At 34.9% G+C, this 57,671-nt stretch carries 41 protein-coding genes and 1 other RNA gene (1 of these 42 running past the window's edge); 28 read left to right on the top strand and 14 right to left on the bottom strand.

The features are described from left to right. The 5 genes from FLA105534_RS21040 to FLA105534_RS21020 all read left to right on the top strand — a co-directional run. Nucleotides 1-1,063: the 3' end of a translocation/assembly module TamB domain-containing protein gene (locus FLA105534_RS21040; protein ID WP_246253285.1), read on the top strand. 3,428 nt of this gene lie to the left of the window's left edge; 1,063 of the gene's 4,491 nt are visible here — the last part of the coding sequence; its start codon lies off the left edge, out of view; the stop codon is at nucleotides 1,061-1,063. A gap of 311 nt (nucleotides 1,064-1,374) precedes the next feature. Next, the gene (gene pfkA, locus FLA105534_RS21035; RefSeq protein WP_017497661.1) at nucleotides 1,375-2,361 is read left to right on the top strand and encodes a 6-phosphofructokinase; all 987 of its coding nucleotides are present in this window, start codon (nucleotides 1,375-1,377) and stop codon (nucleotides 2,359-2,361) included. 82 nt (nucleotides 2,362-2,443) lie between these two features. After that, entirely contained in the window at nucleotides 2,444-3,448 is a 1,005-nt protein-coding gene (gene gap, locus FLA105534_RS21030; RefSeq protein WP_173968048.1) for a type I glyceraldehyde-3-phosphate dehydrogenase, read from the top strand. A gap of 129 nt (nucleotides 3,449-3,577) precedes the next feature. Further along, nucleotides 3,578-4,429, top strand: coding sequence for an N-acetylglucosamine kinase (locus tag FLA105534_RS21025; protein ID WP_173968047.1), 852 nt, complete (start codon nucleotides 3,578-3,580; stop codon nucleotides 4,427-4,429). 13 nt (nucleotides 4,430-4,442) lie between these two features. Then, complete coding sequence (locus tag FLA105534_RS21020; protein ID WP_173968046.1) at nucleotides 4,443-4,817, top strand: methylglyoxal synthase; 375 nt, start codon at nucleotides 4,443-4,445, stop codon at nucleotides 4,815-4,817. A 132-nt stretch (nucleotides 4,818-4,949) separates the two neighbouring features. Here the strand turns inward: FLA105534_RS21020 and FLA105534_RS21015 are convergent, their stop codons facing one another. Both FLA105534_RS21015 and FLA105534_RS21010 read right to left on the bottom strand, forming a co-directional pair. After that, the gene (locus tag FLA105534_RS21015) at nucleotides 4,950-5,330 is read right to left on the bottom strand and encodes a RidA family protein (protein WP_173968045.1); all 381 of its coding nucleotides are present in this window, start codon (nucleotides 5,328-5,330) and stop codon (nucleotides 4,950-4,952) included. Nucleotides 5,331-5,354: 24 nt separating this feature from the next. Continuing rightward, nucleotides 5,355-8,075, bottom strand: coding sequence for a putative LPS assembly protein LptD (locus tag FLA105534_RS21010; RefSeq protein ID WP_394368055.1), 2,721 nt, complete (start codon nucleotides 8,073-8,075; stop codon nucleotides 5,355-5,357). Between the two features lie 82 nt (nucleotides 8,076-8,157). Between FLA105534_RS21010 and FLA105534_RS21005 the strand changes: the two genes are divergently transcribed. The 7 genes from FLA105534_RS21005 (at nucleotide 8,158) to FLA105534_RS20975 (ending at nucleotide 15,002) form a co-directional block, all read left to right on the top strand. Further along, nucleotides 8,158-9,285 carry an N-acetylmuramoyl-L-alanine amidase family protein gene (locus FLA105534_RS21005; RefSeq protein ID WP_173968043.1) on the top strand — a complete coding sequence of 376 codons (1,128 nt, stop codon included), beginning with the start codon at nucleotides 8,158-8,160 and terminating at the stop codon, nucleotides 9,283-9,285. Between the two features lie 50 nt (nucleotides 9,286-9,335). Continuing rightward, a complete protein-coding gene (locus tag FLA105534_RS21000) occupies nucleotides 9,336-10,301 on the top strand; it encodes an MlaD family protein (protein WP_173968042.1) in 966 nt (321 codons plus the stop codon). Between the two features lie 5 nt (nucleotides 10,302-10,306). After that, the gene (locus FLA105534_RS20995; RefSeq protein WP_173968041.1) at nucleotides 10,307-11,638 is read left to right on the top strand and encodes a (Fe-S)-binding protein; all 1,332 of its coding nucleotides are present in this window, start codon (nucleotides 10,307-10,309) and stop codon (nucleotides 11,636-11,638) included. 132 nt (nucleotides 11,639-11,770) lie between these two features. Further along, nucleotides 11,771-12,562, top strand: coding sequence for a (Fe-S)-binding protein (locus tag FLA105534_RS20990; protein WP_173968040.1), 792 nt, complete (start codon nucleotides 11,771-11,773; stop codon nucleotides 12,560-12,562). Nucleotides 12,563-12,701: 139 nt separating this feature from the next. Continuing rightward, nucleotides 12,702-13,184: an ABC transporter ATPase gene (locus FLA105534_RS20985; protein ID WP_173968039.1), complete on the top strand. Its 483-nt coding sequence runs from the start codon at nucleotides 12,702-12,704 to the stop codon at nucleotides 13,182-13,184. A 225-nt stretch (nucleotides 13,185-13,409) separates the two neighbouring features. Continuing rightward, nucleotides 13,410-14,555: an N-acetyl-alpha-D-glucosaminyl L-malate synthase BshA gene (gene bshA, locus FLA105534_RS20980; protein ID WP_173968038.1), complete on the top strand. Its 1,146-nt coding sequence runs from the start codon at nucleotides 13,410-13,412 to the stop codon at nucleotides 14,553-14,555. Between the two features lie 18 nt (nucleotides 14,556-14,573). After that, complete coding sequence (locus FLA105534_RS20975; protein ID WP_173968037.1) at nucleotides 14,574-15,002, top strand: protease complex subunit PrcB family protein; 429 nt, start codon at nucleotides 14,574-14,576, stop codon at nucleotides 15,000-15,002. A 146-nt stretch (nucleotides 15,003-15,148) separates the two neighbouring features. On the opposite strand, the gene FLA105534_RS20970 is transcribed toward FLA105534_RS20975, so the two are convergent. Both FLA105534_RS20970 and FLA105534_RS20965 read right to left on the bottom strand, forming a co-directional pair. Beyond that, nucleotides 15,149-15,646 (bottom strand): hypothetical protein, encoded by a 498-nt coding sequence (locus FLA105534_RS20970; RefSeq protein WP_173968036.1) that lies wholly within the window; start codon nucleotides 15,644-15,646, stop codon nucleotides 15,149-15,151. 152 nt (nucleotides 15,647-15,798) lie between these two features. Next, nucleotides 15,799-16,623, bottom strand: coding sequence for a UDP-2,3-diacylglucosamine diphosphatase (locus tag FLA105534_RS20965; protein ID WP_173968035.1), 825 nt, complete (start codon nucleotides 16,621-16,623; stop codon nucleotides 15,799-15,801). 188 nt (nucleotides 16,624-16,811) lie between these two features. On the opposite strand from FLA105534_RS20965, the gene aroC reads away from it, so the two are divergent. From aroC to FLA105534_RS20950, 3 genes are all read left to right on the top strand, one after another. Continuing rightward, on the top strand, nucleotides 16,812-17,870 hold the full coding sequence (gene aroC, locus FLA105534_RS20960) for a chorismate synthase (RefSeq protein ID WP_173968034.1): 1,059 nt from the start codon (nucleotides 16,812-16,814) through the stop codon (nucleotides 17,868-17,870). Between the two features lie 52 nt (nucleotides 17,871-17,922). After that, entirely contained in the window at nucleotides 17,923-19,206 is a 1,284-nt protein-coding gene (locus FLA105534_RS20955; RefSeq protein ID WP_173968033.1) for a dicarboxylate/amino acid:cation symporter, read from the top strand. Between the two features lie 127 nt (nucleotides 19,207-19,333). Further along, the gene (locus tag FLA105534_RS20950; RefSeq protein WP_173968032.1) at nucleotides 19,334-21,520 is read left to right on the top strand and encodes a response regulator; all 2,187 of its coding nucleotides are present in this window, start codon (nucleotides 19,334-19,336) and stop codon (nucleotides 21,518-21,520) included. A 521-nt stretch (nucleotides 21,521-22,041) separates the two neighbouring features. Here FLA105534_RS20950 and FLA105534_RS20945 read toward each other — a convergent pair. Both FLA105534_RS20945 and FLA105534_RS20940 read right to left on the bottom strand, forming a co-directional pair. Then, a complete protein-coding gene (locus FLA105534_RS20945; protein ID WP_173968031.1) occupies nucleotides 22,042-23,292 on the bottom strand; it encodes a DEAD/DEAH box helicase in 1,251 nt (416 codons plus the stop codon). A 135-nt stretch (nucleotides 23,293-23,427) separates the two neighbouring features. Continuing rightward, a complete protein-coding gene (locus tag FLA105534_RS20940) occupies nucleotides 23,428-24,465 on the bottom strand; it encodes a formimidoylglutamase (protein WP_173968030.1) in 1,038 nt (345 codons plus the stop codon). A gap of 99 nt (nucleotides 24,466-24,564) precedes the next feature. Here FLA105534_RS20940 and FLA105534_RS20935 point away from each other — a divergent pair, with 99 nt between their 5' ends. After that, nucleotides 24,565-25,443 carry a hypothetical protein gene (locus tag FLA105534_RS20935; RefSeq protein ID WP_173968029.1) on the top strand — a complete coding sequence of 293 codons (879 nt, stop codon included), beginning with the start codon at nucleotides 24,565-24,567 and terminating at the stop codon, nucleotides 25,441-25,443. A 72-nt stretch (nucleotides 25,444-25,515) separates the two neighbouring features. Here FLA105534_RS20935 and hutI read toward each other — a convergent pair whose 3' ends face one another. Next, nucleotides 25,516-26,754 (bottom strand): imidazolonepropionase, encoded by a 1,239-nt coding sequence (gene hutI / locus FLA105534_RS20930; protein ID WP_173968028.1) that lies wholly within the window; start codon nucleotides 26,752-26,754, stop codon nucleotides 25,516-25,518. Between the two features lie 102 nt (nucleotides 26,755-26,856). Beyond that, nucleotides 26,857-27,909, bottom strand: coding sequence for a glutaminyl-peptide cyclotransferase (locus tag FLA105534_RS20925; RefSeq protein WP_173968027.1), 1,053 nt, complete (start codon nucleotides 27,907-27,909; stop codon nucleotides 26,857-26,859). An 88-nt stretch (nucleotides 27,910-27,997) separates the two neighbouring features. Here FLA105534_RS20925 and ffs point away from each other — a divergent pair. The 4 genes from ffs to fsa all read left to right on the top strand — a co-directional run bounded on the left by ffs (nucleotide 27,998) and on the right by fsa (nucleotide 30,985). Continuing rightward, an RNA gene (ffs, locus tag FLA105534_RS20920) (signal recognition particle sRNA small type) lies at nucleotides 27,998-28,095 on the top strand. Nucleotides 28,096-28,377: 282 nt separating this feature from the next. After that, entirely contained in the window at nucleotides 28,378-29,181 is an 804-nt protein-coding gene (locus FLA105534_RS20915; RefSeq protein WP_173968026.1) for an SDR family oxidoreductase, read from the top strand. 16 nt (nucleotides 29,182-29,197) lie between these two features. Then, nucleotides 29,198-30,277, top strand: coding sequence for a hypothetical protein (locus FLA105534_RS20910; protein WP_173968025.1), 1,080 nt, complete (start codon nucleotides 29,198-29,200; stop codon nucleotides 30,275-30,277). Nucleotides 30,278-30,328: 51 nt separating this feature from the next. Continuing rightward, nucleotides 30,329-30,985, top strand: a complete 657-nt coding sequence (gene fsa / locus FLA105534_RS20905) for a fructose-6-phosphate aldolase (RefSeq protein ID WP_173968024.1) — start codon at nucleotides 30,329-30,331, stop codon at nucleotides 30,983-30,985. Between the two features lie 202 nt (nucleotides 30,986-31,187). Here the strand turns inward: fsa and FLA105534_RS20900 are convergent, their stop codons facing one another. The 3 genes from FLA105534_RS20900 to FLA105534_RS20890 all read right to left on the bottom strand — a co-directional run bounded on the left by FLA105534_RS20900 (nucleotide 31,188) and on the right by FLA105534_RS20890 (nucleotide 34,577). After that, entirely contained in the window at nucleotides 31,188-32,657 is a 1,470-nt protein-coding gene (locus FLA105534_RS20900) for an MFS transporter (RefSeq protein WP_173968023.1), read from the bottom strand. A 176-nt stretch (nucleotides 32,658-32,833) separates the two neighbouring features. After that, nucleotides 32,834-33,535, bottom strand: coding sequence for a LytR/AlgR family response regulator transcription factor (locus FLA105534_RS20895; RefSeq protein WP_173968022.1), 702 nt, complete (start codon nucleotides 33,533-33,535; stop codon nucleotides 32,834-32,836). Continuing rightward, a complete protein-coding gene (locus FLA105534_RS20890) occupies nucleotides 33,525-34,577 on the bottom strand; it encodes a sensor histidine kinase (RefSeq protein WP_173968021.1) in 1,053 nt (350 codons plus the stop codon). The genes FLA105534_RS20895 and FLA105534_RS20890 overlap by 11 nt, the downstream gene beginning before the upstream one ends. 424 nt (nucleotides 34,578-35,001) lie before the next feature. On the opposite strand from FLA105534_RS20890, the gene FLA105534_RS20885 reads away from it, so the two are divergent. From FLA105534_RS20885 to FLA105534_RS20850, 8 genes are all read left to right on the top strand, one after another. After that, complete coding sequence (locus FLA105534_RS20885; RefSeq protein ID WP_173968020.1) at nucleotides 35,002-38,040, top strand: SusC/RagA family TonB-linked outer membrane protein; 3,039 nt, start codon at nucleotides 35,002-35,004, stop codon at nucleotides 38,038-38,040. 12 nt (nucleotides 38,041-38,052) lie between these two features. Then, on the top strand, nucleotides 38,053-39,633 hold the full coding sequence (locus FLA105534_RS20880) for a RagB/SusD family nutrient uptake outer membrane protein (protein WP_173968019.1): 1,581 nt from the start codon (nucleotides 38,053-38,055) through the stop codon (nucleotides 39,631-39,633). A gap of 116 nt (nucleotides 39,634-39,749) precedes the next feature. Next, nucleotides 39,750-41,687 (top strand): glucosamine-6-phosphate deaminase, encoded by a 1,938-nt coding sequence (nagB, locus tag FLA105534_RS20875; protein ID WP_173968018.1) that lies wholly within the window; start codon nucleotides 39,750-39,752, stop codon nucleotides 41,685-41,687. A gap of 158 nt (nucleotides 41,688-41,845) precedes the next feature. Beyond that, nucleotides 41,846-43,912: a beta-N-acetylhexosaminidase gene (locus FLA105534_RS20870; RefSeq protein ID WP_173968017.1), complete on the top strand. Its 2,067-nt coding sequence runs from the start codon at nucleotides 41,846-41,848 to the stop codon at nucleotides 43,910-43,912. 495 nt (nucleotides 43,913-44,407) lie between these two features. Then, nucleotides 44,408-49,399 carry a T9SS-translocated chitinase ChiA gene (chiA, locus tag FLA105534_RS20865; protein ID WP_173968016.1) on the top strand — a complete coding sequence of 1,664 codons (4,992 nt, stop codon included), beginning with the start codon at nucleotides 44,408-44,410 and terminating at the stop codon, nucleotides 49,397-49,399. Nucleotides 49,400-50,000: 601 nt separating this feature from the next. After that, nucleotides 50,001-50,804: a TlpA family protein disulfide reductase gene (locus FLA105534_RS20860; protein WP_246253284.1), complete on the top strand. Its 804-nt coding sequence runs from the start codon at nucleotides 50,001-50,003 to the stop codon at nucleotides 50,802-50,804. Nucleotides 50,805-51,029: 225 nt separating this feature from the next. Continuing rightward, entirely contained in the window at nucleotides 51,030-52,649 is a 1,620-nt protein-coding gene (locus tag FLA105534_RS20855; protein WP_173968015.1) for an ABC-F family ATP-binding cassette domain-containing protein, read from the top strand. 472 nt (nucleotides 52,650-53,121) lie between these two features. Next, nucleotides 53,122-55,866, top strand: coding sequence for a fibronectin type III domain-containing protein (locus FLA105534_RS20850; protein WP_173968014.1), 2,745 nt, complete (start codon nucleotides 53,122-53,124; stop codon nucleotides 55,864-55,866). Between the two features lie 265 nt (nucleotides 55,867-56,131). Here the strand turns inward: FLA105534_RS20850 and FLA105534_RS20845 are convergent, their stop codons facing one another. The 3 genes from FLA105534_RS20845 to FLA105534_RS20835 form a co-directional block, all read right to left on the bottom strand. Continuing rightward, on the bottom strand, nucleotides 56,132-56,548 hold the full coding sequence (locus tag FLA105534_RS20845) for a hypothetical protein (protein WP_173968013.1): 417 nt from the start codon (nucleotides 56,546-56,548) through the stop codon (nucleotides 56,132-56,134). A gap of 98 nt (nucleotides 56,549-56,646) precedes the next feature. Then, entirely contained in the window at nucleotides 56,647-57,111 is a 465-nt protein-coding gene (locus FLA105534_RS20840; RefSeq protein ID WP_173968012.1) for a hypothetical protein, read from the bottom strand. Between the two features lie 101 nt (nucleotides 57,112-57,212). Next, a partial coding sequence (locus tag FLA105534_RS20835; protein ID WP_217427719.1) for a hypothetical protein occupies nucleotides 57,213-57,671 on the bottom strand: 459 nt, incomplete at its 5' end.

Here is a 57,671-nt window from a genome sequence, read left to right as displayed (position 1 = left end):
AGGAAAAGGATATGGTTCGTTATTGTTTAAAATTAACACACTGGGTAAATTTAATATGTGGGGAGATTTCCAGGCGTATGAAGGAACTTATAATTTTAAATATGGCGGTTTAATTGATAAAAAATTCTCGGTTAAGAAAGGCGGGTCTATTATTTGGGAAGGAAACCCTATGAAAGCGCAGCTAAATCTGGAGGCAGTTTATAAAACAACAGCAAATCCGGCTGTATTGTTGGATAACAGCTCTTCATTCAATAAAAAAGTACCGGTAGAAGTGGTAATTGGTTTACGTGGAGATTTGGCCAGTCCGGAACCTAATTTTGATATTCAGTTCCCTTCTGTTAGTAACGTCCTTAAATCGGAGATACAATATAAGTTAGATGATAAGGATATTCGTCAGACGCAGGCCTTGTATTTATTGTCGACAGGTTCGTTTATGAGTACAGATGGATTTAGCCAGGGCGACTTGTCTGGAACATTAACCGAAACCGCTTCGAGTTTACTGGGAGGTATTATAAAATCGGATAATGATAAGGTGAATATCGACTTAAATTATATTTCGGCAGACAAAAGATTAGGTCAGGAAGCTGATGGACAGTTTGTAGCGAACATATCTTCGCAGATCAATGAAAGAATAACAATCAATGGAAAACTTGGAGTTCCGGTTGGAGGAGTTAACGAGTCTGCCATTGTAGGAGATATTGAAATATTATATAGGGTAAATGAAGACGGATCAATGAATCTTCGTTTGTTCAATAAAGAAAATGATATTAATTATATCGGACAGGGAATTGGTTATACACAGGGAGTGGGTATATCGTATGAAGTCGACTTTGATACTTTTAGCGAATTGGTCAATAAACTGTTTAAAAACCACAAATTGGAAAGAGCTATAAAAAACTCTTCGAATGATTTACAGGATTCCAGTCTAAATCCGGACTTTGTGAACTTCTCCAATAAAAAGAAGGAAGACAAGAATAAAAAGAAAGAAGAGAAAAAAGAGGAAGAACGAAAAGTTCCGCCGCCTATAAACAATGAAGGATTGATCCCTGATAATGATTTTTAGGAAATTTGTTAAAAATACACTCATATGAAACCATTCGTTGCTGCGAATGGTTTTTTTGTGCTAAATTTAGAGGTTCGCTTATTTTTTTGAAAAGGGAAGAATGCTCTGAAATTTTATAACACTTCATTTATGTATTGTTAATTTTAAACATTCAATTAAAATAGGAGACATTTATTATTGTTAATGAATTTTTAGTGAAAGAAAAACTTATTAACGAAAACGTTTGAATTTAACATATTTTATTAATTTATTATAAACATAACCCAAGAAGTGGTGAATGTTTGCTAATTTTACACTTTAATACTTAAATAATGCCAAAAACAATAAAAAAAGTTGGTGTTCTAACATCGGGAGGTGACTCACCAGGAATGAATGCCGCAATACGATCAGTTGTTCGAACATGTGCTTATCATAATATAGAATGCATAGGAATTTATAGAGGGTATCAGGGAATGATTGAAGGAGACTTCAAAGAAATGGGACCCCGAAGCGTAAATAATATTGTAAACAAAGGCGGAACGATCCTAAAATCGGCTCGTTCAGTTGAGTTTAGAAGCCCGGAAGGTAGAAAAAAAGCGCATGAGAATCTTTTAAAAGCCGGAGTGGATGCTTTGGTTGTTATTGGAGGAGATGGAAGTTTTACCGGAGGATTAATTTTTAATTCAGAATATGGTTTTCCTGTAATGGGAATTCCGGGAACAATTGATAATGATATTTTCGGAACCAGTCATACCTTAGGTTACGATACAGCTCTAAATACTGTTGTAGATTGTATCGATAAGATTAGAGATACTGCCAGTTCGCATAACCGTCTGTTTTTTGTAGAGGTAATGGGTAGAGATGCAGGGCATATTGCTCTTAATGCCGGAATTGGAGCCGGTGCCGAAGAAATTCTTATTCCTGAAGAAGATTTAGGTTTAGACCGATTATTGGATTCTCTTCAAAAAAGTAAAGCTTCAGGAAAATCATCAAGTATAGTAGTTATTGCTGAAGGAGATAAAATTGGTAAAAATGTATTCGAATTAAAAGATTACGTTGAAGCCAACCTGCCTGAGTATGATGTTAGGGTATCTGTGTTAGGACACATGCAGCGTGGTGGTTCTCCATCTTGTTTTGACCGTGTTTTAGCAAGCCGTTTAGGAGTAAAAGCGGTAGAATCCTTGATAGAAGGTAAATCAAATTATATGGTTGGTTTACAGGCTGACAAAGTTGTTTTGACACCTCTTGAACAAGCAATTAAAGGTAAATCTGAAATTGACCGAGAATTGTTGAGAGTGTCCGATATCATGTCGACATAAAAAAAGTTTAAAAAAGGAAAGAAGTTTATTGTGAGGAAATTAGACTTTGAATTAGTGTAATAAAAAACAAAAATTAAGTAAAATGTCAAAAGTAAAATTAGGAATAAACGGATTTGGACGTATCGGAAGAATCGTTTTTAGAGAAACTTTCAATAGAGATAATGTAGAAGTAGTAGCAATCAATGATTTGTTAGATGTAGATCACTTAGCTTACTTATTAAAATATGATTCAGTTCACGGACGTTTCAACGGAACTGTAGAAGTAATAGAAGGAAAACTTTTCGTAAACGGAAGAAACATTCGTATCACTGCTGAAAGAAACCCTGCTGACTTAAAATGGAACGAGGTTGATGTAGATGTGGTTGCTGAGTGTACAGGTATCTTTACTACTATCGAAACTGCAAATGAACATATCAAAGGTGGTGCTAAAAAAGTAATCATCTCTGCTCCATCTGCTGATGCTCCAATGTTTGTAATGGGAGTAAATCATGAAACAGCAAAAGCTACAGATTTAGTAGTTTCTAACGCTTCTTGTACAACAAACTGTTTAGCTCCTTTGGCTAAAGTAATTCACGATAATTTCGAAATTGTTGAAGGTTTAATGACAACGGTTCACGCAACAACTTCAACTCAAATGACAGCTGATGGTCCTTCAAGAAAAGACTGGAGAGGTGGACGTGCTGCAAGCATCAACATCATTCCTTCTTCAACAGGAGCTGCTAAAGCGGTTGGGAAAGTAATTCCAGCTTTGAATGGAAAATTAACAGGTATGTCTTTCCGTGTTCCTACTGCTGACGTTTCTGTAGTAGATTTAACAGTAAAATTAGCAAAAGAAACTTCTTACGAAGAAATTATGGCTGTTTTGAAAAATGCTTCTGAAACTACAATGAAAGGTATCTTAGGATACACAGAAGATGCAGTTGTTTCTCAGGATTTTATCTCTGACAAAAGAACTTCAGTTGTAGATGCAGGTGCCGGAATCGGTTTAAATTCAACATTCTTTAAATTAGTATCCTGGTACGATAATGAGTACGGATATTCAAGTAAATTGATTGATTTGTCTGTGCATATTGCAGGTTTAAAATAATAATATATATTTTTGCAAAATCCCGTTATTGAATAGTAATGGGATTTTCTTATTTTGTTACTTCTTTAATTAATTTAAAAGCATACTTTTTATTTAGCTAAAGAAAAACTAATCCAAAAACTAAATAAAATGAAATTAATAGTTGATAGTGGATCTACTAAAGCCGACTGGATTGCAATTGATGATAATGGAAAAGTATTATTCACCACACAAACTTTAGGATTAAATCCTGAAATTCTTGACGGTCCCGAAATAGTCGAAAGATTAAACGACCGTTTTGACATCCTGCAAAATAAAAAAAATGCGACACATTTGTTCTTTTATGGAGCAGGTTGCGGAACCGATAGGATGAAAATTGAACTTTCGAGGATATTTCAGGAATATTTTGAGAATGCAATTGTAGAAGTTCAGGAAGATACTTATGCTGCAGTATATGCGACTACTCCTAAAGGAGAGGCTGCCATTGTAAGCATCTTAGGTACCGGTTCTAACTGCAGTTTCTTTGATGGAAAAATATTGCATCAAAAAGTACAGTCACTTGGATATATTGCAATGGATGATTGTAGTGGAAATGTTTTTGGAAAAGAATTAATCAGAAAGTACTATTTCAATAAAATGCCTAAAGAACTGGCTGTTGAATTTGAGAAAGAGTATAATTTAGATCCTGATTTTATCAAGAATAAATTGTATAAAGAGCCAAATCCAAATGCTTATTTGGCGACTTTTGCAAAGTTCCTGATCAAACATAAAGACACGGAGTTTTGTAGAAAGATCATCTTCAAAGGCATGAAATCTTTCGTTAAAAATTACATCAAGCAATTTGATAATTGCAAAGAAGTTCCGGTTCATTTTGTAGGTTCTATCGCTTTTTATCTAAAAGAGGAATTGCAGGAAACTTTTGATAAGTACGAACTTCAATTGGGTAATGTTTTACGCAGACCTATTGATGGATTAATTGCTTACCACGTTGCAAATCAATAAATAGAATTAAAATATGGAAATTGCTATTATAGCTCACGATGGAAAAAAGGCAGACATGGTTCAGTTTTTAAATAAAAATAAGACTTTGCTGCTTCAGGAAAACATTAAACTAATTGCAACAGGAACTACAGGAAGTAAAGCTGTTAATGCTGGTTTTAAGGTAAAAAGAATGCTTTCCGGACCAATGGGTGGTGATGCGCAAATTGCTGCAAGAGTAGCCGAGGGGAAAACAAAAATGGTTTTCTTCTTTAAGGACCCTCTGGCAAGTCATGCTCATGAAGTCGATATTAATATGTTAATTCGTGTTTGTGATGTGCATAATGTACCTCTCGCAACAAATGAAGCTTCGGCACAGTTGCTGCTAAATGCTATCGCTTTGCAATTATAGAATTTCTATTTTTAGATATACAAAAAAAAACCATTACGAGCTCGTAATGGTTTTTTTGTTTCAGGTTCCAAGTTTCAAGTTTGGCGCTTTAAGCACAATTATCAACTATAAGTTGAAACCTGAAACATTTTTTTATTTTACTGCAATTATGGAAATCTCTACATTTACGTTTTTTGGCAAACAAGCTACCTGAACAGTTTCGCGTGCAGGAGCTGTTTTTTCGTTAAAATAAGAACCGTAAACAGTGTTTATTGCCCCAAAATTATTCATGTCCATAATGAAGATGGTTGCTTTAACCACATTTTCAAAAGACATATCAGCAGCTTCGAGAATTGCTGCAATATTTTCCATTACTTGTTTCGTTTCATCATTGATGTTGTCAGTAATAAGTTCGCCCGAAGCCGGATTGATAGCAATCTGACCTGATGCGTAAAGTGTGTTTCCTGATAATACTGCCTGGTTGTAAGGACCAATTGGAGCTGGTGCCTTTTCAGTAAAGATGATTTTTTTCATAATAAATTATTTTTGTTCGATCGTTTATCGATTTGAAGTACTACGCTTGTTCCATTTGATGTCGCTCAACATTCCGGATTTAATTCCAATAAAGAAATTCCAGTTTGAGTTTGGACCAATAGGAGTCCAGTTAAATGCCATTCTCCAGCTTAATAAATCTCTTTCAAAACGGAACTGTGTAAAAGTAACTCCTTTTTGTACAAAATCGTAACCAGTAGAAACTCCACCCTTCCACTTAGGAGTAATATCCATATTGGCGGATATCATGATAGAGTTTCCTGTAATTTTATTTTCTCTGGCGGCATTTGAGTAGGTTAGGGAGTATGCCATAGTCATATCCCATGGAAGTTTAGAACTGAAAAATTCACTTATAACATCTTTGTCATCATCTTTCTCGTTAGCAAACTGGCTGTTTCGGGGATCATTTAAGTCCGTATTTGTTCCGAATAAGTCATCATTACGACCTCCATTTCGCTGGCTCTGCGTATTCTTTTCTTCTTTTGTTCCTTTATTTGAAAACGAATAGTTTAAAGTAACATTGGCACTGGTTAATCGGAACAAACTTCCGCCATTGTCAATATTAAAGACATTCATAACATGACCTGAATTGTCAATTGCATACGGATTTAAAACAGCTCCAAAATTGACATTCATTTTATTGTCTAAAAGCTGTGTTCCACCGCTTACGATTACTGGTTGCCAGGCTAGAGTTTCTTTTCCGTCAGCATTAAAATTATAGCTGGTGCTAAAGTTTAAATTGTTTAATAACATGATCTTTTTCGGCTCTGTTTTTGTGCTGTCGCGATCTCGTACTTTGGCCTCAAAAGTATTGCTTAAAGCAAAGGATACAATATTGGCGTTGCTGTTCCCCGGAGCACCAAAAATACCTTCGTCAAATCTGGAGTAAGTATTAATCTTTCCTGTTGCATCAACGGTATAATTGTCATAATACTGATTAAAGCTAGGAGTGTACGAATAGGTTATGTTTGGTCTCATGACATGACGTACAGACTGAATTTTTTTGTCTTCTCCAAAATTGAAAGTACCGTAAATTGTAGTTCCTAAATTGGTGCTGAAATTATAAGTTCTAAAAGCATCAAACCCATTTATAGTAGACGTTACGGCTTGTCCTTTAGTCGCATCATAATTTCTGGCAATGGTTTTGGTTACCCAGGTTTCCTGATAATTGGTAGAGGCTCCCGCACTAAAGTATTTAAACAGCTTGAAATTGGTACTAATAGGAATACTGTGCTGCATTCCTATTTTGGCATCTCTGAACATTTGTGGTTTGAAAAATAAAGAGTCTGTTGTTGAGATACTGTTTTTACCGCTTAAGTTATATTGTAAATTGATGTTTTTTATGAATCCTTTTTTGACACCGTCCTTTCCAACAAATGGATATACACGGTCGACGCTGGCTTGCAACGTTGGTAATGTCATATCGATTTTTTCCGTTTGGGTATTCTGCGAGTGTGTTGCAGTTAGCGATATACGCGCCTGAGGTATCGTATTGAATGTTTTGTTATATGAAATGGATGAATTTAAAGTGTTATTTAAATTCGATCCTGCGTTCGCTTGATTGATAGATCGTTTGAAATACTTACTACTACCCATGTTAACAGAAGCAGAAAAAGTTGAATTAGGGTTTGCTTTTGTATCTTTTGAATGCGACCACTGAATGTTGTAGATTTTTTCTTTTGAATAATCAGGATAACCGCGTTCACTGTTTATTAAATTTTCAAAACGGATATTAAGGTTTCCTCTGTATTTATATTTTGTAGCGTATACCGACTCAAAACGCATTGCGTAACTACCATTGGTATAATAATCACCTAAAACGGTCAGGTCGTAGTTATCGCTTAATGCAAAGTAATAACCTCCATTCTGTAAAGAGAATCCTCTTGTGTTAGAGTCGTTGTAGCTGGGTAAAATAATACCCGAAACACTTTTTTCCTGACTCATTGGAAAATACGCAAAAGGCAGTGCCAGAGGAGTAGGAACATCAGCAATAACCATATTGGTCAAACCTGTAATTACTTTTTTACCGGGAATAAATTTGACTTTATTGGTCTGAAAGTAGTATTCGGGATTGTCAATGTCTTTTGCAGTTGTAAAACGGGCACCACGCAAAAAGTAAACGGAGTCGTTTTCTTTTTTGGTAATCGCTGCTTTAATTTTAAATTCTCCCTGTTCGGTTCTGGAATTGTAGATTAAAGCTTTTTTTGTTTTAAAGTTAAATCGAATAGAATCTGGCTGAACTTCGCTTGCCCCTTGTTTGAAGTTTGGATATTGCGTCAAAACACCTGCAGAATCTCGTATGCGTCCGGCATAAACTTCTTCCTTTTCCATGTTTAAAACAATGATTCCTGATTTTAGTTCTACATCTTTGTAGTAGAGTTCGGCTTCATTATATAAGGTAAGAGTTTTTGCTTTTTTGTCATATTTAGCATAATCTTTAGCCTTATATTTGGTTACGGCGTCTAGAAAATTCTTTTTGGCTTTAACAGTATCCAGCTTTATAGTGTCTGATACAGCGGCTTCAGGTTTGTCTGCTGCAATAGTTTTGGGTTTATCTGTTTGTTTTACAGTAGGTAAAGACTTTTTTTTGTTTTTTATCTCTTGCGAATATAAATTACCACATCCTAAAGTTAGGAAAAATGATAATAAAACGATATTAAATAAGTTTGTATGCAAAGGTTTAAATGCTATTTTTGTAAAATTATGGCTTGTTTTTTGACATGTCAAACTTACATATAATTTTTTGTCAAAAATAATCAATTGTAAAAATTATAGCTGTTGCGTTTTATTAAAATTAACTTTTAGATTTATGAATAGATTTAACAAAATTAAAGTAATATTTACTTTTTTTCTAACGATATTGTCTTTTTGTGCTTATAGCCAGGCAAATGTTTTTAAGGTAACACTTGATGCTGGACATGGTGATCACGACTTTGGAGCTGTTTACAGCGGACGAATTGAAAAAAATATTGCTTTAGCGATTGTTTTAAAAGTTGGTAAAATTTTAGAAGGAAGTCCTAATGTTAATGTGATCTATACGCGTAAAACAGATGTTTTTATCGATTTGGTCGAAAGAGCAAACATTGCAAACAGAGCAAATTCGAATATTTTTGTCTCAATACACTGTAATGCAAATAAAAATACGGCTGCAGACGGAACCGAGACCTATGTAATGGGATTAAGTAAAGTAGCATCGAATCTTGAAGCTGCGAAAAAAGAGAACTCTGTAATTACTTTAGAGAAGGATTATAAGCGTAAATACGAAGGTTACGATCCAAATTCACCTGAATCTATGATCGGAATGACTTTAATGCAGGAAGAATATTTAGACAACAGTATTTCGCTGGCTAGTAAAATTGAAGACAACTTTGATAAACTTGGAAAAAAATTGAGGCAGGGAGGTGTAAAGCAAGCTCCTTTTATGGTGCTTCACAAAGCCTATATGCCTAGAGTTTTAGTTGAAACAGGATTTGTATCGAATCCGACAGAAGGGAATATTCTAAATTCAGAAGAAGGACAAAATGATATTGCAAAAGCTATTGCCGAAGCTATTTTAAGTTACAAAAGTGAATATTTTGGTTCAGGAACTCCTGAGATAATTGAGGCAAGACCGGCAAGGGATACTTCTACTCCGGTAAAAGCGAAAGAGATTGAAACAACTGCGGCAGTCAAAAATGCTCCAAAAGGAACATTCTTTAAAGTACAGCTTATCGCAAGTATTAAAAAAACACCACTAGAGCCTAAGAACTTTAAAGGGCTTAAAAACGTAACAATGTTGTTCGAAAATAATATTTACAAATATTTCTATCAGGAAACTTCGAGTTATGATGCCGCTAAAAAATATTTGGAAGAAGCTAAAGATAAAGGATATGGAGCTGCTTTTTTGGTTGCAACCAAAGATGGAGAAAAGGTCAGTATTCAAGACGTCATTAAATAATAGCTTCTAGTTCGAATATTTATATTAATTTTGTACAAACACTAAGAATTTTGAAACTAACAAGAGAAATTAAAACGGCTATTTTAGTCATCGCGTCAATTTTATTATTTATTTGGGGCTACAGTTTTTTAAAAGGCAAAGACCTTTTTACAAATTATAAAACATTATATGTAGAATATGATAATGTTGAGGATTTGTCTGCATCAGCTCCCGTTACCATAAACGGACTTGTTATTGGTAAAGTAACTAAAATCACAATCAATGAAGTAACAGGGAAATTATTAGTTGAACTTCAATTAAAAACTGATTTTCCAATTTCTAAAACAAGTCAGGCATCTTTGTATTCTCCAAGTTTAATTGGTGGAAAACAGATCAAAATTATTCCTAATCTAACAGACAAAGATCCAGCGGTTGACGGACAGACTTTAACACCTGTAGTGGAATTGGGACTGAAAGAATCTTTAGGTGGAAAAATTGAGCCAATTCAGGTTAAGTTAGAGAAAATGTTGGTTAACATTGATAATCTGGTTTCCGGTTTAAACAATGTTTTAGATAAAAAAGGACAAGAAGATCTGAAGAAGACTTTGGCGGAATTGAGTCAGACTATGGAACAGTTTCATAAAGCCTCCGGAAGTATTAACACTATCTTAGATACGAATAAAGGACAGATTAACGGAGTTGTGAGCAACTTTAATAAAATGTCAAGTAACTTCAATAAAATATCAGATTCTTTAAGCAAAGCAGATCTAGGTAAAACAGTTAGAAACTTAAATCAAACTTTGGCTAAAGTTGACGTACTTATGAGTAACTTAAACTCAGGAAAAGGTACTGCGGGTAAATTGTTAAATGATGACGCTTTGTATACTAATTTAGCAAAGACTTCTAAAGAGCTTGAATTGCTGTTGCAGGACGTTCGTCTTTACCCGACACGTTATGTAAACGTTTCTCTTTTCGGAAAGAAAAACAAACCTTATGTGGCACCAACTGAAGACGCTAACCCAACTACTAAAAATTAATTAGAATGAGTTATTTAGATAATATTTTATTCGCTATACTTCTTATTATTGGTTTCGGTTTTTTTGCATCGAGCGTAAAAAAAATCATCCGAAATATTAATTTAGGAGTAGATGTAAACCGAAAAGATAATTCTAAAGCACGTTGGAAAAACATGGCATTGATTGCTCTTGGGCAGTCAAAAATGGTGAGACGCCCTGTAGCTGGAATACTTCATATTTTTGTTTACGTTGGTTTTATAATTATTAATATCGAATTACTCGAGATCATTATCGACGGGTTGTTTGGAACACATAGAATTTTTGCGCCTTATTTAGGTGTGGTATATGATGTTTTAATAGCTTCATTTGAGATATTAGCAGTACTTGTAATTTTTGCTGTTACTGTTTTTTGGATCAGAAGAAATGTAATTCGATTAAAACGTTTCATAAATCCTGATTTAAAAGGTTTTCCTAAAAGTGATGCCAATTACATTTTGTATTTCGAAACGGTTTTGATGATGTTGTTTTTGTTAATGAACGCTTCAGATCTGCATTTGCAGAATGTTCCGGACCCTGTTTTTCATAAAGCGGGCAGCTTTCCAATCAGTCAGTTTATAGCACCAATTTTTAACGGAATGTCGAATGAATTGGTAGTGCTGTTATTTGAAGTCTTTTGGTGGCTGCACATAGCGGGTATTTTGGTTTTTATGAACTACTTATACTTCTCCAAACATTTACATATTCTTTTGGCGTTCCCAAATACTTACTTTGCGAACTTGAACCCTGAAGGTCAGTTTGATAATTTAGAGTCAGTAACCAAAGAGGTAAAGTTGATGATGGATCCAAATGCAGATCCGTTTGCAGCTGCTCCTGTTGACGAAAATGCTGCTCCTGCAAAATTTGGAGCAAGCGATGTTCAGGATTTAAACTGGGTACAGCTTTTAAATGCTTATACCTGTACGGAATGTGGTCGTTGTACATCATCATGTCCGGCAAATCAAACGGGTAAAAAATTGTCTCCTCGTAAAATTATGATGGACACAAGAGACCGTTTGCAGGAAGTAGGTAAAAATATAGATGCCAATAAAGGTGTTTTTGTTCCGGATAATAAAACATTATTAAACGATTATATTACTCCTGAAGAATTATGGGCTTGTACATCCTGTAATGCCTGTGTAGAAGAGTGTCCTGTAAATATCAGTCCATTGTCTATTATTATGGACATGCGCCGTTATTTAGTGATGGAACAAAGTGCTGCTCCAATGTCATTGAATGCGATGATGACCAATATCGAAAACAACGGTGCGCCTTGGCAATACAGCCAACAGGATCGTTTAAATTGGAAAAACGAAAATTAAAAAAAAAGTTTAATTGGTTATTTGTTTAACCGTTTAATCGATTGAAATAAAATAGTAAGGTTTTTTAGTAAGGTTATGGCAAAGAGTGCGATAAACCAAATAAACGATTAACCGATTTAACAATATAAGAAGATGTCAGAAAGTTTAGTAGTGCCAACAATGGCTGAAATGCTAGCCCAGGGAACACAACCGGAAGTTTTATTTTGGGTTGGTTGCGCAGGGAGTTTTGATGATAGAGCAAAGAAAATTACAAAAGCATTTGTGCGAATTTTAAATCGTACCAATGTTTCGTTTGCGGTTTTGGGTACTGAAGAGAGCTGTACCGGAGATCCTGCAAAACGTGCCGGAAATGAGTTCTTGTTTCAAATGCAGGCCATGATGAATATCGAGGTACTTAACGCGTATGAAGCAAAGAAAATAGTTACCGCATGTCCGCATTGTTTCAATACTTTAAAAAACGAATATCCGGAATTAGGAGGTCAGTACGATGTTATTCATCATACAGAATTCTTAAAATCATTAATTGATGACGGAAGACTAACCGTAGAAGGAGGTCAGTTTAAAGGAAAAAAAATTACTTTCCATGACCCTTGTTATTTAGGAAGAGCTAATAAAGTATATGAGGCGCCTAGAGACTTAATTCAGAAATTGGATGTTGAGTTAGTCGAAATGAAACGCTCAAAAGCAAATGGATTATGTTGTGGAGCCGGTGGGGCGCAAATGTTTAAAGATGCCGAGCCGGGAAATAAAGAAGTGAACGTTTTGCGTACCGAAGATGCTTTGGAAGTAAAGCCGGATATTATTGCAGCCGGATGTCCGTTTTGCAATACAATGTTAACTGATGGTATTAAACATCAGGAGAAAGAAGGAGAAGTGAAAGTGATGGATATTGCAGAGCTAATTGCGAATGCACAGGATTTGTAGAAGGAGGGACTAAGGTTCTGAGGAACCAAGTTGCTAAGTTTTTTAACCTGAAACCTGAAACCTGAAACCTGAAACTTGAAACTTGAAACTTGAAACTTTCCCAATCTAAAATCAACAATCAACAATCTAAAATTAAAAAATGTATATACCTTTTGAAGATTTACCTGGTGAGTCCAGAGTCTGGATTTATCAATCAAACAGAAAGTTTTCTGAGGAAGAATTTTCTGAAATAGAAGCTGACCTGAAAACTTTTGTAGAAGCATGGGCAGCACACGGTACAAGTCTGGAAGCTTCATACCTGTTAAAATACAACCGATTTATTATTTTGGCTGTAAATCAAGAAGTACAAGCGGCAACGGGTTGTTCAATCGATAGCTCGGTAGAGTTTATCCAAAGCTTAGAAAAAAAATACAACGTTGATTTGTTGGACAAAATGAACGTAACTTTTAAGCTGGGTGAACATATTGCACACAAACCTTTAATCGATTTCAAGAAAATGGTTAAGGATAAATCAGTATCTGAAAATACGATCGTATTTAATAATCTGGTAAATAATATTGAAGAATTCAACGAATCATGGGAAGTTCCTGCAGCCGACAGTTGGCATAGCAGGTTTTTCTAGGAAATATTCAAAATAAAGAAAAGGCATAAAATTTAGGTTTTATGCCTTTTTTGTTTTCAGTCGACCGTAAATAAGTTATTCATTATAGTAAATCGGACAGGTTTTTAAAACCTGTCGGGTTTAAAATCAAAAAAGTAAGAAGTCTATTATTCACAAAAATCTAACATTTTAAAAGAACAATTAAAAGCTATTTTTAAGTACTTTCGTAGTTACTAAATTTAATACATGAAAATAGCAATAGTTTGTTATCCGACATTTGGAGGTAGTGGTGTAGTTGCTACAGAATTAGGCCTTGAATTAGCCAGACGCGGACACGAAATCCATTTTATTACTTACAGTCAGCCGGTTCGGTTGGCGCTTTTAAATCCTAATGTTCATTATCACGAAGTAAACGTTCCTGAATATCCTCTTTTCCATTATCAGCCTTACGAATTGGCGCTGTCAAGTAAATTGGTTGATATGGTGAAATTATATAAAATAGAAGTACTTCATGTACATTATGCTATCCCTCACGCGTATGCGGGTTATATGGCGAAGCAAATGCTGAAAAATGAAGGAATTAATCTTCCAATGATAACGACACTTCACGGAACAGATATTACTTTGGTTGGAAATCATCCATTTTATAAACCAGCCGTGACATTCAGCATCAACAAATCCGACTATGTGACTTCGGTTTCACAAAGTTTGAAAGACGATACTTTGAAATTATTCAATATAAAGAATAAGATTAAAGTAATTCCGAATTTTATAGAACTGGATAAGATTAAAAAAGACCCGCAGGCTCCTTGTCATCGTTATGTGATGGCTAAAGAAGATGAACGCATTATTACGCACATCAGTAACTTTAGAAAAGTGAAGCGAATTCCGGATATTATTAAGATTTTCTATAATATTCAAAAGCAAATTCCATCTAAGCTGATGATGGTGGGGGATGGTCCTGAGAAAGAAAAGGCAGAGGTCTTATGTATGGAACTTGGAATTTACGACAAAGTAATTTTCTTTGGAAACAGTAATGAGATTGATAAAATTTTGTGTTTTACGGATTTGTTCCTGCTTCCGTCAGAAACGGAAAGTTTTGGTTTGGCAGCTTTAGAAGCGATGTCCAGCGGAGTTCCGGTAATTTCGAGTAATTCGGGAGGTTTGCCAGAAGTTAATTTTGACGGATTTTCAGGATATTTGAGTAATGTTGGTAATGTGGAAGAAATGGCCGCTAATGCAATCAAAATACTAAAAGATGATGACGTTTTAAATCAGTTTAAGGCAAATGCACTAGAAGTTGCCAAAAAATTTGACATCAAAACGATATTGCCTCAATATGAAGCCTTGTATCAAAAAGCAATTAATGATTATAAACACGAAAAACATTAATCTTATAAATTAGCGTAAATGAAAAAAGTAATTTCGGTCCTGGTAATTTTAGTTTTGGTTTCTTGTGGAGTCAAAAAATCATCAGAAGGAACTTCGAAAGTTTTGTATGAGGTGCTGACGGAGCAATCTGACGGTGGTGGGAATATTAAATTTTTTGAAATTTTGACGGAACCAAACGAAATCAAAATGTTGGAAAATGATCCTCATTTGAAAGCAAAAATGAAGCAGGATGATATTAGTAACTCCAATTATGTGATCCTGAATATGGGGGAAAAGAATACAGGAGGCTATTCTATAGGTATTGAAAAAGTAGAAGAAACGGATAAAAATATTATCATAACCGTTAAAGAAAATAATCCGGCTGCTGATGCAATGGTGATGCAGGTTATTACGTATCCGTATACCGTAGTCAAAGTGCACTCTAAAAAAGAGATTATTGTGAAGTAATTTTTGAGTAATGAGTTTTGGGATGTCAGGCTTAGCGGAGTTGAAGTCTTTACACCTAAGTAATAACAATATCCTTAAACTTTAAAGCATAAAAAAACCTGTCGAATCAAACGACAGGTTTTTTTGTAACTATTTTTTAGTTGTATTTAGAATCTGAATTTCACACCTAAACCAACATCAAATCCAAAATTGTCATCGTCATAATATCCCGAACCAATTTCAGGTCTTGCGTCCAATGATAAGGTAATTGGTGCTTCTTTGAATCTGTATTCGATACCAATGTCTCCTGCTGCAAAAACATATGTTCCGTTATCCTTGTATTTTCTGTTGTTTGCATAATAGTCGTGATTCCAGGTAGCCAGACCACCACCGACACCTGCGTACCAGTTAAATCCACCGTCAATATTCCAAACCCATTGATAAAGAGCTACTCCTTTGATAGCATCAACATCACTGCTGTTTCTCCAGCCTAAATCAAACTCCAGTCTGTTTTTTTGGTTTAATCCCAGCTGATAAGATACTTCTCCACCAAAACCGTTATTATCTCCTAAACGGATACCAAGGGCATTTTTCGAAATTTCTTGTGATTGTGCCGTAAATGCTAAACCTAATAGCATGATGGCAGATAAAATGATTCTTTTCATAAAAATGGTTATTAATTTACGCCAAATGTAATGTGTGCAATAATTTTCAAACGTATAGGATTATCGAAAATTGTTATATAATTCACATTTGAGAATAGAACCAAAGGAAGTTTAAAGTAATTTTTCTGCTATAGGATAGAATGTTTTGTAGGTTATTTTTTTAGAATAATAGAAGAAATTAATTGAGAACTTAGTGTGTCTTCCATTTCAAAGAGATTTTCTTCTTCGGTAAAATTACTTTCGGCATATGAATATAGTTTCCAACGTTTTTTATGGTATTCTAATGCGGTAAGGTTTTCAACCCAATCTCCGGAATTGAGGTATAGAGTTGATCCATGTTTGTTTTCTTTGGTAATGATTTTTGGTTCGTGGATGTGCCCACAAATTACATAATCATAATTTTTTTCAATAGCCAGATCGGTAGCTGTGGTTTCGAAATCAGAGATGAATTTTACTGCTTTTTTGACACTTGCTTTTATTTTTTTTGAGAAAGAATAAGGTTCACGTCCTAATTTAGCCAGACACCAATTGGCAAATCGATTGCTCAGGATCAGATAATCGTATCCTAATCCGCCTAATTTTGCAATCCATTTAGAGTGTTGTACAGAGGCATCAAAAACATCTCCATGAAAAATCCATGCTTTTTTATCGTCTAGTTCCAGGACTAATTTATCGACCAAAGCAAAATTTCCCATATTCATATCACTGAATTTTCGAAGAATCTCATCGTGATTTCCAGTAATGTAATAGACTTTTGTGCCTTTAGAAGCCATGCCAATGACGCGCTGAATAACTCTTAAATGCGCTTTTGGAAAGTATGATTTTCTAAACTGCCAAGCATCAATAATGTCGCCATTTAGGACTAATGTTTTGGGTTTAATGCTTGATAAATAGTTGTTTAGTTCTTTAGCGTGACTTCCGTAAGTTCCCAAATGGACATCTGATATAATGACCAATTCGACATTTCGTTTTTTCAATTTTTCTTTTTTTGAAGTTTAACAAATAAAAGAAACTTCGGTAGGATAAATTTTATCAAAAGGTTATCAATTTGGCTACAATTTTAATAAATTGTGATTTTTAATGGCTGCAACCTTTGCTTAATAATACCAATTTTAAATTTTTTAATTTAATTCATAAAACTTACATTTGCTCAAAACAAATTACAATGGCAGGAAATAGCTACGGCACCCTATATAAAGTTACAACATTTGGAGAATCTCATGGTGAAGCTTTAGGCGGAATTATAGATGGTTGTCCATCTGGGATTGAACTTGATCTAGATGCAATTGAAGTTGAAATGTCCCGAAGAAAACCCGGGCAGTCAGCAATTGTAACACAACGTAAAGAACCGGATGCGGTTCAGTTTTTATCGGGTATTTTTGAAGGTAAAACTACAGGGACTCCTATTGGTTTTATTATTCCGAATACCAATCAAAAATCGGATGATTATTCCCATATAAAAGACAATTACAGACCCAGTCATGCCGATTATGTGTACGACCAGAAATACGGTTTTCGTGACTATCGTGGTGGCGGAAGAAGTTCTGCAAGAGAAACAGCAAGCAGAGTTGTGGCGGGTGCGATAGCGAAGCAAATGCTTCCTGAAATAAAAATTAATGCTTATGTTTCTTCGGTTGGTCCAATTCATTTGGATACACCGTATCAGGATTTGGACTTTTCTAAAATAGAAAGTAATCCTGTTCGTTGCCCTGACGAAAAATCGGCAGCGGTTATGGAAGAATATATTCGCGATATCCGCAAACAGGGTGATACCGTTGGAGGTGTGGTTTCATGTGTCATTCAAAATGTTCCGGTTGGTTTAGGAGAACCGGTTTTTGATAAATTACATGCTGAATTAGGAAAAGCAATGCTTTCGATCAATGCTGTAAAAGGTTTTGAATACGGCAGCGGATTTTCGGGTTCTGAAATGAAAGGAAGTGAACATAACGATTTATACAATCCGGACGGAACTACAAAAACAAATCTTTCCGGAGGAATTCAAGGTGGAATTAGTAACGGGATGGATATCTATTTCAGAGTAGCCTTTAAACCTGTTGCGACTATCATGCAGACTCAGGATTCGTTAGATAACAAAGGAAATATTACACCAATGACGGGTAAGGGCCGTCATGATCCATGTGTAGTGCCTCGTGCTGTACCAATTGTTGAAGCAATGGCAGCGATTGTTTTGGCTGATTTTTATTTAATCAACAAAACCTATTAGTAAAAGTTAGGACATGAGGGTCTTAATATTTTAATTTAAAACAAACAAATTAATGCAAGTTACAGAAACTAAAAAGAAATCTTTTCTTAAAGGATTAACAGGGCAAATTATAATTGCAATGGTTCTTGGAGCCGCTTTGGGAATTATTTTGCACAATTCGATTTCGCCTGAAGCAGCACAGTCTTTTAGCAATAAAATTAAAATGCTTGCAACGATCTTTATCAGATTGGTACAAATGATTATTTCTCCTTTGGTATTTACTACGTTAGTAGTAGGTATTGCAAAACTTGGAGATATTAAAACGGTGGGAAGAATTGGAGGAAAAGCCCTTGGTTGGTTTTTTACTGCTTCATTTATATCCTTGTTGATCGGATTGTTTTATGTAAACATTCTGGAGCCTGGTGTAGGTTTGAAACTGGATCATGTTGATATGGCTGCTGCCTCTGAAGTAACAGCTAAAACGAAAACACTATCGGTTGAGAATTTTGTAGAACACATTGTTCCTAAAAGTATTTTTGAGGCAATGGCAACCAATGAAATTTTACAGATCGTTATCTTTTCAATCTTCTTCGGTTTAGCTGCTGCGTCTTTGGGAAGTACAGTAAAACCGGTAATCAATGCTTTAGATAAAACTTCACATATCGTTTTAAAAATGGTAAACTACGTGATGAATTTCGCTCCAATTGGAGTTTTTGGAGCCATTGCAGGTGTATTTGCTATAAGGGATGCAGAAGAACTGGTAATTACCTATTTTAAATTTTTCGGATCGTTTTTAGTCGGAATTGGTACTTTATGGGTTGTTTTGATCGCAGTGGGCTATTTATTTCTCAAAGGAAGAATGACAGAGCTTTTAAGACGTATTACGGGGCCTTTGGCGATTGCTTTTGGTACAACGAGTAGTGAAGCTGTTTTTCCAAAATTAACAGAGGAATTGGAAGATTTTGGTGTAAAAGATAAAATTGTATCCTTCATGTTGCCACTTGGTTACTCGTTTAATCTGGATGGAAGTATGATGTATATGACTTTTGCGAGTATTTTTATTGCTCAGTTTTATGGAGTACATCTGGATTTAGGAACTCAAATGGTAATGCTTTTGGTTTTAATGTTGACCAGTAAAGGTATTGCAGGTGTACCACGTGCAAGTTTGGTTGTAGTAGCGGCTACTTGCGGTATGTTTGATATTCCGGTTGAAGGAATTGCATTAATCCTGCCAATTGATCATTTTTGCGATATGTTTAGAAGTGCTACAAACGTTTTAGGAAATGCTTTGGCTACTTCAGTTGTTGGACAATGGGAGGATGACAAAGACACTGAAATTGCTTCTGAAAACTTATAAAGAAATTAATAAAAGTAGGAAAAAGCATCAAATTTTGTTAAAATTTCAATAAAAAAGAAGCTGTATTTTTATAGGAAATACAGCTTCTTTTTATTTTTAATGTATATTTGATGAAATTAGCCTATTTATGCCCCGAATACGCATTTTTTTATTGCTGCTCGTATTTTTGAATTGTTTTGCCAATTCCGCCAGCGCGCAATCTGAAACGATATCGGATGCAAAGATCAATAAGATTGTCAAGGAAGCCTGGGAAGACTACAAAAAATCGAATTTTGAAAAATCGCTCATCACTTCACGGAAAGCATTAAACTATGCCACCGCTTCTAAGAATAATAATTTAATAGCGAAATCATATAAAATAATTGCCGGGAATTATAATGAATTGTCCGAATTTGATAAAGCTATTTTTTTCTACAACAAAGGGTTGTTCTATGCTGACCAAACAGATAATGATTCCCTAAAATATAGTCTTCATAATAATCTTGGTAATATTTATTGCTTCGAAAAGAAGCAATTTAATAAGGGGATTAATTATTATAAAAAATCCATAGCTTACAGTTTAAAGTTAAATGAGATGTCGCAGGTCTACTTTACAAATGTAAATATTGCCTGGGCTTATTTTGATATTGGAAAATTTAAAGAAGGATATCCGTTTCTGAAATTTGTAAACAGTAATAAAAGCAAATATGGGGAAGCGTCGACCGAGATCGTTGTAAACATGCTAAACGGTATGTATAGGAGTTATCATAATGAATACGATTTGGCAAATGATTTTTTTCTTAAAGCCATTCAGGCCGGTAAAAACAGTGAAGAAAGATCGGATTTGTCGTATTCACATCTGGAGTATTCTAAGTTTTTAAGTAAAGTTGGAAGGCACAAAGAGGCTTATGAAAATCTGGCTTCGTACAATGATATAACGGCAGAATTGTACAATGAAGAAAAACTTAAAAAAGCCTCTATTGCGGGTTTTAATTTAGAATTAGACGAGTACAAGAGACAGATTGACAGGATTGAAAGTGAGAAAGATTCACAGTTTCAAAGCCTTAAAAAATCAAGGATTATCGTGATTTTATTTGTTCTGGTTTCTCTGATTTTCTTAATTCTGATTATTACTTTAATAAAAAACATCAGGTTTAAGAAAAAGCACAATGCCGAACTTTTAAAAGCAAAAGAAATTGCAGAGGAAGCTTCTTTACTTAAGACTCAGTTTATTTCGACCATAAGTCATGAGTTACGCACTCCTTTGTATGGTGTGGTAGGAATAACAAATATGTTGCTGGAAGAACACAAAGAACTGTCGAGAAGTCAGCATTTGAGTTCGCTGAAGTTTTCGGCCAGGTATTTATTGTCGCTGGTAAATGATATTCTTCAGATTAATAAAATTGAGGAAAACAAGGTGGTACTGGAGAATTTGACATTCAATATTTCGGATGAAATCATGATGATTAAAAACTCACTTTCTTTTTTATCACAGAAAAACAATAATAAAATTACCGTTTCTATAGATCCCTGTATTCCTGAATATCTTATTGGCGATAAGTTAAGGCTTGCTCAGATTCTGATGAACCTAGTGAGTAATGCGCTTAAGTTTACGAAAGATGGTAAAGTTGAAATTATTGTTCAGCTAAACCGATCGGAGGAAAAAATGTACTTTTTAGACTTTTTAATAAAAGACAATGGTGTGGGGATTGCAATTGTCGATCAGGGTAAGATTTTCGAGAAATTTGTTCAGGTTGGAAGAAAAGATGAAGATTATCAGGGAACAGGCCTGGGGTTGAGTATTGTGAAACGATTGTTAGGGCTTTTTGGAAGTACGATTACACTTAAAAGTGAGATTGGTTTAGGAACTTCATTTACGTTTACAATTCCTTTTGAGTTTGATCCTCAAAAAACAAAACAGATTATTGATGAAATAGAGGTCGATTTGAGTTCAAATGAAGTGTATAAAATTTTAATTGTAGAAGATAATCTCATTAATCAACTGGTGACGAAAAAGATTATCGAAAAGCACAATTATATCTGTAAAGTCGTTGATGATGGTTTTTCGGCTTTAAAAATACTGGAGAATGAAAGTTTCGACTTGATTTTAATGGATATTAATATGCCTTTGATGAATGGATTCGAAACTACTAAAAGAATTCGTTTAAAAGGGCTTAAAACACCTATTGTGGCGCTAACAGCCTTTGATAAGGATGAAATTACGGATGAAGCTATTTCGTCGGGAATAAATGATATTATTATTAAGCCGTTTGAACCTGTCAGGCTTTTTAAAATTATGAATTACTTAATACTTGAAGCAAAAAACGCCGGTTAATACTCTGCAGTCTGAACACTAATTCCACTAATTTACACAAATTTTAATAGGCGAACCTTGTTTGTGAAATTAATTCCATAAACAAATTAGGGGTAATTAGTATTGTTTTTTATACTTGTATGTGCACGATAGCTAATTATAGCTCATTTTTATAGCTGTAATTGATGTTTCGATAATTGGAACGCTAAAGTTTTAACACATAGAAACATAGATTTGTATTGATAAAAGAGGATACCAAAAGAAATATATTTCTTTCACATAGTAGGATATGTGTATTTAAATGAAGTGAAACGCCTTTTTTGCAGGTGCAGCACCTATGTTGCTATGTGTTAAAAATAATTGCATCTAATATATTAGAATAATGATATCAATAGGGATAATTGTAGTCTACTTCTGGACACAAATTCCACTAATTTGCAGAAATTTAGATTAACCTTGTTTGTGAAATTAATTCCATAAACAAATTAGTGACAGTTTGTGTAATTCGTGTTATTTTTTAAAATTGTATCCACACGGTAGGGTTAATACCAGCGTTTTTTGTTTTGTTTAGAAGCATTAGATTTTCTTGATTTATGAGCACCACCGCTTCGGTTAGAGTTTTTAGGTTTCTCTTCCGTTGCTTCCGGACTTCCGGAGTGCCATGGGTAAGGGTGATCGGTAATGGTTTTTACGTCTACCTTTATTAGTTTTTGAATGTCTTTCCAGTAAGGCTGTTCGTCTTTTCCACAAAACGAAATTGCAATTCCCCCGTTTCCTGCACGACCTGTACGTCCAATTCGGTGCACGTAAGTTTCCGGGATGTTCGGTAAATCAAAGTTAATTACAAATGGCAGTTGGTCAATATCGATTCCTCTTGCGGCAATGTCTGTGGCAACAAGTACGCCAACTTCTTTGTTTTTAAAAGCATCCAAAACACGTTGTCTTGCATTTTGTGATTTATCTCCGTGAATTGCTTCAGCAGGAATGTCTTTTTTGCGAAGCGCTTTTACCACATTGTCAGCACCGTGTTTTGTTCTTGAAAAAACCAGAACATTTGATAAATTTTCATTTTTGATTAAATGGTACAATAAGTTTCTTTTCTCTGTTTTTTCTACAAAATAAACGCGTTGTTCAACCGTTTCGGCTGTGGACGAAACAGGAGATACTTCTACTTTTGCAGGATCCTTTAAAAACATTTCGGCCAGTTCGCGAATAGCAATCGGCATAGTAGCAGAGAATAGTAAAGTCTGTCTGTTTTTTGGAGTAAGTTTTACAATCTTTTTTACATCATTGATAAAACCCATATCGAGCATTTGATCTGCTTCGTCTAACACCAAAGTGTGTAAATGATCCAGATCCAGAAATCCTTGTTTGTGTAAATCAAGTAATCGGCCTGGAGTGGCAACTAAAATGTCAACTCCTTTTTTCAGGGTATCTACCTGAGGATTTTGCGAAACTCCTCCAAAAATTGTCAATTGCGTTAAGTTGGTGTATTTGGCATAAGTGTCAAAACTTTGTCCAATCTGAACCGCTAATTCACGTGTAGGAGTAACTATAAGGGCACGGACTTGTTTGGCTTTTTTAGAGGACCCTACAATTCGGTGTAATTGATGTATGATTGGAATAGCAAATGCTGCTGTTTTTCCTGTACCTGTTTGCGCGCAACCAATTAAATCCCTTCCTGACAAAACGATCGGAATAGATTGTTCCTGAATAGGAGTAGGGTTAAGGTAGCCTTCTTCAAATACGGCTTTTTGTATACTTTTTGAGAGTGATAGATCTTCGAATAACATATCTTACATATTAAGAATTTAGTTTTAAGTACTAAAATTCTGTGCAAAGATAGTTTTATTCGGTTAAACCTTTATTTGAATATCACTTTATTTGGTAAATGCCTTAATTTTCAATACCAGAACTTTTTGTAGGGACTAGATTTTTTCGTTATTGGCTTTAATGAAATCAGTTACTAAATATCCTATAAGCTTGCCGATTAGGTTGTTGTTTGGAGAATCGGCTAAATCGGGAGCACCTTCACAAATATGCAGATAAGTGGCATTTTTATGTTGTCCGAAAAAGGAGATAAACTGACGTAATTCTTCTACCGAAAAACCACTGATTGTCATGGCGCTGCTCGCAATATTAGGAATAGCATCCAGATCGATTTCGATCCCGAAAGAATCTGTTCTGATAAACTCTAAAGCCAATGCCATTTCTCTGTCAAAATCCTTTTCCTTGCGTATGTTCACACTATCGTAGGTGTTGTAACGAACTCGGTCTTCAAGTTTTTTGATGATGTCTAAAACACTTTTAGAAGTATAGTTTTCGTGCAGACCAAAAATGAAGTACTTTTTTAAGAAACCCTCTTCGTACGCATAGGAGAAACCATTGCCACTGTGACGGCCTTCAAGAATTCTGAAGTCAGAATGTGCATCAAAATTAATAGCATTGATTGGTTTTCCTTTGGCTAAAGCTGATCCTTTTATATTTCCGTAAGCATTATTGTGTCCGCCCCCAATAATGATTGGTATTTTTCCTGCTTTTATAATCGTAAAGATAATATGCGAAACTTCTTTGTCTATTTTTTCTACTAACTGACTTAGTTTGGACCTGTCGTCGATATCATTGAAATCAAGATTTTCAACATCACGCATTTCCTGAGCGACATCCAATTGTCCTAAAACCAAAATCTGACTTCCTTTAGAGAAACGATTGTGCTGAATGTTTGCAATGCTTTTTATAGCACTTTCCCATGCCGATGCAGCTCCGGGTCTGCCGTAATTGGCACGTACGCCAATATCTTCAGGAATCCCAAAAAGCACATATTTGGTCTCACTTTCTTTTAGAAAATTGATCTTATCAGCTCCTTTAGGAATGATGACCATTTTTTCTCCGAATTTTATTTCACCACTTCGATGATTGGTGATTTTTGCCAAATCGTTAACAGTAAAAGGAATTAGTTTCTCCATGAAAAAAAAATATTTTTCAAAAATAATATAATTGTGGTAACTTACGTTATTACCTTTATATTAATTCTTAAATTTGTTTTAAAGAAAATTTTTTTAAATATGGAAAACCCAAAGAACAACAACTCAAGTCTAAAAGCGGTAATCGCAGTTTTAGCAGTCCTACTGATTGGTAGCTTAGTGTATATTTTTAAATTATCATCTGATACAGATGTAGTTAAAACTGAACTTACAACGACGATGACAGAGAAAGAATCTGTTATGAAAGATTTACAGGAATTGAAATCAACTTATGATGCTGCAATTGCTGAAAATACTTCAATGTCTGATGAGTTAATTCAGGAAAGAGATAAAGTAGTAGCTCTAATGGATGATTTAAATAAATCTAAAGGAGATGTATCCAAATACAGATCACAAGTTCAGGCAATGCAAGGTAAAATGAAAACTTTGGTTGCTGAAAACGATGAGTTGAAAAAACAAAATGGTGTTTTAACAGTTCAAAGAGACAGTACAATTGTAGTTTTAGGAGAATCTAAGAAGTACAATGAGGTTTTAGTTGGTCAAAACGAAGAATTGGCAAAAACAGTTGAAAAAGGAGCTAAATTGTCAGTATTGAATACAAAAACAATCGCTTACAAAGTAAAAGGTTCAGGTAAACAAATCGAAACAGATAAAGCGAGTCGCGCTGATGTTTTGAAAGTAAGTTTTACAATTGCTGAGAATCAAATCGCTAAATCTGGAGATAAAACGTATTATGTACAAGTTATCGATTCTAAAAACAATGTTTTAGGAGAGAAGAAAACAGAAAGTTTTGGAGATAATACTTTGACGTATAGCTTTAAAACTACCGTAAGATATGAAAACAAAACAGTAAACGTTTCAGAAGATTTAATTGGTAAGGATTTTGAGAAAGGTACTTACTTTATTAATGTTTTTGATAATGATGAATTAGTTTCTAAAACTAGTTTCAGCTTAAGATAATACCACGTCGTTTAAGGCAAATACCACTAAAAAAAGGTCTGTGAGAAATCACAGACCTTTTTTTTATGCTTTCTATTTAATAATTTTTCCTTCAAGAAAAACACTTTCGATTAAATTACTGCCAAAAGCGTATGGAATCTGATAGTAAGATGAAATAGGTTTTGTTAGAATTAAGTTAGCTTTTTTGCCTTTAGTAATGCTTCCATGCGTTTCAGAAAGGTCCATCGCATAAGCGCCATTTATGGTGGCAGCATTTATAGCTTCTTCCGGAGTCATCTTCATTTTGATACAGGCTGTTGCAACTACAAAATTCATATTTCCGGATGGAGTAGAACCAGGATTAAAATCGGTTGCCAAAGCAATTGGTAAACCTGCTTTAATCATTTCACGAGCCGGAGTATAAGGAATACTTAAAAAGTAGGAACAGGATGGCAGTGCAACTGGCATTGTTTCTGTGTTTTTTAAAGCTTCAATATCTTCGGGGTTCATAATTTCGAGATGATCGACAGAAAGGGCTTTGTATTTGATTCCTGCTTGTATACCGCCAATAGAATTGAACTGGTTGACATGAATTTTAGGTTTCAGGCCGAATTGTATTCCTGCTTCCATAATTTTTTCGGTTTCTTCGACAGAGAAATATCCGGTTTCGCAAAAGGCATCCATGTAATCAGCCAGTTTATTTTGGGCAATTTCAGGTAGCATTTTGGTGATAATTTCATCGATGTAACCTGCTTTGTTTTCTTTGTAATGTAATGGAAAAGCATGTGCACCCAAAAAAGTTGCTTTTATGGCAATAGGATAATTTTGGGCTAGTTTCTGAATTACGCGAAGCATTTTCAGTTCGCCTTCGATCGTAAGTCCATAACCAGATTTTATTTCTACAGCACCTGTTCCTAAATGCATGACTTCTTCTAAACGAAGTTTTGATTGTTCGTAGATCTCTTCTTCTGAGGTTTCATTGAGTTTTTTAGCTGAATTTAGAATTCCTCCACCACGATTTGCAATCTCTTCATACGAAAAACCGTTAATTCGGTCTACAAATTCCTGTTCACGATTTCCTGCATATACAATGTGCGTATGACTGTCGCACCACGTAGGCATTACAATTCTTCCTGTTGCATCAATTGTTAGCGCTGCATTGATTTCAGGGAGATTTTCCATCAGGCCAAAATCGTCAATGAGATTGTCTTTTAAAATTAAATACGCATTTTTTAAAGTTGGAAGTACTGCCATTTCTGCTCCCGATACTTTAGCTATTGAAGTTTCGCGAACCTGAAGTAATTCTTTTATGTTGGTAATTAAAGTTGTCATTATTTTGAGGTATAAAGTAAAAAGCACAAATTTCACAATATTATCACGCAATAGATTAGTGAAATTCGTGAAATCTGTGTTTGAAAATTTGTTCTTATTATCTTATTCAGAAACGGTTATTTCGAACATTTTGGTCCAGTTTTTACCGGTAACAAAAATAGTTTTAGTTTTTGGGTTGTAAGCAATTCCGTTTAAAACATCATCTTTAGTTACATCAGTCATAAGTTTGCGTAATCCAGACATGTCCAGAATTCCTTCAACGGCTCCGGAAGTAGGGTTTACGACAGCAATAGCATCTTTAAACCATACATTGGTGTAGATTTTTCCGTTAATCCATTCCAGCTCATTAATTGCTTTAATTTTTGAAGTTCCTGAGTAAACGTTGATGTAGTCAATCATTTTTTGAGTTGCAGGATCCATTTTCCAGATTTTTTCTGTTTTGTCAGTTTGGTAGATGTATTTTCCGTCATTGGTCATTCCCCAACCTTCGATATCTTTTTCGTAAGCAAAAGTTTTCTCTAATTTTAAAGTGTTGGCATTGTAGATAAAACCTGTTTTGTTTTGATAGGTTAATTGAAATAATTTGCCATTGATGAAAGTAATCCCTTCACCAAAGTACTTTTTGTCTAAATCGATTTGTTTGAAAATTTTACCGGTTTTATAATCGTATTTTCTTAAGTAAGAAGCTCCTTCCAGTCCGGTACTCTCGTATAAAGTGTCTTTATAGAATTCTAATCCTTCGGTAAAGGATTGTTTGTCGTGTGGATAGGTGTTGACTATTTTGTATTTTAATAATTTAGGTTCGATATTAGAAACCAGTTCAACACGTTTAGTAGCATCGGAGGAGTCTGATCCGAAATAAACGGTCGCTTTTAAATATTGGTACCCTAATTTTTGATCTTTTAATTCAAATTTGAATTTTTCGGTCCCTTTAGTGCTTCCCACTTTTTTATCGTTTATGAAGTAGGTAATGCTGTCAATTTCTTTCGAATTTGGGTTCAAAATACCGATAGAAATTGCTTCCTGAGGCAAAAAATGAGCCGGAAAAGCTGAATCATCGATGTTGAATAAAGAATTTTCACCTTTTTTTGTATCTCCACATCCAATTAATGTGATTCCTAATAAAATGACAGTTAGGAAGTTATATTTTTTCATAGTTTAAAATTTGAATAAGCCAATATACGATGATATTTTTATAGCAACAAAGGTCTTGCAAAAATATAAAAAGATTGTATATTTGCACCGGCAAGTCCTACACGACCAGCTCCTGCAGACTCCCCCAGGATGGGAACATAGCAAGGGTACGTGGTTGAGCGGTGCGATGTAGGTCGCTTGCCATTTTTTTTTTTTTTTTTTAGTCCCGATGTTTCGGGATTTTTTTTTAGAATTAATTTAAAAGTAGTCTTCCATATGGAGGATTTTTTTATTTTTGACCTTTTTGTGAAATGTAAAATGTTGCTTGTAAGATGTAAGATGTTTTAGGGAAGAAGATTTTTATATTGCAGAAATTCTATTCATAAACAAGTACATTTAACAATCATAATTAAAAGTCTGCGTTAAGTATGTTTCATTTTACAGACAACATTTCACAAATAACATTTCACATCTAACATAAAACTTACAATGAGTAAAGTTGTTTTAATTACCGGAGGATCTTCAGGGATTGGAAAATCAATTGGAGAGTTCTTGCATCAAAAAGGTTTCGTTGTGTACGGAACAAGCCGAAATCCTGAAAAGGTACTGAATTCAATTTTTCCATTAGTTGCTTTGGATGTCCGTAATGCAGATTCTATAAAATCGGCAGTAGCAGAGGTTATTGCTGCTTCGGGAAGACTGGATGTTGTTATTAATAATGCAGGTGTTGGAATTACCGGGCCTCTGGAAGAAATTCCGACTGAGGAAATCAAAAACAATTTTGAAACCAATTTCTTCGGACCAATCGAAGTTATGAAAGCTGTTTTGCCTCAAATGAGAGAGCAGAAATCAGGTTTGATTATTAATATCACTTCAATTGCCGGCTATATGGGATTGCCATATCGTAGTGTATATTCGGCTTCAAAAGGAGCTTTGGAGTTAATCACAGAGGCTTTGCGTATGGAAGTGAAGGCATTTGGAATTGAGATTACAAATGTGGCACCGGGAGATTTTGCAACCAATATTGCAGCAGGTCGCTATCATGCACCGGTGCTAAAAGGTTCGGCTTATGAAAAAGTATACGGTGATATTCTTTCTACTATGAATGAGCATGTTGATGCGGGAGGGAATCCAAATGAAATGGCCGAAGCGGTTTATAAAATCATACAGCAAAAAAAGCCAAATGTACATTACAAAGTAGGTGCTTTTATGCAGAAATTTTCAATTGTTTTAAAGCGTGCACTACCGGATAAAGTTTATGAAAAAATGCTGATGAATCATTATAAATTATAAATTACTGAATCTTAAAATGAAATACCTTTTGCTTTTTGTTACGATTGCCTTTTGCTCTTGCTCTCCAAAAATAAGAACTTCTGTTTCTGAAAAACATGAAAAATTAAATGAAGTTGAGAAAATTGTCATTTTTAATGCCAAATCAGAACTTCCCGCGGTATATAGTAAAATCGGATCTACTAAAATTGGAGATACTGGTTTTACAATCAATTGCGATTTAAATACTGTACTTGAAAAAGCAAAAACTGAAGCTCGTAAAAGCGGTGCTAATGCATTGTTAATTACAGAACATTTGTATCCGAGTACATTTGGAAGTAGTTGTCATCGAATTGCTGCAGATTTATTGAGAGTTGAAAATACTCCGGATTATGATATTGTTAAGATTACTAAAGATACTGTTCGGTTACCAGCAGGTTCTAATGCCATTAATAATGATGCTGTAGTTTATGGTTCGTCTTATTCGGATAATTCTAAAACTTCAAGATTTTTAGTAACAGCGAATGTTGGACAAAGTTTTAGAGTAGGTTCATCGCCAGATGGTTTGAATTCAGAACAGAAAAAATATTTAAAAAAATTAAAATCTGGATTAAGTTATGATGTAAGTGCTTATTATATTACGGATAAAAAGAATGGATTTGGTTTGAAATACAATGTTTATAAGTCGTCTGGAACAATTTACAATCAACAAATTACGGTGGGTAATGAAATGACAGTAAAAGGAAATTTCAGTGATGATATAACAATCTCGTTTATTGGGCCTTCTTTCATAATTACTGAAGATCGACACGCAAGAGTTGGTGAAGCTAATTTAGAGTTAGCTTTGGGGTATATGGCCTATCAAAACAAGGCAGGTGTAGCTGGTAATCCGGTAAAAATAACGGGTTCAAATTTTGGTATGATTGGGGGGATGGGGTATCATTTTAGAATAACACCTCATTTTTTGTTGGGGCCACAGGTTAGTTTTGTTGGTGGTGTTTTGAAAAAACTAAAGTATACGTATGCAGATGGCACGACATATACTGAAAAGCTTGATAAAGAAGAATTAGAAAATTTATGGAGAATTGATTTGGCTATTGGTGCTAAGTTTAGATTCTAAGTTGTAATTTTGCGCTAAATTTTTAAACACACAATTAAATATAAATAGATTATGAAATTTTTTATTGACACAGCTAATTTAGCTCAGATTAAAGAAGCACAGGCTTTAGGAGTTTTGGATGGTGTAACGACTAACCCATCTTTGATGGCTAAAGAAGGAATTACTGGAAAAGACAACATTTTAAAGCATTATGTTGACATCTGTAATTTGGTTGAAGGAGATGTAAGTGCTGAAGTTAATGCGCTTGATTTTGACGGAATGATTAAGGAAGGTGAGGAGTTGGCTGAATTACATGATCAAATCGTGGTAAAATTGCCTATGACAAAAGAAGGTGTTATGGCTGCGAAATATTTCTCTGATAAGGGAATTAAAACAAATGTAACGCTTGTGTTTTCAGTAGGACAGGCTATTTTGGCTGCAAAAGCGGGAGCAACTTATGTGTCTCCGTTTGTTGGTCGTTTAGACGATGTTTCGACTGATGGATTGAATCTGATAGAAGAGATTAGATTAGTATATGATAATTATGGTTACGAAACTCAAATTTTAGCAGCTTCTGTACGTCACACGATGCACATTGTAAACTGTGCTAAAATTGGTGCTGATGTAATGACAGGACCTCTTTCTGCGATTTACGGATTATTGAAACACCCATTAACAGATATCGGATTGGCTCAATTTGTAGCTGATTTTGAAAAAGGAAACAAGTAGTCCTTAGTTATAAAATTAAAAAAGCCATTTTTCAATAGAAAGATGGCTTTTTTTATATAAACCCGACAGGTTTTCATTAAAATCTGTCGGGTTTGTTGTAATTATTGGTGTAAAAAAAACAAATATCAAATTCCAGATTCGAAGCGCTTAAAGGTTTGGAATTTGGAATTTGATATTTGGAATTTAAAATTTTATATTATGTTTAGTGACCACCGCCACCACCTTCAACATGGTTGATTCCTTGTCTTTTTAAGATCTTAGGGCAATAGAATCCGTAAAATCCTAAGTAAGCAAAACCAAGAAGAGGAACGATATAAGAGAAATGTGTCCATGTAATTCCGAAAATTCCGTTTGGACTTGTAAGGTCGATATCACAGATACTGCCTTGAATTAAAGGAATAATTCCTCCTCCAAGAATCATCATGATTAAGAATGAAGACGCTTTTCCAGTGTTTTTTCCTAAACCGGCAATCGCTAAATCAAAGATAGACGGCCACATGATAGATAAGAACAAGCCTCCGGAAATGAAGAAGAATTTGGCAATTTGAGGATCCGGGTAAACTAATCCGGCAAACATCATTAATACACCAGATATTCCGAAAAGCATTAATGTTTTTCCGGCATTTTTGCCTCCAACAAAACTCACCGCGATGAACAATAAGATCCAAATTGGGTAGATGTAGAATGAAGAAACATCATGTGCAGCAAAAATGTTAGCTCCAATAATTACTCCAAATGCCAGAGCCGGTACTATAAATTTAAGTGCTGTGTTTACTAGGGTAGAAGTATTGAAAACGTTAACTCCGCCATTCCAGCGACCAATCATTAAGCTTCCCCAATAAAGGGCAATAAATGGAGCGATAGCATGCTCAAGTACGTTGCCAAATTCGGCAGTATGTAATAAAGCAGGAAGGTTACTGATAATTGTTACTTCTGTACCAACATATATAAAAATACCTAACATTCCTAAATAGAGCTGAGGATAGTCTAATATATTGAATTTTTCGTGTGCTACTTTAACTTCCTCTTCGTCTTCTTTTGCAGGATCTTCAATTTTTGAGAAGTTCATGAAAATAGCGACTACAATAAAAGCAAGTCCAAGAATAATGAAAGGTAATTTAATGTCTTCTAATGATAAATCTGTTTTTTTGTTGTCTCCCATTCCGAATAGAGCGATTCCAAGTAAAATAGCACCAATTGTAGTTCCGAAAGAGTTGATTCCTCCTGCTAAAGTCAAACGGTGAGCGCCTGTTGCCGGGCTTCCCATTTTAATTGCTAGGGGATTTGCTACAATTTGCTGGATTGAGAAACCTAGTCCTACTGTAAATAAAGCTGTTAAGAAGAAAGGGAAACTTTGCATTGTTGCAGCCGGAACGAATAAAAATGACCCAACTGCGGATAAAAGTAAACCGGCAGAAAGTGTTTTTTTGTATCCAAATTTTTGTAAAACATCTAATTTTAAGGATACCAGAAAGAAAATCAATGATCCTACGAAGTAAGCAGCATAAAAGGCCCAGGCTACTAATTGCGATTGTACTTGTGATAAGGTGAATACTTTCTTGAAAACAGGAATCAGGATATCATTGGCTGAACCAACAAAACCCCAAAAGAAGAAAACAATTATCAACGAGATAAACTGTCCCCATTTGGTTTGAACATTTTCTGAACTCATAATTTAAGAGGTTAATTTTTTATTTTATTGTTTTTTGAAGACCGTAAATATATTTGTTAAGTGTTTCAAAAAAAAATAAAAAGCCACAAATAATGTTAAATTTAAACCAACGGTTTGATTTTTTCAACAATGTGTTAATTTTTACCGAGTTAGAAAATCGATTTAGGAAGCTGAGTTTATTCCAGTATTTTGTTTTTTACTTCTTTGCTGTAATTTCTTCCAATTGGAATGGTGTAAGATTGTATCTGAATACGATTGCCTTCTATTGATTTTACTTTATTCAGTGCAATTACATAGGATTTGTGAATGCGCAAGAATCGGTCGGCAGGTAATTCCTCAGACAATGAGGTTAAAGATTTGTGCGTGATGTAGGTTTTGTCTGAAGTCACCACTTTTATGTATTCCTTCATTCCTTCAACAAATAAAATTTCTTCAATATTAATTTTCATCATTTTCTTATCTACTTTGATAAAAATATGAGAGTCACCCTTAGTGGTTTCGACTTTAATATTGTTTTTTAAATTGTATTCAGTAGTGATTTTATTGATGCATTTTATAAACCTTGGAAGCGGAATAGGTTTTACTAAGTAATCCAGAACGTCAAGATCATAGCTTTCTGCGGCAAATTCTCTAAAGGCAGTTGTAATGATAACTTTGGTTTTGTTTTCGATCAGGCTAATAAGTTCGAATCCTGTCATCATAGGCATGTTAATGTCTAAGAATACAGCATCGACAGTAGTACTGTTTATAAAATCAAGCGCTTCCAGAGAATTATTGAATGTACCAATTACCTCAAAATCTGTAAAATTGGTAAAATAATTTTGCAGGACTTTGATTGCCAAAGGCTCATCGTCAATCAACACGCATTTAATTTTCATTATCAAGAGGTATTTGCAAACGGATTATATAGTAATTTAATTTAGTTGTATTTTTTAGACTGAAGTCATTTTTGTAAATCAGTTTTAATCTCTTTTTGGTATTAGCCAGACCAATTCCGCCTTTCGCGTTAATATTTTGTGAAATTACAAAATTATTTAAGATTTCAAAGTCTAACATTTTATTGTCAATAACTTTACAATTGATTTTAATTTTAAGGTTATTATTGTTGACTCCACCGTGTTTAAAGGCATTTTCGACCAATGAAATGAAGAGTAGCGGAGGTACCACAATATCCTCTATATTTGATTCTAAATTGATTGTAACTTCAACATTTTCAAAGCGTAGCTTCTCGATTTCGATATAATTTTGGATGTAATTAATTTCTTTAATCAAAGGAACAGATTTGGTTCCTTTTACATCATATAAAACATATTCCATTAGATTTGACAGTTTTATAATTACATCAGGGACTTTATTTGAAGATTCTAGTGATAAAGCATATAAATTATTCAGGGTATTGAAAAAGAAGTGCGGCTGAATCTGATTTTCAAGATATTTTAGCTTTATTCTAAACTGATTTTCCCTTAGAGATCGGTTTCTTTCCCTTTCTCTCAGCCAGGTTAATGTAAGGTAGACAGAAGATGCCATTGCAACAACATATAATTCACCAATGCAAACTGCGAGTACGTGGTTGATGTCAAAAGAATGATATTCGCGGTTGGCTTCCGGCCAAATATTTTCAGATATAATATAATAGGTGAGACCGGTCTTTATTAAATAGACAGCCAATAGGCTTATAACCATCAAGAAAGTATACTGAATGTATTTTTGCTTTAGAACATAACGCGGCACCAGTACAAATAAATTGAAATAGACTAGTGGAATGTGTAAAGAGAATTCTATCAGGTTTGATTTGAACGAATAAGGATAATCATTAAAGTAGGCGCCCCATCTTAAAAAGTTAAGAGTGAAATAGCTGCCCCAAAACCAAACATGGTTTTTAAGTTTTATGTCAAATTTTAATTTTCGTATCTCGTTCAACTTTTATTTAGCAGTTTATGGGAATTGATTCTCGGGTTTGTAATTAATGTGCAACTTTAAACAATTAGTTATTAAAACGCAATTCTTTTACATAAAATTTTAAAATATAGCGATATGTTGATGTATTTAAATCTGATAACGTTTTCGTAAAACGGTTTGTGTAATATTTGGTATGGTTTAATCATAAATGGTATCGAATTGTTAATGATTGTTAAACGATTATGCGAAAAAAGGGGATTTTTTTATGGTAAATTATTATTTTCTTGTAAAATATTAGTAGATATTGATTAGAAAACGTTTTCGAAAAGCATATTATTGATTGTTTTATGTCGTTCGTTTAAAATTTAATGCCGTTTGTATAATTTATTTTTTTTAACAATACGTTAAGAATAATTTTACCCTATAACTAACAAAATAAATTAACATGAAAAAAATTTTCTTAATCTTTATGATTGTTTTTACGGCGCAAGTTTCGCTTGCTCAGGTAAAAAATATTAAAGGTGTGATTACAGATTCTGATGGACTGCCATTGCCAGGGGCGTCCATTGCGGTACAAGGAGGTCAAAAGGGAACTACTTCCGATTTTGACGGAGTGTACACAATTGAAGTTCAAAAAGGACAGACTTTAGTTTTTACTTATGTTGGTCTTGAAACACAATCAATAGTTGTAGGTGATGCTGCTACAATTAATGTTAAAATGCTACAAGCAGCCTCGAATGCACTTACAGAGGTTGTTGTAACTTCATTAGGTATCAAGAAAACAAGAAAATCTTTAACTTATGCAGCTCAGGAACTTAAAGGAGAAGAGTTAACACGTGTAAGAGATGCGAACGTTATCAATACAATTGCTGGTAAAATTGCCGGTGTTGCAGTAACCAGAAGTTCAGGAGGTACTGGTGGATCGACAAAAGTAGTTATCCGTGGAAATTCATCTGTTGTGAATAGCCAGCCATTATATGTTATTGATGGTATTCCGATATTGAGTCCTGGTACTGCTGGCCAGCCAACGGAGTCATTTGGAAGCTTGTCAGGAGGTAATCGTGACGGTGGTGATGTTGTTTCTTTAGTTAATCCTGATGATTACGATGGAATGACGGTTCTTAAAGGTGCAGCTGCTTCTGTATTATATGGTAGTCAGGGAGCAAATGGAGTAATTTTGCTATCTTCTAAAAAAGCTAAAACAGGGAAAGCAAATATTACGGCTTCTTCAGTAACTACTTTTGAAACAGCAGCTTATTTGCCTAAATTTCAATCAGATTACGTTGCATTAAAAGGAGCGACAGAAACATGGGGAGCAAAACAAAAAACGAATGATCATGTTAAAGATTTCTTTAATACAGGAGTTACTCAAATTAGTTCAGTAGGGTACTCTACTGGTACCGAAAATTCGTCTACAGCATTTTCTTATGCCAATACCACTTCTTCAGGAATTACTCCGGGTAATAGTCTAAAGAAAAATAATTTTGGAATTCGCCAAACAGCTAAGTTCTTTGGAGATAAATTGACCTTTGCAGCAAATGCAAATTATACTTCTCAGTCAATTGGAAACAAACCTGTAAACGGTCTTTATTTTAATACGCTTACTGGTGTTTATTTAATGCCAAGAGGAAATGATTTTAATTTTTATAAAGATAATTATGAAGTTTTTGATCCGACAAGAAATTTAATGGCTCAAAATTGGGTGTCTAATGTAGATTTTATGCAAAATCCATATTGGGTAATAAACAGAAATAAATCAGAAGATAAGAATGACTTTTTTAATGGATCTTTATCTTTAACTTATAAAGCTACTAATTGGTTAAGTATTGCCAGCAGATATAGTTATAATAGAGCATCAAGTGAGTTTGATAAATTTGTTTATGCAACTACTCAGGGAGCCTTATCTCATGTAAATGGTAGATATTATCATGAAAATTCTTTAAGTACACAACGTTATGCCGATTTAATAGCAACTATAAATACAAAAATCGGTTCAGATTTCACATTCAATGCAAACATTGGAACCAGTGTAAGAAATACGTTGATTAATCAAAGAACGATACTGGATTCAGGAGTTGGTGGAGGTTTAAAATATGCAAACTGGTTTACATTGCATAATTTTAATAACAATGCTGAAAATTATCAGTTAATTGAATCTAACAAAGAAATTCAATCCATATTTGCTGCAACTACTTTTGGTTATAAAGATATGTTGTTCTTAGATCTTACAGGTAGAAAAGACTGGTCTTCTACTTTAGTGAATACAGATGAAGGAGGATATTTTTATCCATCAGTTGGTTTAACAGGTATTATTAGTGAGATGACTACTTTGCCGGAATTTATTACCTATGGTAAAGTTCGTGCAGCTTATGCTAGGGCTGGTAATGATGTCGCTCCATTTATAACGACTCCTACAAATTATTATCCACAAGGAAGCGGTACAAAATACAATCCAATTGTTGCACCAAAAACTGGTACAAGTTTGAAGCCTGAGTTAAAAACAGAATACGAACTAGGAACTGAATGGAGAATGTTTAATAATAGATTAGGATTTGAGTTTTCTTACTATCATTCAGAAACTAAGAATCAGTATTTACAAGTAGTGGCTCCAATTGGAAATGTACAAGGTGTTGATTTTTATGGAATTAATGCTGGTAGTATAGAGAATAAAGGTATAGAGGTTGTTTTAAATGCAGGAATCGTTAGAGGAGATAAATTTTCTTGGGATGCAGCTGTGAACTATTCTCATAACAGAAATAAAGTAAAAGAAATTCCTACTGAATTAGGAGGTAGAATTAACCTTACCAATGCTGGTGTAAACAGTTACAGATATGCATTAATTGAAGGAAAACCATTTGGAGTTATTGAAGGAATTAATATTAAGAGAGATGCGCAAGGCAGACCATTGTTAAACGATGATGGTACTCTTCAAAAAACTGGTTTTGAGGAAGTAGGTAATTCTAATCCTGATTTTATGTTAGGTCTTTCTAACTCATTTAAATTTGGATCTTTCTTTGCAAGTGTATTAATTGATGGTCGTTTTGGTGGTGATGTAATGAGTTTAACAGAAGCAGTAAACGATATTAATGGAGTTTCGAAAGCAACAGGTGATGCCAGAAATGCTGGAGGTGTAAATATTAACGGAGTGAGAGCAAGCGACGGTGTTGCTGTTCCTACAATGAGTGCTGAGTCTTATTACAAACAAGTTGGAGGTAGACAAGGAATTAGTGGAGAGTATGTTTATAGCGCAACAAATGTAAACGTTAGAGAGGTTTCAATTGGATACAATTTTAATCCAAAAGCATTACCTTTTATTCAGGCAGCCAGTATCTCTTTAATCGCCAGAAACTTATTTTTTATATACAAAGATGCTCCTTTTGATCCAAACATTGCATTAAGTACAGGTCAAGGTTTACAAGGTGTTGATATTTATGGTTTGCCTTCTACCAGAAGTATCGGTCTTAATTTAAATGTAACTTTCTAAAAAATTAAAAAGATGAAACTAAATAAAATAATAAAAGTAACAACAATCTGTGCTTCGTTACTTACGGTAGTTGCGTGTACAGATAATTTTGAGGAAATAAATACGAATCCAAATGGTATTACACCAGAGCTTTTTGAGCAGGATTTTAATCATATTAAAGGTGGGTTTTCTCCGATGTTTAATAATATCCAGGTTTTAACCCCGCCAGATCTTTATCAATTGCAACAAGGATTAAATAGTGATGTTTGGTCTGGATATATGGCAACTCCTCATCCTTTTGGTAATTTGAATAATACAACTTACTATCTTCTTGATAACTGGAATGGTACTTGTTGGGAGACTGCTTACAAGAATATAATGTATAATGCTAATGATATTGCCAACAAAGCGAAAGGAAAATACGATCAGTTTTACGCCTTGTCTTTGATTTTAAAAGTAGAAGGGATGCATAGATTGACCGATATTTTTGGACCTATTATTTACTCGAAGTTCGGTACTTTGGAGACTACTATTCCATATGATTCACAAGAAGAGGTATACACTCAAATGTTTAGTGAACTGGATTTTGCAGTGGCAGAATTAACTAAAAGAGTTGATGCTGGCGAGGTTAGTGTTTTTACTTCAGCTGATGAATCAGGTTATAAGGGTGATTATAAATTATGGGTAAAATTTGCTAATACCTTGCGTTTGAGATTAGCCATGCGTGTTGTAAAAGTGAAACCAGATTTGGCTAAGACTCAGGCTGAAAAAGCTGTGGCACATAAATTTGGAGTTTTCACTGCAAATTCAGATTTGTTCAAAATTGTATCTCCTGTTTATACTAATCCAATTCAAACTATAAGTAATGGATGGGGAGATATCGCTATGTCTGCTGATATGGAATCTATTCTAAAAGGATACAATGATCCTAGATTACCTGTTTATTTTGAGACTTCAACGGAATTTCCAGGTCAGTATAAAGGGATTCGTACAGGTATAGCTATGGCTTCAAAAAGTGATCATGAGAATTTTTCTCGAGTTGGATCAGTTATTAAGACTAAAGAAATAACTCTAATGACTACTGCGGAAGCTTATTTCTTAAGAGCGGAAGGAGCTTTAAGAGGATGGAACATGGGCGGAGATGCTAAATCATTGTATGAACAAGGAATTGCAGCGTCATTTGATCAAAGAGGAGTTTCAGGTGCAGCGGCTTATACGGCAAACAATACGGGTACTGCAGCAGCCTATGTTGATCCTAAATTCCCGGAGAATAATGCAGCACCATTAAATAATGTGACTGTTGCCTGGGATGCGGCGGCAACTAATGAGGTAAAATTGCAAAAAATTGTTACTCAAAAATGGATTGCCGGTTTCCCTGAAGGTCAGGAAGCTTGGTCTGATTACAGAAGAACAGGATATCCTAAACTTTTTAAAGTACTTAAAAATTATAGTGGAGGTACAATTTCTACAGAGCTTGGTGTGAGAAGAATCAATTTTGTTGTCGCTGAGAAAGCTGGTAATAAAGGTGGTTACGAGACAGGACTTGCCAAATTAGGAGGACCAGACAATGGTGGAACCAGACTTTGGTGGGATGTTAATGCTCCAAATTTCTAAAAAAATAAATCCAAGAATTAAAAGAATTTAAGTTTGGTTAGTAAATGGTATAAGTGACTAAGGTTGCTTATACCATTTCAAAAACCAAAATTGTAATTATTATAAAAAGAAAAGAAATGAAAAGTGCTTTAGAAATAAAACCTGATATCAGCTATAAAAGCGCGGGGAAGTTTGAAGAGACACGATTTGAAAAAATCCACAATGAAATTTTCAGGAACTCTGCAGAAGCTTCGGTAATTGTAGCACAGGAAATCGCGCAATTGATCCGCTCTAAACAAGAAAAGAATAAATCTTGCGTATTAGGTTTAGCCACAGGTTCTTCTCCTATCAAAGTTTATGAAGAATTAGTGAGAATGCACAGAGAAGAAGGTTTAAGTTTTAGCAATGTAATCACTTTTAATCTGGATGAATATTATCCGATGAGCAAAGAGAACAATCAGAGCTATCATTATTTCATGCACCAGCATCTTTTTAATCATATTGATATCAAACCCGAGAATGTAAATATTCCCGACGGAACCGTTGCCATTGAAGAACTTAATCAATACTGCATCGATTACGAAATGAATATTAAAAATGCAGGAGGTCTTGACTTTCAATTATTAGGAATTGGTCGTACGGGTCACGTAGGTTTCAATGAACCGGGATCCCACATCAACTCCGGAACCAGAATTATTACACTGGATCATATTACGAGAGTCGATGCTTCTTCAGATTTTAATGGGATCGACAATGTTCCTAAAAGAGCGATCACCATGGGAGTTTCTACTATCATGAGATCAAAGCGAATTGTGCTGATGGCCTGGGGACAAAACAAAGCCGATATCATCAAGAGAACTATTCAAGGAGATATCAGTTCAGAAGTTCCGGCTACTTTTTTACAAAATCATGCCAATGCTACATTTGTATTAGACCAGTCAGCAGCATCAGAATTAACGCGTTTCAAAACGCCTTGGTTAGTAGGAGAATGCATCTGGACACAGGAATTAAAAAGCAAAGCGATTGTTTGGTTGTGCCAAAAAACAAAACAATCTATCTTAAAATTAACCGACAGAGATTACAACAACAACGGAATGTCTGATCTTTTGGCGCAGGAAGGTTCTGCTTATGATTTGAACATCAATATGTTCAACGTCTTGCAGCATACCATCACAGGATGGCCGGGTGGAAAACCCAATACCGACGATTCGCATCGTCCTGAAAGAGCCAATCCTTCAAAAAAACGAGTGATTCTTTTTAGTCCACATCCGGATGATGATGTGATTTCTATGGGAGGAACTTTTTCAAAACTGATAAAACAAGGTCACGATGTACATGTTGTATATCAAACCTCCGGAAATATAGCCGTTACAGACGACGAGGCATTGAAATTTGCCGAAGTGGCTAAAGATTTTCTTGGTGATTCTGCCTCGGGAATCGACTTTAAAGCTGTCATTGAATTTTTGAATAGCAAGTCTGAAAACCAAATTGATTCTTTGCAAGTTCGCAAATTAAAAGGACTCATTCGAAGAAGAGAATCCTACGCGGCAACAAGATACATTGGATTAAAAGATGAGAATACGCACTTTTTAGATCTTCCGTTTTATGAAACCGGACAGGTGAAAAAAAATCCATTGGGTGCTGAGGACATCGCTATTGTAAAAGAGATCATCGCACAAATCAAACCGCATCAGGTATTTGCAGCAGGAGATTTGGCTGACCCGCACGGAACACACGAAGTTTGTCTGAATGCCATCTTTGCCGCAATGAAAGAACTAAAACCGCAAAAATACATGGACGATTGCTGGTTATGGTTGTATCGAGGTGCATGGCACGAATGGGACATTCATGAAATTGATATGGCCGTTCCGCTTTCTCCATCAGAAGTATTGTTAAAACGTCACGCAATTTTGTACCATCAGTCTCAAAAAGACCGGGTAATGTTTCAGGGTAATGACTCGAGAGAATTCTGGGTGAGAGCCGAAGACCGTAACAAAAATACAGCCGTTTTATACGATGAATTAGGACTAGCAGAATACGAAGCAATTGAAGCTTTTAAACGTTTTGATTATTAAAATTAGATTATAAGATCCGGGTGAGAGCGGATTACATTACAAAATTCAGATTGATTTCATTAGGAGTAGTGAGGGTTCAATAGAAATCCTTCTGAATTTTGTTTCTTTTATTTATTATTAATGTTGTCTCAGGCAACATCTTTCCAAAAACATTAAAAATGAAATATTTATTAGTCCTACTATTAGCAGGTGTAACAGCTAGTGCTCAGGTTCAAAAAGAGCAGCTAAACCTTATGCCTTGGCCTCAAAGTGTTGTTTTAAGCGATGGCAATTTTGCTTTAACTAAAAATTTTAAAGTAAACATCACCGGAAACCCAAATCCCCGAATTTTTGGAGGAGTAACTCGCTTTTTGCGCCGATTAGATGGTAGAACCGGTATTTTTTTCGAACAAGGATTTATTACCAAACTAAATGAAGTTCCTACAGCCGAGCTTCAAATCAATTGCACCAAGAGCGGAAAAATTGGTTTGTACGAAGACGAAAGCTATCATTTAGATATCAAACAAAACAAAATTACAATAAATGCAACAAGTGATTTAGGAGCGCTGCACGGTCTTGAAACCTTATTGCAAATAATGCAGAATAATAACAACTCATTTTATTTTCCTGTATCAAAAATCTCAGACTTCCCAAGATTTACGTGGAGAGGTTTGATGGTCGATGCTGCCAGACATTTTCAGCCGGTAGATGTGATCAAAAGAAACATTGATGCCTTGGCAGCTACGAAAATGAATGTCCTTCACTGGCATTTAGTAGACGATCAGGGATGGAGAATTGAAATGAAAAAACATCCAAAACTAATTGAAAAAGCTTCGGATGGAATGTATTACACACAAGAGGAGATTAAAAATATCGTAAAATATGCTGATGAGCGCGGTATTTTGATCGTTCCGGAAATAGATGTTCCTGGTCATGCATCTGCAATACTTACGGCTTACCCGGAAATAGGAAGCAAAGTGATTACACTGACAGGGGGGACTTCTGAAAAAAATATTCAGGGAACAGCAATTGCGACCTATGGAATTGAAAGAAATGCTGGTATTTTTTCACCAACATTAGATCCTTCAAATCCTAAAACATATCAATTATTAAGTGAACTTTTTGATGAGGTTTGTCCATTATTCCCAGGTGCTTATTTTCATATTGGTGGAGATGAAAATGAAGGGAAGGACTGGGATTCAAATCCAAAAATTCAGGAATTCAAAAAGAAAAATCAGTTAACGACCAATCATGAGTTACAGACTTATTTCACCATGAAATTAATTCCAATGCTTAAGAAACATGGGAAACAGTTAATGGGCTGGGAAGAAATTTTGACCAAGAATATGTCAAAAGATGCGATTATTCATGCCTGGAGAGGCCCTAATGAAGGAGTAGTAGCAGGTCAGTCTTTAATTGAATCAGTAAAAAAAGGGTATAAAACAGTAATGTCCAATGGATATTATGTTGATTTAATGTATCCGGTTGCGAGTCATTATTTAAATGATCCAATGCCAAAAGGAGCAAATTTAACCACCGAAGAAAAAGCAAGAGTATTAGGAGGTGAAGCAACAATGTGGACAGAACTTGTATCGTCATCAACAATCGATTCAAGACTTTGGCCAAGAACAGCTGCGATCGCTGAAAGACTTTGGTCGGCTGAAGATATTACAGATTTGGAGAGCATGCGCAAACGTCTTGATGTAGTTTCTTTCAGATTGGAAGAGCTTGGAATAACACACATTCGTAATAAGGACGTGATTCTGAGAAACATCTCGAACAATCAGAACATTAATTTTGTAGAAGATTTTACAAATGTTTGCGAACCTTTAAAAGGGTATAAACGAAACAAAGGAGGAACTGAATATCAAATGTATTCTCCGTTAACCCTTTTTGCAGATGCCTGTACACCGGATGCCAAAGACTCTTTAGCTTTTGATGCTGCAGTAGCACAATATCTAGCAAATAAAACTCCGGATAATAAAGCAAAAGTAGCGGCATTTTTAAACAAATGGATCGCTGTTAACAAAGGACTGGTTGAATTAAGTGCTAATGCACCATTAATACAGCACATCTTGCCTTTGTCTAAAAAGTTGAATGATGCATCGCAGGAATTATTACTCGTTTTAGATAATAAATCAACTTTAAAAGGAGAGGATCTGAAAAATTTAATTGAGCAATGTAACAGTAAAGACCACGCTGATGTTGAGTTATCAGTATATGAAAGTTTCAAAAAATTAATTTAAAGATTTGTTTGAGTTAGTATTTAGTAAGTTTTTTTTACCACGTTATTTAGTAATTTATTGTCTCTGCCAGAGGCTTCTGGCAGAGATAATTATGGTGATTTTGGCTGTCTTTCTAACTTAAAAACAATCAATCATAATAAAAATATAACCATCATAAATAGTATTAACATTTAAAAACCAAATAAGACGCATAAAACAAAACATGACAAAAAGTAAAGTATTTAGATTGATGAATCCCAAATTTATCTTCTGTGTTTAAACTAATTTTTTTTAAAATTAAATAAATATCAGTCACTACTATTCACTAACGATTATGGCTAGAATCAGTAATAGTAATATTTATTTTTAGAAGTAATGAATTAAAAATCCACTGTATCGCGATGTTTTTTATTCGCGGTGTATTGAACCCCGGTTATTGTATTTATTTGCTGCATTTTGGCGGGTAAGGTATTGTAATTGGAATATTTATTTTCTATTAACCAATATTTATTAACTATGAAACATTATTACAGATTACTCTTTTTGTTACTGTTTCCCTTGCTTGCGTCGGCCCAACCAGCCCACGGTAAAAAAGTAGTAGGGTATTATGCGCAATGGGCAATTTATGCCCGGGATTTCAATGTTCCCAAGATAGACGGGAGCAAGATAACCCATTTGAATTATTCTTTTTACGGGACAACTTTTGACCCTGCCCGTCCGGAGAATACAAAATTAAAATGTTTGGATACCTATGCTGATTATGAGCATACGGAAGGCGGAATTCCATGGGATGCTCCTGTAAAAGGGAATTTTTATGACTTGAAAAAGTTGAAAGAAAAGTATCCGCATTTAAAAATTTTAATCTCTGTTGGAGGATGGACTAAAGGTCAGGATCTTTCTCCAATTGCCGCAAGTTCGGTGGCAAGAGCTGCTTTAGCTGCAGATATGGCAAACTTCATTGTCACTTATCCGTTTATTGATGGATTTGATATCGACTGGGAGTATCCTCTTATGGGAGGAACAGACGGTACTGAAATTGTGAACGGAATCCCGGTTCCTCCGCAAAAATACCATCCGGATGACAACAAAAACCTGGTACTTTTATTAAAAGCCATGCGTCAGGCAATGCCTAATAAACTAGTGACTATTGCAGCCGGAAACAATGTTCGAAATGTGCCTAAACAATATTTAGGGCCAAACAACAGGGCACAGTTTGGAATGACCGAAGATATTTCAACGTACTGTGATTACATTACTTACTTTGGATATGATTTTGGCGGAAACTGGTATGATAAAACATGTTATAATGCTCCTCTCTATGGAAGCGGAAACCCGAATGATCCATTATATGGTGCAACTCAGTCAGAATCACTTGATGAGTTGACGAACATCTATTTGAATGTAGTTGGTTTTCCTGCCAATAAATTAATCATGGGATTGCCTTTTTACGGCAAAAAATTTGACAACGTTGCCAATAATGGAACCAATCCAAACCTTCCGGGGTTATTTGTTTCTGCACCAAGATATAATGTTGCAGGCTGTACAAATCCGCAAAATCCAACAGGAACCTGGGATGGGCCGGCAGCTTGTGAGAAATCTGGCAGTATCGAAATTTGTGGTCTGGTTGGAAATCCGGTTACCAATTCGCATGCTTTTTTAGATCCAAATACCATGTTAGTTACGCCAACGGCAGCTGCTGCAGGTTGGGTAAGGTATTTTGATAACACGACCAAAGTTCCTTATTTGTACAACAGTAGTTTGAAACAGTTTATCAGTTATGAAGATAAACAATCAATGGATTTAAAAGTACAGTACATCAAATCTAAAAATCTGGCTGGTGGTATGATTTGGGAATTATCTCAGGATACCAGAGGCTCTATCCCTAATTCACTTTTAACTCAGGTAGATACTTCTTTTGGAAGTATTGTTCCGGGAACAGTAAGCATTGCCGGCTCTGTAAAAAATGGAACTGCTTTAGTGACTGATGTAACAGTTGAATTGCGCAACGCCAGTAATGTAGTTTTGCAAACCGTAACTTCAGCAACGGGGAATTTTACATTCAATAATTTAACATCTGGTCAAAATTATAGCCTTACAGCGTTAAAGGCAGCTTATACTTTTATAGCTGTTAATTTAACTAATGTAACGACTAACCAAACTGGTGTAGTGATTCAGGGAACACAACCTTTGTATACTGTGAGTGGAACGGTTTTAAGTAATACTACGCCAGCTACGCCAATTTCGGGAGTTACAGTTACAGCAACTTCCGGTACGACTGTTTTAACTGCTGTTTCTAATGCGACGGGAGCTTATAGCATTACAGGTTTAACCGCGGGACTTAATTTTACAGTTACAGCTGCCAAAACAGGCTTTCCTTATACACCAGCTTCGACAGTATATAATGCGATAGATAGCAATAAAACGTTGAACTTTACGCAAGGTTCTCCAATTGTATATTATACTGTTAGTGGTACAATTTTAAACGGAACTACACCAGCTTCAGGAGTAACTGTTACAGCAACTTCTACAGGAGCTACTGTTACAGCAGTTTCTACTGCGAGCGGTTATAGTCTTAGTTTACCATCAGGAGGAAATTATACCATAACGGCTGCTGCGGCTGGTAAAACCTATACTCCGGCTTCAACCGTTTATACTAATTTGATAGCAGATAAAACTTTAAATTTTGTCGAATTTAATGTTGGAACAAGTAAAATTAGCGGAACCGTTAAAAATGGTACAGTTCCGATTGCAGGAGCTAAAGTAGAAATCATTTTACCTTGGACTGACAATGCACACGGATGGAAAAGTGTTTTGGCGACTACAGATGCACAAGGAAATTATAGCTTTGCCAATTCAGTGGTAGACGGATATACTACTATTTCGAGTTTGAAATTGAATGCTTGGCAAAATAACGACGTTAATTATTTTCCAAATAATCTGACTAGTTTTGCTGTTCCGGCAACTCCACAGGTTTATAACTTCAATACGAGTGCTACTGCAAGAACGTCATCTTATGCCATAAACGGAAAAGTTTTAAACGGAACAACTCCGGTTTCAGGTGCTCTGGTTTCGGCTGTTTCGGGTACAACAACTTTAACGGCTACTACAGCTGCTGACGGATCTTATTCTTTTGCAAATCTGGCTTCAGGATCTGATTATAAAGTAACGGCTGCCAAAACAAATCTAGTATTTGTTCCTGTGTCAGCAGTTTCAACGACGAATTCTGGGGATAAAACACTGGATTTTGCACAAAATTTGGTTAGCACAAATCTAATAAGCGGAACCGTTAAAAATGGCACTACTGCTGTTTCAGGAGCAAAAATAGAATTGGTTTTACCTTGGACAGATAATACACACGGATGGAAAAGTGTTATTGCAACCTCAGATGCTCAGGGGAATTTCACTTATGATAACGCGGTTGTAGCAGGTTATGCACAAGTTTTAAGTTTAAAGCTGAATGGATGGGAGAATAATGGAACTAATTATTACCCAAATAATTTGGCAAATTTTGCAATGCCAACGACACCGCAAGTTTACAATTTTAATACACAAGCGGTGGTTGTGACTAAACCAGTGGTTACCATTACAGCGCCAACAGCTCCGACAATTGCTATAAATTTAGGGTCTGCGATTAATTTTGTTGCTACTGTTGGATTAAGTGCTGCGGATGCCACTACAATCTCATCTGTTTCCTTTAGTTTAAATGGACAAAGCTTGAGTGCTACCAATTCTTCGGGAACTTATACAGCGATTTGGACACCGGTAGCAAATCAGTTTTCAGTTAGTCATACATTAACTGTTACGGCTACTGCATCAAACGGAACAACAGATACAAAAACATATAATTTTGCATTAAATTGTTCAGGTGCAAACTGCCCAAATACCTTACCTGTAGTTACCTGGAATTCGCCATCGAATACTACTGTAACTCAAAGTTCTTTCCAGGTTGTGCCAATTTCGGTTACAGCTGTTGATAGTGACGGATCGGTTTCAGGTGTTACTATTACAATAAATGGAGGCACATTCAATATGACAGCAGGTACAAATAATACCTATACGTATAATTTTACACCAGCTGCTTATCAGGACTATCCGATTGTAATCAAAGCAACCGATAATAAATCTGGTGTAACTACATTAAACAATACCATTAAAATTGCTCCAGTGGGCACTAATAGATTCATTCCGCTTCCAGCAGGTAAAATTATTTTAGGATACGCACATTCCTGGGAAAATGGTTCTGCTCCATTTTTATATTTTTCTCAAATGGTGGGAAGTAAGTTTAACGTAGTGGACTATGCTTTCGTAGAAACCGTTAACCGTGATGGTTATACACCAGTATTAACTACAAATGATGCCAGATATTTGACCAATGGAGTTTTCAATAAGCAATTGTTGAAAAATGATATAAAATCCTTAAGAGATAGTGGCGTTCCAGTTATTGTTTCTATTGGAGGTCAAAATGGTCATGTTGTTTTGGAGAATGTAAATCAAAAAAACATTTTTGTTAATGGTCTGAAAGCAATCATTGACGAGTATCAATTTGATGGAGTCGATATCGATTTTGAAGGCGGATCGATGAATTTTAGTGCAGGAGGTTTAAGAGATATTTCTTATGCGGGTATTTCTGCTTATCCAAAATTAAAAAACGTGGTAGATGCTTTCAAAGAATTAAAAGCGCACTATGGCCCTGGGTTTTTATTAACTGCGGCTCCGGAAACACAATACGTACAAGGAGGATATTCTACCTATAATGATACTTTTGGTTCGTTCTTGCCAATCATTCAAAACTTACGTAATGAATTGGATTTGTTAGCGGTACAATTGTATAACACAGGAGGAGAAAACGGATTAGATGGTCAGTACTATGGTTCAGCTAAGAGAGCAAACATGGTAACAGCCCTAACGGATATGGTTATAAAAGGACATAACATTGGTACTACAGGAATGCGTTATGATGGCTTACCGGCCTCAAAAGTTCTTATCGCATTACCGGCTTGTCCAAGTGCAGCAGGTAGTGGTTTTATAACGCCGGCAGAAGGAATTAATGCAATGCATTATTTAAGAACCGGAACCACTTTTTCAGGAAGAACTTACACCATGCAGCCAGGCGGACCGTATCCTTCTTTACGAGGTTTAATGACTTGGTCTGTAAACTGGGATTTTTCTTCTTGTGGTAATTCAGCTGAATTATCTAAAGCGTATGCGGCTTATTTTGCAGGACTTACAGCCGCAAGAACATTGCCTGAAGGAATCGAAGCAAAGAGCAGTACAGTAGCTTATTTTAAAAACGATGCATTAGCTGTTTCTAGTGAAACTGGAGATATTGCTCAGGTTGAGGTTTTCAATACTATTGGACAGGCATTGATAAGTCATAAAAATGTTCAAAATAATAAAGAAGTACTGCTTCAAAACTACAATTTTTCTATCAAACAATTATTTGTGGTTATTGTAACGGACAAAGCAGGAAATAAAAAATCATTCAAAGTAATGAACTTTTTAAACTAAAGATCAGTATAGAAGAATGAAAATTACAGAAATAGAATATTGGAACGGTTAAAATTGAGTTTGGTTATTTATTTTTTAATCTAATTTTTATTTCGAATAAATGCTTCGAATTCAGGTGATTTGTTATTTGGTTTTCACCTGAAGGAGAGCATTATGAACCTGGCAATTGTATTGCCAGGTTTTTTTTTTGTTTAAAATGATTTAATCTTAATGTTGATATAAAGGACACGGATAAAACGGATTTGCTATCGCAAAGACGCTGATAAAAACGTATTTTAAAATCAGTGTAAATCCGCGTTTTCGTGAAACGAATCTGTTCTATCCGCGTCACAACCTTTAAAAAAAACTTTGCGAACCTTGCGAAAACCTTGCGTCTTTGCGGTTAAAAAAAACTTTCACTACTTTTGAGATCAAGTACAATTATCTTAGATTCCATGGTTTTGCATCTTCTCATACAGATAAAAGTGGATTTTAAAAATCAGTGTAAATCCGCGTTTTCGTGAAACGAATCTGTTTCATCCGCGTCACAACCTTTAAAAATAACTTTGCGAACCTTGCGAAAACCTTGCGTCTTTGCGGTTAAAAAAAACTTTCACTACTTTTGAAATCAAATACAATTATCTCAGAATCCATGCAGAAATTTATCAGCCTAATTGCACTTCTTTTCTTTTTCGCCATAAGTACTGCTCAAACCAATTTCGGATCCCCGGAAGTTGATCCAGTTCAAATTCAGAATAATTTTAGTCAATGGTCGGCCTATCAAAGTAAAAACATTATGCTTTCGAGAGATTTCATAGCATTGGACATCCTTTCTAAAGAAATTTCAAAAGAATCATTTCTGGACCAATTGACAAATGGAAATTGTATTCCGATTAGATTAAAATCCGAAGATTCTAGATACTATTATAAATTATTCGAGATTCAGGTAGGTTCAGATACAAGTATAAAAGCAACTATCAATCAAATTGGCTTTGATGCGCTTAAGAATTATAAAATGGAAGGAACTCCATTCCCGAAGTTTTCATTTAAAGACCTGAATGGAAATCTGGTGTCAAATGAATCAATGAAAGGGAAAATAATTGTTATAAAATGCTGGTACATTCATTGTACTCCTTGTATACGGGAATTTCCACAGGTGAATCGTCTGGCAGAAGAATACAAAGACCGAAAAGATATCGTTTTCATGAGTCTGGCAGAGGATGCTCCGGAAAAACTTAAATTGTTTCTGGCAAAGAGACCTTTAGCCTATTCTGTAATTCCAAATATGAAAACATATATGAATGAAGCTTTACAACTGAATTCATTTCCAACTCATTTTATTTTAAACAAAGAGGGGATGATTGCTAAAGTGCTTCCTAATTTTGAGAGTTTAGAAGTGGCTTTGGCTAAGGAAAGTCAGATGTGATTTGTCAAATGTAAAAAGTAAAAAGTAAGATGTGAAAACTTAGTGTATTCAATGAAGCGATCTATTTCACAATTAACATCTCACATTTTACATTTCACTATCAGCATTTCACAAATAACATCTTACAAATCACGTTTCACAATACAAAAAACTTAGAGCCTTTACATCTTTGCAACTCTGAACCTTTTTTCATACTTTTGCACAAAATTAATTAAAAAGACATTCATGTTAACAGTCAATAATTTATCAGTTCAATTTGGCAAACGAATTTTGTTTGACGAAGTAAATACTACTTTCACTCATGGGAATATTTATGGAGTTATTGGAGCCAACGGTGCTGGAAAATCTACTTTTCTAAAAATCATCTCAGGTGATATTGATCCAACTTCGGGACACATTCATTTGGAACCGGGAAAACGTATGTCGGTTTTGAACCAGAACCACAACATGTTCGATGAGCATACCGTTTTGGAAACTGTTTTGATGGGGAATAAAGTTTTGTATGCTGTTAAGAAAGAAATGGATGAACTTTATCTGGACTACAACGATAAAAACGCAGACAGAATTGGAGAACTTCAGGTTCAGTTTGAAGAAATGAACGGATGGAATGCAGATTCTGACGCCGCTTCGATGTTGTCTAATCTAGGGATTAATGAAGAACATCATTATACTTTAATGGGAGACTTAGAGGGAAAAATTAAAGTACGTGTGCTTTTGGCGCAGGCACTTTTTGGAAACCCGGATTTGCTGATCATGGATGAGCCTACCAACGATTTGGATTTTGAAACCATTGCGTGGTTGGAAAACTTCCTGGCAAATTATGAAAATACTGTAATTGTAGTATCTCACGACCGTCACTTTTTAGATGCGGTTTGTACACATATATCTGATATTGATTTTGGAAAAATTAATCACTATTCAGGAAACTATACTTTCTGGTACGAGTCAAGCCAATTAGCGGCGAAACAACGTGCACAGCAAAACAAAAAAGCAGAAGAGAAGAAGCAAGAACTTGAAGAATTTATTCGTCGTTTTAGTGCGAACGTTGCAAAATCAAAACAAGCTACTTCTCGTAAAAAAATGATTTCTAAATTGAACATTTCAGAAATTAAACCTTCAAGCCGTCGTTATCCTGCGATTATTTTTGATCAGGATCGTGAAGCTGGAGACCAGATTTTGAACGTTGAAGGTTTGGCAGCTTCGATCGAAGGAGATCTTTTATTTAAAGATGTTGATTTGAATATGGCAAAAGGCGATAAAATTGTTCTTTTCTCTAAAGATTCGCGTGCTACAACAGCTTTCTACGAAATTTTGAACAACCAACAAAAAGCTGATGCAGGAACTTTCGATTGGGGAATTACTACTAATCAGGCTTATTTACCGGCTGAGAATCATTCTTTCTTTGAAAATGATTTGACTTTGGTAGATTGGTTACGTCAATACGCCAAAACAGAAGAAGAGCGTGATGAGGTTTTTATTAGAGGATTCTTAGGGAAAATGATTTTCTCAGGTGAAGAAGCGCTAAAAACAAGCCGTGTATTATCAGGAGGAGAAAAAGTACGTTGTATGTTGTCCCGAATGATGATGGAAAGAGCCAATATCTTAATGCTGGACGAACCAACGAATCACTTGGATTTGGAATCGATTACAGCGTTTAACAACTCATTGAAAAATTTTAAAGGTTCCGTGATTTTTACCACACATGACCATGAGTTTGCACAAACCGTTGGTAACAGAGTAGTAGAATTAACACCAAACGGGGCGATTGACCGTTACATGACATTTGACGAATACCTGGATGATGAAAAAATTCAGGAATTAAGAAAGAAGATGTACAATTTGTAATTTTATAATTTATAATAAGAGAGATCCCGTTCGCATTGCGAACGGGATTTTTTTTGCTATTTTTTACCGAACACTTTGGCGAAAATGAATATAAGTATCGCAATAATAAAGACAACGATAAATATTCCAACACCCATTCCGGCTTTAAAAATGTCTCCAATAACTTCACAGCTGGTAAATGAAAATAGTATCACGAATACCATTAACAAACGTTTAATTATATTTTGCATCATTTTGAGTTTTTAAGAATCTGCTGTTCTAATTCGTATTGTTTAAAATTACGCCAAATCGTAAAAAAGATCTTATATAATTTGATTGGAAAGTTCTATGATTTAGACTAAAACCAACTGTACTCAAAAGGTTAAACAACTTTACAATTAAGAGAAGTAAAGATAAGGGAAAGGTAATGTTCTCTTAAAAGCTATTGCGCTTTGGTAGAATACTTTTGTTTGGTCTAAAACAAAAACAACGTATGAAAAAACTTTACTTTCTATTCTTGCTGCTGGGGCTGAGTTATGCCTTGAAAGCACAAACCTTATTTCCTTATTTACAGAATGCCACACCAACCTCTATTTATGTTAACTGGAAAACAGATAGTAATCCGGAGTCGATTGTAGAATATGGGACGACAGCCACTAGTCTTAATGTTACCGTTACCGGTAACACAAATGTTTTTACAGATTCTGGTTATCCGGGTAACTATTTCTATCATAGCGCGAAGCTGCTTAATCTTTCACCGAATACGAAGTATTACTACAGAATAAAAACCGGAGCAGAGGTATCTTCAGTTTATTCTTTTAAAACACTACCCAATCCGGGACAGGCTGCCACATCAAATGGACACATCCGTTTTTTGATAATGGGGGATAACCAATTGAAAGCAGTGCCTCGTTATGATTCCTTGGTATCAGCTGCCAAAAGAAAGATCAGACAGAAATGGGGAAAAGACGCATCTCCTGATGATAATATCTCTATGACTTTTATGGTTGGAGATCAGGTTGATGTTGGGACTTTAGATCATTATGAAAATGTACATTTTAAAAAGAACAGAGGGTTGTCTGGCAACATACCAATTCAGACAACGGTAGGAAATCATGAAACTTATGGGACACTTGGTATGAACTCCTATTATGATCATTTTTATATCAGTGAACTTTCGTATAAGGGCATTTCGTCGGGAACAGAGAATTATTATGCGCAACAAGCCGGTAATGTTTTGTTTATTAGTTTAAGTTCAGAACATACAGGGGCAGAACAGCTTAGCTGGTTGCAAAAAGTTCTTACCGCTGCAAATGCTGATAATACAGTAGAATGGATTTTCTCTTTAAGCCACAGACCTTATCAGGCAGAGCAATATGTAGGTGATATTTCGACATGGGTTCGTAATACTGCCGTTCCGTTATTGGTAACATCTCCAAAATATTCGATGCATATTGGGGCGCACCATCATCTTTATCATAGAGGACAGTTGAAAAACACGCCTACTTATAATATTATTTCAGGAGGTACAGCCTGGGATCAATATTGGGGATCTTCTACAGAGCAGGATTTTGATGATGTACAGAAAACCATTTGTAACTGGATTTACCAAATTGTAGATATTGATGTGGCAAACGGAAAAATGGACATTGAAAGTTATTCTATTGGAAGTGTTGATAAATGGAAGAACAACCAGTTAATGGACGAATTTCATCGATACAAAAACAAAGCGGCACCTGCCAAACCTTCGATTACGAATACTTTTACTGCGACAAATACATTGCCACTAACCGTTTCCGGATCCACTTATACGACAACTACAGATGAGAAGTTGAATACCAGTCAGTTTTTGATTTCTCAGACACCAACATTCGATATTGTTAAGAAAGAGGTATATAGAGATTTCGAAAATTTATACGGAAAGTATGGTACTAAGAAAGATTCGACTGTAAACATCAATTTGGGTGTAGATATTACTAAAATGGATTTGGCTTCTAATTCACTTCCAAATGGCAAATACTATGTGAAGTTAAGATACAGAGACCGTAATTTGGAATGGTCGCCATGGAGCGATGTTCAGACTTTTACGATTACAGGAAGTAACAATGTAAATACGGCAATAGTTACAGATGCTCTGACTTATTCGTTGAACACACCTATAAAAGTTGATTTTACTGATGCTCCCGCCAGTACTTCAACGTGGATTGGTTTATACAAAGAAGGGCAGACTCCGGGAGGCTCTTCACCATCGCAAACCTGGAAATATACGGACGGAAGTGCCAGCGGATTTATCACTTTTTCTAGCGGACTGGCTACTAAAGGACGTTATTATGCTGCAATATTCTCAAATGGAGGGTACACGGAAATTGCACCGCGAAAATACTTTTATGTAGGGCCGGTACCAACCTTAACGACTGATAAAACGGAGTATTCTGTTGGGACTCCTATCCTTATTAATTATACAAATGGTCCGCAACTGGCAAAAGACTGGATTGGTATTTACAGAATGGGGGTTAATCCGGGATCCGGAGTTACAGCAACAAGCTGGCAATATGTTACAACCGTTGCTGACGCTAAATCTTTCACAGGACTGCCAAAAGGCTACTATTATGCCGAGTATTATTTACAGGACGGATTTAATCCGATTGGAAACAAAGTATTTTTTAAAGTAGGAGCGATCGTTACCGAATTATGGATCAATAAACCGATTTATGATTTGGGCGAGCAGATTACCGCTTCGTGGACAGATGCTCCGGGAATTGTAAAAGACTGGTTGGGGATTTATCATGATGGAGATAATCCCAATGAAAAACCTCTGGTGAGTTATACCTATTTCGAAGGACTTTCTGAAGGAACAAAAAATATTGCAGCTACAGAATTGCCAACACAAAAAGGGAAATACTTTTTGGTAATGTTTACTAACGATTCTTATAATGAAGTTTCAAACAGAGTTTCTTTTGAAGTAATCGATCCACATCTGAACAATGACGAATTTAAAATCGATAATGGTTTGAGAGTGTATCCAAATCCAACAAAGAACGATACGGAAACCTTTATTCAATCTGAATATCCTATTGATGAAATAGAAATTTACAGCATGGAAGGGAAATTATTATACGCTACAAAAAATGTAAACAATAATAAGTTTTCCCTAATCAATCAGGATTTACCAAAAGGAGTTTATATTCTAAAAATACATTCCCGTAAATTGTTTACGGCTAAACTAATTGTGAAGTAATTTTTTTTTTTTTTTGAAACCCCATTTGCGTCTGTAAGTGGGGTTTCGTTTTTTATTACAGCTAAAACAATATGTTTTAAGGATAAGAAGAACATTTTTACGAGGTAGTTATAAAATACCCAGACGATTAGCTTTTGTCTAATTAGAAAAGAGAACCGAAGGTTCAATCTATATTGTAGGGCTGGATTTTAATCCAGTCTACAAGAAATGAGTGATAGATTTTTCCTCATATTGTCAAGTTTTTTTAACTTAAGGATGTAGAAAATTAATATTCTTTTCTATCAAATAGTAATGTTCTGTTTATATCTTCTTCTATTGATTGCAAATAATCGTTTTCGGTAGGATATCTATCAAAAGATTGTTCCCACGGAGAAGTCTTATCTATATTATAGTTTAAATATGTGTTGATATTATTTAATAGCAATTCGCGATTAGTAATAACGTTGTTAAAATTTTCTATGCGATCATTTTCTTCTCTATTAACGAGAATATTGTACAGCTTTTCTAAATTAATTTTAAAATTATTTTTGCCTAATACTTCAATGGTAAATTCAATATCTGATAATTCGGGATCAATTGATAAATTAAAAATTGGTGTTATGTCATCGTATGGTTCTCCCCAGTCAAATTTCTTTTCTTCAATATAACAATGAGGGAATGTACTTTTATCGATGTAAATCATTTTTTTAATTGAACTAGATTTAATTTTTGTTGAGTTATTTGTTTTACGGATATGAAAAGGTTTTTTGAAATATCATTTCGCAGATTTGTTTGATCGGATTATTTTCTTCTCCCATATTCACTTTTTATATCTTTTAATTGTAATTCCATACAACTGTCTAAAGTTAGAAAATGAATTGACTTTGAAGTTTTCCCGTCTTTATATTCTTTAAACAATCCTCTCCATATTGTGGGATAAAATATACCTATAGAAAAGAATATTAAACAAGGAAAAGTAAAATTACCGTTTCCAATTAAATAAGCTTGCATTCTGATTTCATCTTTCATCGTCATTTCATATTCTAAAACGATGTGTTTTAGATCATGATTTTCAAATTTTGGAATTAATCTATATCGCTTGCTATCGAGTATTTCTGCAACTTCACGTCCAACGGTTCCATGTTGTAAAGATCTTAAATGATTTAGTTTGTGAGCTAGATAATCTTTTCCATGAATGAGTTCTAAAAGCCAAATAATTCCTCCTGTGATTTTTAGATTTTTTAATTGTTTAAAGATGTTTCTCATTTAACGTTTACATACTTTGCGGGCACGGAAAGAATTTCCGCGCTATCGTTGCGCATATCTGAGCGATCGGGTCATTTGATAAATGTATACAATATTGATATTTAAACTGGATCATTTATTTTTTTATCACCATTTATGGATTCATAATATGGCTTTAGTTCATCTAAATACTTAAGATATTTTTTGTCAAAACGTTTTCGGATATTATGCATATTAATACCCATACAGTAGATCTCAAATTCATGCCAAATGATGCTTGTGTTATTTCCGGTGGATGCTAAATCACTAAAGTGAAACTCAATTATAACATTCATTTTAATTAAATAATCTAATATTTCTTCATCAAAATATTCAGAATATTTAATAATTTCATTTATATTATTTTGCAGTTTTAAAAATACGTACTTAAAGTAATGTAAATGAGTTGGGAAAATTGTGTTACTCTGAATTGCATTTACTGGGTCTCCCATTTTCCTGGGGCGACTATTTAATAATTTATTTACTTCTTTGCGAGTAAGAGGCTCTTTCATGTCATTTCGTATGTGTAATGAGCCTAAAAA

Origin of the sequence: Flavobacterium collinsii (assembly GCF_902804485.1) — a bacterium.
Lineage (GTDB): Bacteria > Bacteroidota > Bacteroidia > Flavobacteriales > Flavobacteriaceae > Flavobacterium > Flavobacterium collinsii.
The sequence above is the reverse complement of the archived record's forward strand: the minus strand, read 5'-3'. Positions and strand labels throughout refer to the sequence as shown.

Bases quoted from the DNA above. Each gene is read 5' to 3' on its own strand.
- pfkA (WP_017497661.1), top strand. From the start codon at position 1,375: ATGCCAAAAACAATAAAAAAAGTTGGTGTTCTAACATCGGGAGGTGAC.
- gap (WP_173968048.1), top strand. From the start codon at position 2,444: ATGTCAAAAGTAAAATTAGGAATAAACGGATTTGGACGTATCGGAAGA.
- FLA105534_RS21025 (WP_173968047.1), top strand. From the start codon at position 3,578: ATGAAATTAATAGTTGATAGTGGATCTACTAAAGCCGACTGGATTGCA.
- FLA105534_RS21020 (WP_173968046.1), top strand. From the start codon at position 4,443: ATGGAAATTGCTATTATAGCTCACGATGGAAAAAAGGCAGACATGGTT.
- FLA105534_RS21015 (WP_173968045.1), bottom strand. From the start codon at position 5,330: ATGAAAAAAATCATCTTTACTGAAAAGGCACCAGCTCCAATTGGTCCT.
- FLA105534_RS21005 (WP_173968043.1), top strand. From the start codon at position 8,158: ATGAATAGATTTAACAAAATTAAAGTAATATTTACTTTTTTTCTAACG.
- FLA105534_RS20995 (WP_173968041.1), top strand. From the start codon at position 10,307: ATGAGTTATTTAGATAATATTTTATTCGCTATACTTCTTATTATTGGT.
- FLA105534_RS20990 (WP_173968040.1), top strand. From the start codon at position 11,771: ATGTCAGAAAGTTTAGTAGTGCCAACAATGGCTGAAATGCTAGCCCAG.
- FLA105534_RS20985 (WP_173968039.1), top strand. From the start codon at position 12,702: ATGTATATACCTTTTGAAGATTTACCTGGTGAGTCCAGAGTCTGGATT.
- bshA (WP_173968038.1), top strand. From the start codon at position 13,410: ATGAAAATAGCAATAGTTTGTTATCCGACATTTGGAGGTAGTGGTGTA.
- FLA105534_RS20975 (WP_173968037.1), top strand. From the start codon at position 14,574: ATGAAAAAAGTAATTTCGGTCCTGGTAATTTTAGTTTTGGTTTCTTGT.
- FLA105534_RS20970 (WP_173968036.1), bottom strand. From the start codon at position 15,646: ATGAAAAGAATCATTTTATCTGCCATCATGCTATTAGGTTTAGCATTT.
- aroC (WP_173968034.1), top strand. From the start codon at position 16,812: ATGGCAGGAAATAGCTACGGCACCCTATATAAAGTTACAACATTTGGA.
- FLA105534_RS20955 (WP_173968033.1), top strand. From the start codon at position 17,923: ATGCAAGTTACAGAAACTAAAAAGAAATCTTTTCTTAAAGGATTAACA.
- FLA105534_RS20950 (WP_173968032.1), top strand. From the start codon at position 19,334: ATGCCCCGAATACGCATTTTTTTATTGCTGCTCGTATTTTTGAATTGT.
- FLA105534_RS20945 (WP_173968031.1), bottom strand. From the start codon at position 23,292: ATGTTATTCGAAGATCTATCACTCTCAAAAAGTATACAAAAAGCCGTA.
- FLA105534_RS20940 (WP_173968030.1), bottom strand. From the start codon at position 24,465: ATGGAGAAACTAATTCCTTTTACTGTTAACGATTTGGCAAAAATCACC.
- FLA105534_RS20935 (WP_173968029.1), top strand. From the start codon at position 24,565: ATGGAAAACCCAAAGAACAACAACTCAAGTCTAAAAGCGGTAATCGCA.
- hutI (WP_173968028.1), bottom strand. From the start codon at position 26,754: ATGACAACTTTAATTACCAACATAAAAGAATTACTTCAGGTTCGCGAA.
- FLA105534_RS20925 (WP_173968027.1), bottom strand. From the start codon at position 27,909: ATGAAAAAATATAACTTCCTAACTGTCATTTTATTAGGAATCACATTA.
- FLA105534_RS20915 (WP_173968026.1), top strand. From the start codon at position 28,378: ATGAGTAAAGTTGTTTTAATTACCGGAGGATCTTCAGGGATTGGAAAA.
- FLA105534_RS20910 (WP_173968025.1), top strand. From the start codon at position 29,198: ATGAAATACCTTTTGCTTTTTGTTACGATTGCCTTTTGCTCTTGCTCT.
- fsa (WP_173968024.1), top strand. From the start codon at position 30,329: ATGAAATTTTTTATTGACACAGCTAATTTAGCTCAGATTAAAGAAGCA.
- FLA105534_RS20900 (WP_173968023.1), bottom strand. From the start codon at position 32,657: ATGAGTTCAGAAAATGTTCAAACCAAATGGGGACAGTTTATCTCGTTG.
- FLA105534_RS20895 (WP_173968022.1), bottom strand. From the start codon at position 33,535: ATGAAAATTAAATGCGTGTTGATTGACGATGAGCCTTTGGCAATCAAA.
- FLA105534_RS20885 (WP_173968020.1), top strand. From the start codon at position 35,002: ATGAAAAAAATTTTCTTAATCTTTATGATTGTTTTTACGGCGCAAGTT.
- FLA105534_RS20880 (WP_173968019.1), top strand. From the start codon at position 38,053: ATGAAACTAAATAAAATAATAAAAGTAACAACAATCTGTGCTTCGTTA.
- nagB (WP_173968018.1), top strand. From the start codon at position 39,750: ATGAAAAGTGCTTTAGAAATAAAACCTGATATCAGCTATAAAAGCGCG.
- FLA105534_RS20870 (WP_173968017.1), top strand. From the start codon at position 41,846: ATGAAATATTTATTAGTCCTACTATTAGCAGGTGTAACAGCTAGTGCT.
- chiA (WP_173968016.1), top strand. From the start codon at position 44,408: ATGAAACATTATTACAGATTACTCTTTTTGTTACTGTTTCCCTTGCTT.
- FLA105534_RS20855 (WP_173968015.1), top strand. From the start codon at position 51,030: ATGTTAACAGTCAATAATTTATCAGTTCAATTTGGCAAACGAATTTTG.
- FLA105534_RS20850 (WP_173968014.1), top strand. From the start codon at position 53,122: ATGAAAAAACTTTACTTTCTATTCTTGCTGCTGGGGCTGAGTTATGCC.
- FLA105534_RS20845 (WP_173968013.1), bottom strand. From the start codon at position 56,548: ATGATTTACATCGATAAAAGTACATTCCCTCATTGTTATATTGAAGAA.
- FLA105534_RS20840 (WP_173968012.1), bottom strand. From the start codon at position 57,111: ATGAGAAACATCTTTAAACAATTAAAAAATCTAAAAATCACAGGAGGA.